Consider the following 47,976-nt stretch of genomic DNA (forward strand, 5'->3'; position numbering starts at 1 on the left):
GGTGCCACGGTGTCCGCCGGCTTCCGCACCCTGCACGCATACCGCATCGGCACCCAGTTGCGCCCACGCGCGCGCCTCGGCAACGGTGGTGGCGGTGCCGATCACGTAAATGTCGCGCGCATGCAGCTCACGCAGTTGCGCCGGCGTAATCAGGTCGAACGCAAAGCTCGCTACCGCCGGACGCGCCTCGCACAAGGCTGCGAACTGCTCTGAAAACAGCGGCGCCCACGCCGCCGGACGGCGGGTGCGTACCGCCAACCCTTCCCGCTCCATCAAGGCATCCAGTTGTTCGCATGCATACGAGACGGCCATCTCGTCCACCTCGAACGCATCCGGCAGCACGAACAAGTTGAGGGCAAAAGGCTGGTCGGTGACGGCGCGAATTTGCGCCGCCTGTTCAAGGATCGCCTGCGGCTCCACATAGCCCACGCCGAGCGAACCGAGACCGCCGGCTGCGCTTACCGCAGCGGCCAGTGCAGGCGTATTGGCTCCGGCCATCGGGGCCTGGATCAACGGACAGGCAATGCCAAGCTGCTGCGTCAAGGAGGGAGAAGGCATGGAAAACGGCCTCGCGGATCGATGCAACAAGTATCCATGACACGGCGTAGCCCGCGTATCGCGCCAGCAGGCGCTTATGCCTTCGACAACAGGCGCCCGCCCATGCTTGCGTTGACGACGATCACGATGGCCACCGCCAGCGCGTGCATCAGCAGGTCGGTCGCGGCGGCGTCGAAATTGTGGCAAATCTCCAGCAGGCTCGCCGAAGCCGCCGCACTGGCAAGCCCCACCAGTACCGCGGTGAGCACAGGCCGCAGCGGACAGGCGCGCCGCAGCAGCCAGATCAACAGCGCCGATAGCGGGATCGAAAAGCTGACAATGAAAATCAGGCAATGGTTGGCCGCATGCATGTTGGCCACTTGCATGCCGGGCACCACCCACTCGCGCAGGCAACCCATGCCGCTGCCGCCAATCCACAGCAACGCCCCCGGCACTGGTAACCAGGCCCACTTCACCGAACGTCCCGGCACAGCCAGCACGAACGCCGCCAGCGTGGCGGTGATGGCGGTAAGTCCCGCACCGCATGCTGCCCAGCCCAGGTCCGGCGCCATGGCCCAGCGATGCAGCATGGTACTGGCGCCGTAGCGCGCGAATAGCACCAGCGCGATGATCGCCACCACCAGCAGCCAGCCCAGCGCGCGCCGCCATGGTGGCGCCAGGCGGCGCACGGGCGTCAGCTCGGCACCGAGCGCATCGATCAGGGCTTCATGGCGTGCTGCGTCGGACATCGCGGTCAGGATTCTCCACTCAGTCGATCGCGCAGCGTCTTCAACGCGCGATGCAGGTTGACTTTCAGCGCACCGGTTTTGCGGCCGGTGAGTTCGGCCGCTTCGGCCAGCGAACGCTCCTTCAGGCCCAATTGCTCGACGGCCTCGCGCTGCCCCGGCGGCAGGGTTTCAATGGCCTTGCGCAGGCGCCGTGCGTCCTGGTCGCGCTCGGTGCCTGCGCTCGCGTCGTCGCGGTCGGCGTGTGTATCGAAAGCGAATTCGTCATGCACTTCGCGCCGGTCGCGACGGCCGTGGCTGCGCAGTATGTCGATCGCGCGGCGGCTGGCGATCGCCGACAGCCACGCATCGTAGGAACGCGATGGATCGTAGGTATGCCGCACGCGGTGCACGGTCATCAAGGTTTCCTGCACCACGTCATCCAGCGCATCGACGGCCACGCCCTGCCGTCTGGCCACGGCACGGATCAGCGCCACCGAATCGGTCAGCAAACGCGCATAGGCACGCTGGTCGCCCGCTTGCGCGGCGGCCATCCACACTGCCCGCTGCCGGTCAGCCTGTTCGCTGGCGCTGCTGGATTCGGACGACACTGCCTTGCTGATACCCGCGACCCTGCCTGAGACCTGCCGTAGTAGTACCCATGGGCCGTCAAAGGTCAAGGATGGGAAAGACATGATGCTCGCAAGTGGATGGCTACGGCTAATTCGTTGCGCCATGGATCGGAGTTACGCGGAGCACGTGGATCCGGCCAGGAGTAGAAATGACACTGGTTTTCGCCCTGCCCTCGCAGCCTTGGTAACCAAGCCACCCTCCGCAACGAATACTTGTCAAACCCTTTCCCAAGGTTCCCATGATCCTGCTCATCCTTGCGTTTCTCGGCGGCGTGCTGACCATTCTCAGCCCCTGCATCCTGCCGGTGCTGCCGTTCGTGTTCGCGCGCGCCGACCGGCCGTTCGTGCGCAACGGACTGCCGATGCTGGCCGGCATGGCGCTCACCTTCGCGCTGGTCGCCACGCTGGCCGCGGTCGGCGGCGGCTGGGCGGTGCAGGCAAATCAATATGGACGCTACGTGGCGCTGGCGGTGCTGGCGATGCTTGGCCTCACCCTGCTGGTGCCACATCTGGCCGAGTGGATCAGCCGCCCATTCGTGCGCCTTGGCAACCGCATCAACCAGCGTTCCGTCACGCAGGGCGATTCACCCTGGTCCGCTGCCGGCCTCGGTATCGCCACAGGTTTGTTATGGGCGCCCTGCGCAGGACCTATCCTGGGCCTGCTGCTGACCGGCGCGGCGCTGAAAGGCGCCAGTGTGCAAACCACGTTGCTGCTGCTCACCTATGCCGGTGGCGCGGCGGTGTCCCTGGCGCTTGCGCTTTGGGTGGGCGGGCGCGTATTCGAAGTCATGAAGCGCTCGCTCGGCGCCGGCGAATGGCTGCGTCGCGTCCTCGGTGTCCTGGTGCTGTGTGGCGTGGCAGCGATTGCACTGGGCCTGGATACGGGCCTGCTCACCCGCGTGTCGCTGGCGAGCACCAGCGGCGTCGAACAAAAACTGGTCGACGCGGTGCGCCCGGCGCCCGCAGTTGCCGCGCCGTTGCCCAAAGTCGGCGACGCCTTGCCGGTGGAAGGCGAACTGCCGCCGCTGTCCGGCGCCACGCAATGGTTCAACAGCCCGCCGCTGTCGCCGGAATCGCTGCACGGCAAGGTAGTGCTGGTCGACTTCTGGACCTATTCCTGCATCAACTGCATTCGTTCTCTGCCTTACGTGAATGCATGGGCGCAGAAATATCGCGACCATGGCCTGGTGGTGATCGGCGTGCATTCACCCGAATTCGCCTTCGAGAAAAATCCCGCCAACGTCGCCAAGGCGATCAAGGATTTCCACATCACCTACCCGGTAGCGATGGATAACAACTACGCCATCTGGCAGGCCTTCAACAACGAATATTGGCCGGCGCATTACTTTATCGATGCGCACGGTGCGATCCGTGCCCATCATTTCGGCGAAGGCGACTACGCCGGCAGCGAAGACGTGATCCGCCGCCTGTTGCGCGAGGCCGGCTACGAAGATCTTCCCGGCGGATACGTGCAACCCGGCGCAGCCGGCGCGGAAGCGGCCGGTTCCGGCGACGCGAGCCGCTCGCCGGAGACCTACGTAGGCTACGCGCGCAGCGCGAACTTCGCCGGCGGCCAGGTCGCGCATGACGATAGCTGGCCATACCACGCACCCGCCGCATTGCTGGTCAATCAATGGGCTTTCGACGGCCGCTGGACGGTCAACGAGCAAAGCGCCACCGTCGACCAATCCCATGGCGCCATCGTGTACCGGTTTCGTGGACGCGATCTGCACCTGGTGATGGGCCCTGGCAAAGACGGCAAGCCGGTGCGCTTCCGCGTAACGCTCGATGGCAAGCCGCCTGGCGCGGATCATGGTGCGGACATCGATGCCGACGGCAACGGCACGATCGGCGCACAGCGCCTCTATCAGCTGGTCCGCCAGACGCATGGCACGGGTGAACGCATCTTCGAAATCAGCTTCCTCGACCCGCTCGCGCGCGTATATGCCTTCACGTTCGGCTAAACGCAACCCAGGCAACACATGGAGATTTCACATGACCTCCCCATCCAATAACAACCCTGCAGACCGGCGCCGGTTCCTGTTCGCAGCCCTGGGCGGCGGCGCGGCGATTGCCATGGGCGGCTTGTCGGCGATACGCCTGTTCGGTAGCAAAGGCAGCGCCATGGCCGCAGCTACGCCAGTGGCTGCTTCGGCGCCGAGTCTCCTGCTGGAGTGCTTCGCCGACGATGACGGCCATAACCTGGGGCCATGCGATGTGCGCAAGCTGGTGTTGACCGATGCGCAATGGCATCAGCGCCTTTCCGACGAAGCCTTCAACGTGATGCGGCGCGCCGGCACCGAAATGGCGTTCAGCGGCCCGCATGAAAAACCCGACAGCAAAGGCCTGTACCGTTGCGCTGGATGCGATACGGCACTGTTCGATGCATCGACGCAATTCGATTCGGGCACCGGCTGGCCCAGTTTCTGGCGGCCAATCGCCAAGCAGAACGTCATCGAGACGCGCGACACCAGCTATGGCATGGTCCGCACGGCAGTCAGCTGCGCAGGTTGCGACAGTCACCTTGGACACGTTTTCGACGATGGCCCGGCCCCGACCGGCTTGCGCTATTGCATGAATTCCGTGGCGATGCGATTTGTCGCGTTCCGGGTGAGTTGAGCTTCTGCTTACTTGCGGTCATCCGCTTCAAGGCGTTCTTGCGATCGATAACCGCTGCGGTGGTTAACCCGCCGCATGCGGCATTTCCCGCTATAGGCCGGCATGGCCTTTTCTGTCGTACTGCTGGTGCGTTCAATCACCTTCATTCATTGCCAGCCCACTCGGCGAGGCTGACAGATTTTTCTTTTGCATAACGCCATCCTTTACCTCTTTCCTTTGCATGACAAGCCGCAACGGCATGCGGCGCAACGACTGCATGCAACGCATTTTTCGCAACGCGCTTCAAAGCAATCAAAGGCTTGCCGTACATTGAGCGCGACAGGGTGTTTGCGCCATGTGTTCATAACCGCCATCAACCTGCATGCCGCGCACTTGAATAGCGCGTAGCAGCTGCGTTACCCATTGCACATCGTTGCCGCCGATCGCAGGTCGATCCGCGTTCGCATTTGGATCGTCGTATCCAAATCATCTACAGGGATGTGTCATGTCATTTTCATCGCGTGTCTGTATCGGAACCTTTTTCCTGCTTGGCCTGGCCGCCGCTCATGCCATGGCGCAGTCGGTAACGCCGCAGGACGAATTGCGAACGCACATCGGCATTACGGCGGCGATGCCGCTACCCGACGCGGGTGCCTTTGGCGAATGGATCAATCCCATTACCGGCGAACTGACTCTGTCGCAATCGGAGGCGGTGCAGAGCACCAATGGACTTCCCCTCTCCCTCACTCGCAGTTTCACGCCGGGCGGATCGAACGCTTCGCTGCCCCGCACCGGCGCTTTTGCCGACTGGCAGCTAGAACTTCCGCGCATCACCACGCTCGTCCTGAATTATCCCGATGGCCATGGATGGCAAGTAGCCGGTGCCAATCCGTATGCCCGCTGTTCCGCCTTCGGCCCACCGCCGACCATTACCAGCGCGGATTTGCAAGCCTTGCAGGCGGACCAAGCCAGGGCGGAGCATCAAGCCCGTGCCCAGGTTGCCGGCAGTGTCCAGGGCAAGGCACTCAACCCCGACGCAATCGATCCCGCCGTATGGTGGCAGGGCTACCAGCTCGTCTTGCCGGAACAGGGCTCGCAGGAAGTGCTCAAACGCGCTGCCGGTAATACGTTGAAGCCTGGCGACACGTTGAACTATCCGCTGGTCACCTCCCGCCAATGGCAGATCAGCTGCCTGGCGCAGACCGACAACGACGAACCGGGCGAGGCCTTTGTCGCCATCGCGCCAAACGGCACGAGCTACACCTTCAATCACCTGGTTTACCAGGCCGCACCGGATCTAGCCGTGTCCGGCCTTGGCACCTTTACGCGCCAGCGCGCCTCAATGCTGGTCACCAAGATTCAGGACCGTTTCGGCAATACCCTCAATTTCATCTATGACCGCGATCGGCTGGTGTCCGTCAACAGCGATAACGAACTGGGATTCAACATCATCTATCGCAGCGACGTACCGACGCTGATCGATCAGGTCGTATTGCGGCCCGCCGTGCCGACGCCACGTGTCTGGACCTTCCATTACGCCAATCTCGGCAGCGGGCGCGAAACATTGATTGGCGTCACGCGCCCCGATGGCAACCAGTGGACGTATGACTTACAGGCGCTGGCGGAAGCCACGCTGCACTACACCGGCAACACCACGTGCGACGCGCTGTCGCCGTTCGATGCAGCGCAGACATTCATCGGCACGATGACCGATCCGAACGGCCTGACCGAACAGCTCACGCTGGGCGGCGTCCGCCATGGCCGCAGCGGCGTGGCCAATACCTGCAACGCTTCCGCCGACTTCCCCTGGGTACCGGCGCAATACGACACTTTGTCCCTGTTGCAGCGCCACTACAGCGGCGCCAACATCGGTACGCCGGCATGGAGCTATCAGTACTCGGACGCTCAAGCATCGCCGGCCTGGACCGACATTGTCGATCCGGATCAACACGTCACTCGCTTCAGCTTCAGCAACGCCGCCGATGAAACGGAAGGCCATGTGTTGAGCATGGAGGTCAACCGCCAGGCTGATGGCAGTGCCTCACGCAGCATCCGTTTCGATTACGCACCCGCTAATGCCGGCCCCTATCCCGCCTCCTTGGGCTCGCCGGCCGACACCCGCATGAACGCCGCCGCACTGGGCAATATGGCGCCACTGAAACAGCGCACCATCATGCAGGATGGCGACACCTACACCACGCAATGGAAGGACTTCAACGCCTTCGCCCAGCCCACGCAGATTCATCGCGGCAACAATATTGCCGGACAAACGCCGCTCGATGTAAGCGTGAGCTACGTCAACAGCAGTACGCCATGGGTACTGGGCCTTGTCGGCAAGGTGACTGATCTGGCCAATAACACGGTGATGCATGAGAACCACTATGACGCCGTCCGTCTCACCCTCGACCAAGCCAATCGCTTCGGTCTGAAGCAGGTGTCCTACACCTACAATGCGCGTGGTCTGTTGGAAAGCAGCACCGATGGCAATGGCCTGACTACCCACTATGACAACTACGTGCTTGGCCAGCCGGGCCTGATCACCTATCCCGACGGTTCCAGCGAATCACGCAACTTCGATGCCTTTGGCAACACGGCCAGTTTCACCAATCGCGCCGGCGTAACCACCACCAATGACTATGACATCATGGGGCGCATCACTCGCCGCGGCGCACCGAAAGGGGATGGCGTTGCCTGGAGCGACACGTTCTATCGCTATCTATACGCCGAGACGCCAGACACTGGCATCCAGGGGCCGCACTGGCGCTACGGCGTAACGCGAGGCGACTCGGATACGATCACCGATAACGATGCATTGATGCGCCCGGTGCTGAACTCCTCGCGCCCCGGTCCACTTGGTACAGCCAGCTTTATCAGCCAGAGCCAGGCCTACGATTGGCGCGGTAATGCAGTCTTCTCCTCGTATCCGCTGCGCGACAGTCCAAGCCTGGGCTTGCTTACCCAGGGCGTACATATCGACTACGACCCGCTGGGGCGCGCCGTCGCCAGCCACCAGGATTCCGAACAAGGCCAGCTCACCACCACACAGATATACCTGAGCGGTGCGCGCGTGCAGACCACCGATCCCAAGGGCGCCACCGTCACCACCAGTTATCAGGTAATGGACACCCCCAGCCTTGGCGATGTACTGCGCGTCGATGCCCCCGAGGGGGTGACCCAGGTGATTACGCGCAACGCTTATGGCATGCCGCTTAGCATCACCCAATCGGGCACTTATCAGAACGGACAAATCTCGGCCACGCGCCAATACGTCTACGACGGCGCGATGCGCCTATGCCGAAGCATCCAGCCGGAAATCGGCAGCACCGTGTTCGACTACGACACGGGTAGCCGACTGGCATGGAGCGCGCAGGGACTAGCCATCAACGGTGCCGGCTGCGGCCGCGAACAAGTGAACGATGCCGCGAAAACCGTTCGCAACTATGACGCCATGAACAACGTGCTCAGCGTGGCTTATCCCGCCGGGACGCTATCCAGCCGGTTCACCTACGATGTCCTGGGCCGTCTCGCCAGCGCCGACACCGGCCTCAGCCGCTGGACCTATGCCTACAACCTGCTCGGACTACCGACCAGCGAAACATTGATCGTCGATGGCTTGGCCTACAACCTCCAATACGGCTACAACGCGAACGGAGACCTGGCCAACATCACCTATCCCGATGGCCGCATCGTCAACCAATCCCCCGACGCCTGGGGCCGGCCCACCCAGGCGGGCGACTTCGCCAATGCAGCGCGCTACCTGCCGAATGGCGAGCTGGAGTACTTCAAGTACGGCAACGGCATCGAATACTTCACCGAACAGAATGCACGCCAATTGCCGCGCAACCTCAGCTATGCCTTGCCCAATGGCAACCTATTGTTCAGCCAGGACTTCAGCTACGACGCAAACGGCAACCTCACCCGGGCCGACGACCTCGCTGAGGGCAGCAATAGCCAACGGCAATTCGGCTACGACAGCCTCAATCGCCTGACCCGCGCCACCGCCCCCAGTCCGTCCGACGCGGAGACCTACAGCTACGATCCGCTCAACAACATCCGCAGCATCACCGCCGACACCGGCCTGCAGCGCGGCTTCAATTACGACCCTTTCAATCACCTGAACAGCGCCGTGGGTTCGGACGGCCAAACCCATCAATTCACCTATGACAATCGCGGCAATGCGATCCAGCGCGACAGCACGCCCTTCACCTTCGACTTCGCCAATCGCCTGACCGAAGTCAGCGGGCGCGAAAGCTACATCTACGATGCCTTTGGGCGGCGAGTGCTGAAGACGCGGCTCGGCGTGGGCGGCAACAAGAGCTATTACGTCTACGACCACAATGGCCGGCTGATACTTCAGCGCGACAACGACGTCGCTTCTACCGAGACCGATTTCATTTATCTGGGCGGCATGCTGGTGGCACAGGCGACCACACGCAAACATGATTTGCCGGGTGCCATCAGCTTCGCGCCTGGAAGCCCCTCCGCTGGCACGTATAACGTGGCCTGGGGAGTTTCCGAAGGTGCAACAACCTATGAATTGGAAGAGCAATACGACGATGGCATATGGACGCAGGTTTACCGCGGCCCGCAGAGCAACGTCAGCTATACGGATCGTCAAGGCGGCACGTATTTGTATCGTGTGCGGGCGTGTTCAAGCACCTGCGGTGGCTGGGTCATCTCCAGCCCAATGGGGGTCACGCCTGCAGCTATAAATGGTTGGCAAGGCATACATGTCCCGGCGGGTGTACAGCATGGTGCGTACACCATCAGCTGGGATCCGACCGTAAGCGCGACATCCTACGACGTAGACGAATATGACGATGCCGATTGGCGCGGAGGACATCGCGTTGCCAGCGATCTCACATCCAACTCGCTCCAGCTTCCCGGTAGTACCAATGGCTTTTACAGGTACCGGGTGCTGGCCAAGAATGTCTACGGCGGACGCACCTGGAGCGAAAACTCGCAGGATGTGCAGGTGGAACTGATACCTTCCGGACCACCGGAAATGCCGCCTATTACGACGCCTAAGCCGCCATTCGATTATCCCGTCTCCAAGTATCCGGTAAACATCAATTTGTCCTGGGATGCCGTCGCACGCGCAAGCCGATACGAGATAAGCATCAACGATAGCCCGGCAGCAGCCACAGGCGCCACTTCATACACCGCAGCATTACCCGGCTATGGCACCTGGGTCATCGGAGTACGCGCATGCAACGAGGATGGCTGCTCGAACTTCAGCAAATGGGGACCCATCAGTACACATCTACCAGGCCAGCCAGGAGGCCCCGTGTCAGTACCCGGCGTCAGTGCCACTCACGCGAATCGAGCAAGCAACCCATAAGCAACCACGGAAAGGAATGTTTGCCATGCATGGAAACAACAAATGGTGGTGGCTTTCGATGGCACTGTTCGCGCTGTGGCCTGGCCGATCCGCCTGGGCGCAGACCAATGCCACTATCGGCAATATTGATGGCGTATTTGGGGACGGCAACGGGGCGGTCGTCATAAAAGGATGGGCCTGCTGGAAAGGCTATGTTCTGACCTTATCGTCGCCGCAAATTGATATTTACGCGGGAGGTGAAATCGCGAGCGGCGGCGTCAAACTGGGAACGTACAACGTCGACCAATCCAGCGAGCAGGCGGTACAGGACGCATGCGGCAATCACAATCCCAATAATCGATACATCGTGGGAATTACCCTTGCCATGCGGCAACAATATGGCGGGCAACGCCTCTACGTATACGGCTCGGCTTTTGGCAACAATGCCACGCGCACGCTGTTGCCTGGCTCGGGAGAATACACAATACCCGTGGCGCCAGCGGTTACTGATTCGGTCTACTACATCCACACTGACCGGCTGGGCAGCAATGTCATCATGACCGATGCCGCCGCCAATGCCGTCACCAAGACCGACTACAAGGCCTACGGTGCCGCCGGACAGCAAAGCAACAAGCAGGAAGCACCCGGCTACGCCGGCAGCTACGAAGACCCGCTGACGGGCCTGACCTACATGCAAGCGCGTTACTACGATGCGGACCTGGGGCGCTTTATATCCATGGACCCCATTCCAGCCTCGGCGGGCAACGTCTACGACTTCAACCGCTATGCTTATGCCAACAACAACCCGTTGAACTTCACCGATCCCACTGGCATGGCAGCCAAAGCGTGTGGAACCCAAGGGATGGTGATGAACAGCGAGGGCGTCTGGGAGGTCAGCGGAGGCTGCAGTGGCGGCGGCAGCGGAAACTCTCCAGGTGGATCGATTCCGTCGTTCGTTGGATGGGGCGGTGGTGGACCGTCGTATGGCGGTGGCGGTGGCGGTGGCGGTGGCGGTGGCGGTGGCGGTGGCGGTGGCGGTGGCGGTGGCGGTGGCGGTGGCGGTGGCGGTGGCGGTGGCGGTGGCGGTGGCGGTATTCCAACAGAGTCGGCTGTAAATGTAACGGCTAACGCTGTAGCAATTCCCGCGCCCCAACTCATAGAGCTACCACAAATCCGCATACGCCCTATTCCAGCGTTGAATCCTTGGCTAGTTGTAGTCACCGCGGTAATTTGGCCAAGTAACGGATGGACAGATACCTCCACATGCCCTCCCAATTGTTATGGTGCACTTCCTTACATCGAATTGCCGCCAGTGCAGCTCAACTTGTCACCTGGGTTTTGGCCTGGGGACAAGGGGGCTGAGGAATGGGGGCGTCGGCAAGGAGTAGGTGCTGCGGAAGGACGTCGAAAATTTCATGATATTAAACAGGGGGACACAACGCATAAAGGTGGAACGCAAAAGTGGGGAGTAAATCCCCTAACAGGGGATGTGTCCGATCCAGACGGGGAAATACATGGAAATCTCAACGAATAACTTAAATTTTGAGTGCAATCTTTTGATCCAAGTATCTTTGTACTTGAAAGGAAAAAATTTAATTCCAGAAATAATTACGGGAAAAACCAATATTCAACCCGACATCACGGCTCTTTGCGGAACCAAGAAAGCTCCAGGAAGAGAAAATTCCGCAGTCTATAAAACCAGTATATGGGGGGTTCGAGTTATTTCAAGGGAAAGCCCCTCTAAATGCATTAGGAGTTTTCTAAAAAAAATCAAAGGATCAGAAACATTCTTTGCCAATGCGCCAGGCATTGACGAAGCTTATATTGATTTTTTTTATACAAAAACAGTCGATATCGATCAACTAAATGATGCCGTTGAATTTGAGCTTGAAAGTGATTTGCTTGAAGGCTTAAAAAAAATTGGAGTACCCGTTCGCTTTACGATATCTAATGTAAAAAAATAGATTCTACACAATAAATAGTATATGCCATGATGAACAAAACTTTTTATCCAACAATAGCAGGCATATATATGCATTCACAAAACGGTTCTAACCTATCTAGCCATGAAACAAAAAGCGCAAATGCGCCAACAGCGCCTCTGAAAATCCACGCATATATCTAGAAAATTTACTTATATAAAAAAATATCCTAAATGCAGCTTTTGGATAAATGGCATGGTTAGCATTATTTTACCAATAACCTTATTATTAATTTTATTCCAAATTTAATTTTTAACATGAATTGAAATTTAATGCATTGCTTTATCTTATTGTTATGATCGACTTATATGTGCTTTTGATTTAACTATGCGTTAAAGACCAAGAATCCCTCGCAGTAAAAAATTTTAATTTCAAGGCATTGAATTTGTCACAATAATAGCATCGTTTCATTGGCTCTCTTGACAAGGCTCACTTATAATGTCTTGTCGAACGTGATCGAATAATTGATGCGATGACGAATTGAGCTGACAAAGCCATTACAAAGATAGTAGGAATGCATGTGGGAAATAGCTAAAAAAACGACAAGAACCTTAATATGGTTGGCAGTGATTACTCAAACAGCTATATTAGGCAACCTGATTCCAAGCATTTTCTTTACGAATGGATCAATTCTCCATGGTTTGACATTCCTTCTATGCATCGCTCTTGGCAATTTATTGTTTTTAAAAATTTGCGTTAAAGATAAAAGTTATCTCATTCGGAGAATAATAAATTTTATATTGTGTCAAGCAACATTAATCATCGTAATTCTTCATTTTTTAAATGATTAGAGATGATATGATTTATGTGACATCAGTTTCAAGATCCGCGCGCAAAAAAAGATTCAGTGCAAGTTGAAAACAGATGTTCGTTACCTCATTGAGCACAAAAACAGCTACACCCCATTCCAGCGCTGAACTCTTGATTAGCCTTAATAATCGCAGTACTTAGTAACGGGTAGTTCATACTCAAATGAGCGGAAGTAGTTCCACCCGACACATTAGATGCGGCCGCAAGCCTTGAAGGCTAGAGCAAGAGGATTTGGATTGTTAAGATTTTTAACAGAGCATGTATGCTTATGAATATTAAGAAAAGCGAAGTAAAATTTTCTAATTTAATTATATTAGCTCTGTTAATTTTTACGTGTTCTGGAATTATATTTTTATTGTTGCTTGCATTTAAAGAAGGCATGCTAAAAATTTTATTTGGAATTATTATAATTTTTGGCATTTTTACTATATATTATGGATTATATTTAAAAATAAATGAACTGCTAATAGATGACGTATCCGGAAATCCACGCATGCGCTTAAAGATAATTACCGTCATATTATTATTTATCATTATTACATTTTCTATTTTATTCGTAATGTCTAACAAATAATACCTAGCAATCTATGACTTTATAAAGATATAAACGGGCACTATTAACCAAGCATACATTAACCATCGCTAATGGTAGCGCATTTTTCGATACCGGACCTCTTCGACACCTGACAAGCATTGTTAATACGCAAGCGACTACTGATAAGACGCCAGCCATACTGGATCATCAAACAAGCCGCAGGATAGAAGATGACGTTGGCTACATAATGTACACGGCCAGCCTGTTCGTTAAAGCAATATCCGTTGCGGTTATCACAACTAATATTCACCTTTTCCCTGCATCGCATAATATTTGGATTTTATCTAGGCGCATTTGACGGAAAATTATACAAATCCTCAGCACAGGAAGTCGACTTATATTTTTCCTTGGAGCCAATGCAAAGAAAAAGTAAAGCGTTTAATACCCATCAGCAGCCACATAGGATTAAAATTGCAAACACCAATCAAAATTAAATCCATTAAAAATGTCACAAAGAAGTTAATATCTTCGAAAGTCACTTATGACGATGGAATTGTCGCGATTTGCGGGCTCGATAAAAATGGATCAGAAATTTTAAGGATTGAATTTGATAATGCCATTTACGTTCGAGTCACAGACGAGTCGGTACGACTGAAATTTTTTCAAGACAGTGGCGTCACCGAACTTGACACCATTATGATTATCGAAGAAAGCGATGTATTTAAATGGCTAAGAGATGAAGAGCTTCATATCCGAGATCTATCTCAAGCCAAACACTTCATTATAAGCGCAGGGGAAGAGATCGTGGATATCGTTTCATTTTCAGCGCCAAAAATAACTGAATTTTAGCAAAGGCTGCAATAGCACCAGATCATCAAATAAGCCCTATAGTTGCAGTTGGACGCACGCTTGATCTAGATAGGTGGAATACATGGACGTCTCAACGAATAACTTATATTTTGAGCACAGCCTTTTGATTCAAGTATCTTTGTACTTGAAAGGGAAAAATTTAATTCCAGAAGCAATTACGGAAAAAACCAATATTCAACCCGACATCACGGCTCTTTGCGGGACCAAGAAAGTTCCAGGAAGAGAAAATTCTGCAGTCTATAAAACCAGCATATGGGGAATTAGAGTTATTTCAAGGGAAAGCCCCTCTGAATGTATTAGGAGCTTTCTAAGAAAAATCAAGGGATCAGAGATATTCTTTGCCAATGCGCCAGGCATTGATGAAGCTTATATTGATTTTTTTTATTCAAAAGCGGTCGATATCGATCAGCTAAATGATGCCGTTGAATTTGAGTTTGAAAGTGACTTGCTTGAAGGCTTAAAAAAAATAGGAGTGCCCGTTCGCTTTACAATATCTAATATAAAAAGATAGATTCCCTACAATCAATAGAGCATGCCATGATGGAACAAAACGTTTTTATCCAACAATAAAATAGGTAGTCCATATATGCATTCATAGGATGAGCCAAAGCCATCTAGCCATGAAGCAAAAACCCACATTCGGCTTGACTAGTGGATGGATAGAATATGCAACCCGATCAGAATCGAATAATTACCGTGGAAATAAGCCATGAAGCATGTCCACGCAAAGGCAATCCTTCTAGCAATTCTAAAGGTTTTTTAATTTCATCCACTACGCTAATTTTGTTGTCAGGCATATATCAGACCTGTCTTAAAATGTCGCCGGGCGAATTTGATGCATCGTTCATTAAAACCATCAGCTTCGGACTCGGATTTATTTATTATTTCTGGATTGAACATAAAAGGCTATTCCCATAGATAAAGAAATAAATAATAGAAAGATATGCCTTTGGATACTCCGAATAAATAGCCATGCATCTGAGATGCCACATGTAGGTCCACAGAATGGCTTAAAGCCATGTAGCCAAGAAGCAAGAATTTACAGGGTCCACCAATGGCATCCTTGACGCTCCATGCATATATACATTTGAGGAATTTTCTTAAATGGAAAAAATGAAAAGCTTAAAGGAATTTTTTGGCTGGACGATATGGATGGCATTATTCTTGCCAATGATTTTATTGTCATATTTGATTCCGGATTTACTTTTTGACAGTGGTTCAAAATTTAACACTTTAACTTCTCTTATCGTCATGACTGCCTTATACCTTATCTTGATTAATCTATGCGTTAAGGATGGAAAATTACTTGCAGTAAGAGCTTTTAATTTTATAGGCATTGAAATTGTCACAATAATAGTGTTACTTCATTGGCTTTCTTGACAACTGTCATTTATAAGATCTTAGCGAACGCGACCACATAGTCGATGCGATGACGAATTGAGCTGACAAAGCCATTACAAGGATAGAAAAAATGCATGTGGGAAATAGCTAAAAAAACGACGAGAACCTTAATATGGTTAGCAGCGATTATTCAAACAGCCATATTAAGCAACCTGATTCCAAGCATTTTCTTTACGAATAGATCAATTCTCCATAGTTCGACATTTCTTCTATGCATCGCTTTTGGCAATTTATTGTTTTTAAAAATTTGCGTTAAAGATAAAAGCTATCTCATTCTGAGGATGATAAATTTTATATTGTGCCAAGCAACATTAATCATCGCAATTCTTCATTTTTTTAATGATTAGGCGTTACAGTTTATTCGACGTCAGCTTCAAGATCCGCGTATAAAAAAGATTCAGCGCAAGGGACCGAGCACTCCGTGATAGTCCTGGGCCCACCAGATATCTTTCGAATCGGCCGGCTGGGGATCAGGTTCGTTTTGGAAGTCTTGTAATGACCCCGCAGTTTCTGCAGAGCAGTACCAGCGCCAGCCGAGGACGCTTACGATGAGACCATGCTGGAACACCGTGTCAGAAAGTTGGCGCCGTGTTGAGCAAGGACAAGGCTCGATGGTCACAATCCAACAGGTACAAACATCATCCGTTTTCAAATGACGATCGATAAGGCGCCAGCAGCGCCGGATCGTCGAATAATCCCGCCGGCAGCAGGTAACGCGGATCGCGTCCGGCCGCCAGCAATTGGCGAATATGCGTGGCGGAAACTTCCAACGGCGTCACCGCCAGTTCGATGACCCGTCCGGCGGGACGCGCGCGAATGATCGCCGGATCGTCCGTGCGACGCGCCGCTACCGCACGTTCCAGTTCCACCGGAAGAGAAGCCTCGACTCCTGGACGATTGATCACGCCGATGTGCGCCACCTCGAACAGGTCGCGCCAGCGATGCCAGCTGCGCAATCCGGCAAATGCATCGGCACCGAGCAACAGCATCAAGGGCCGCTCGCCGCATTCGAGGCGGAATTCGTCCAGCGTGTCGACAGTGTAGGAAGGGCCGCTGCGATCGAGTTCGCGCGTATCGAGCGTGAGACGCGACTGCCCGCGCAACGCGGCGCGCAACATGTCCACGCGCTGCGCGGCGCTCGCCGTGGGTGGCACGCGATGCGGCGGCACGCTGGCCGGCATCAGCCGCACTTCGGCGTCGAGCAGTTCGGAGGCTTCCCAGGCGACGCTGAGATGACCGATATGGACCGGGTCGAAGGTGCCACCGAAAAGGGCCAGCGGTTTCATGCCACAGCGTCCTGCTTTTCCATGCCGCCCCGCGCCTGCACAACTGACAGGCGACGGATGGGCTGCGATATCGCATTCATGCCAGGGCCTGGGCTGCGCGCGGTTCGGCCATGGCGGCAATCAGGCGCTGTGCTTCCAGCCATGCGTCGCCTGCTTCACGTCCCTTGGCGATGCGGTCGATACGTGCGGCGCGCGCCAGGCATTGCATCCAGTGTTCACGCGGCGCGCGCCGCAGGGCCTTGCGGAACAACTGCTCACGCGCCGGCCACAGGCGTTCGGCGCGCGCCTGTGCGGCGAAGTCGTGCGCATGGGCGAGGCGCAAGGCAAGTTGCAATTGGTTGACCAGCCAGCCCATCAGCGCGATCAGTTCCTCGCCTTCGGCGTGCAAGCCTTCGAGAATGCGCAGCGCCCGCGCACCGTCGCCACCGAGCGCGGCATCGGACAGCTTGAAAGCGTCGTAGCGCGCGCTATCGGCCACGAGGTGTTCCATCTCGGCAGCATCGATCTTGCCCTGGCCGTGCAGTACTGCCAGCTTGTCGATTTCTTGCGCGGCGGCCAGCAGGTTGCCTTCCACACGTTCGGCCAGCAAGGCGATCGCTTCGGGTACGGCGGTGAGTTTGCGCGAGGCCAGCCGCGCGCCGATCCAGGCTTCCCATTCGTTCGGACGCGGCGCGTTGAAGATCACCACGCTGCCGGCGCTGTCGACCTGCCGGGTCCAGGCGCCTTCGTGCTTGTTGCTCCATTCCACCGCGGTAATCAGCAGCGTCACGTCCGGCGGCGGGTGGGCGCAGAATTCCGTGATGGCTTTTGCGCCCTCGCTGCCGGGACGTCCGGTAGGCAAGCGCAGGTCGAGCAGGCGGCGGGTGGCGAACAGCGACATGCCCGCAGCGGAGCGCGCCAGTTCGTCCCAGTCGAAGTGGGCACCGACATCGAGTATTTCGCGTTCGGCGTAGCCGAGCTTGCGCGCCTGGGCGCGCAGGGCATCGGCGGCTTCGAGCACCAGCAATTCCTCGCCAGCCAGCAGGTACACGGGGCTCAGGCTGTCCGCAGCCAGGGCCTTCTGCCACTGCGCTTGATTGAGCGGCATGTCAGTCGACGGGCGTAGGCGAATATTGCGGCGGCTGCTGGACGGTGCTGGCCGACGCCGGCAAATTGCCCGCGGCTTGCGCGGCGGCGGCCTCGCCATGCCTGGCGACGGCCTGCAGGCGGAACAGCAGGGCCTGGATGGCATCGTCGATCAGGCTGGTCTGGATCTGTTCGACCTGCGCCTGGGTCCCGACCGGCTGGCTCGCGTCATAGCTGTATTCGCGTTGCAGGTCGATCGATTCGGCCGGGACGAGGGTCTTGCCGTTCGCATCCGTCGCGGTGAACACCACGTGGTAATGCACCGCGTACTCGGTCACCTCGGCCACGCCGTTCACGGTGAGCGTCTGGATGGTGAAGTTCTGCGCTGGAACGCGCAGCTCGGCGATGCCAGGACCACTCTCCTCTTCGACCACGACATTCGAGGCGAGCAGCGCACGCGCCAGCTTGCGCTCGAAATCGCCGCCGCCGCCCACCGTGATGTGCACACGATCCATGCCCTTGGGCAGCGCGGCGCTTCCGCGCAGGTGGAAACCGCATGCCGTGAGGGCGAGCACGGGCAGCAGCGAAACGATTTTCAGCATGCGGTTCATGAAATCATCCTGCGACGATATTGACGATCTTGCCCGGCACCACGATCACCTTGCGCACGGCCTGCCCTTCCAGGAAGGCCGCCACGTTGGGATTCGCGCGGGCCAGCGCTTCGGCTTCTTCTCTGGAGGCGCTGGCGGCGACCTCGATGGTACCGCGCAGCTTGCCATTCACCTGCACTGCCAGGGTCAATGTATCGCGCACCAGCGCACCGGCGTCTACCTGCGGCCAGGGCTGGTCGTCCAGCACCCGCTGCGGATGGCCGAGCGCCTGCCACAGCGCATGGCTGACGTGCGGTACCACCGGATTGAGCAGCAGCACCATGGTTTCCAGCACTTCATGGCGCACCGCGCGGCCCTGGTCGCTCTGGTCGTTGAATTTGCCCACCGCGTTGAGCAGCTCCATCAGGGCGGCGATCGCGGTATTGAAAGCATGCCGCCGGCCGAAGTCGTCGCTCACTTTCTGGATGGTTTCGTGCAATTGGCGGCGCATCGCCTTTTGCCCCGCATCGAGTGCGGCGGGTTCGACCTCGGGATGGTCCGGCTGGCTGACATGCGTGGTGACTTCGCGCCAGAAGCGGCGCAGGAAGCGCGCCATCCCTTCGACACCGGCCTCGCTCCATTCCAGCGACTGTTCCGGCGGCGCGGCGAACATCGAGAACAGGCGCACCGTGTCGGCACCGAATTTCTCGACCATGGTTTGCGGGTCGACCCCGTTGTTCTTGGATTTGGACATCTTCTCGGTGCCGCCGATCTGCACCGGCTGGCCGTCCGACCTGGACACGGCGCCTACGACGCGAGCCTTGTCGTCGCGATGGATGTCCACCTCGGCGGGATTGATCCAATCCTTTGAACCGTCGGCGTTCTCGCGATAGAAGGTGTCGGCGATCACCATGCCCTGGCATAGCAGGTTGGTGGCCGGCTCGTCCGATTTCACCAGACCCGCGTCGCGCATCAGCTTGTGATAGAAGCGGAAGTACAACAGGTGCAGGATCGCGTGTTCGATACCGCCGATGTACTGGTCCACCGGCAGCCAGTAGTCGGCGCGCTGGTCGACCTGGCCGTTTGCGCCGGGACTGGTGTAGCGCGCGTAGTACCAGCTCGATTCCATGAAGGTGTCGAAGGTATCGGTTTCGCGCTCGGCCGGGCCGCCGCACTGCGGGCAGGTGGTCTTGCGCCAGGCCGGATCGGCCTTGATCGGCGATTGCACGCCCGAGAACGCGACGTCTTCGGGCAACACCACCGGTAGTTGATCTTCCGGCACCGGCACCGCATCGCAGCTGGCGCAGTAGATCACCGGGATCGGGCAGCCCCAGTAGCGCTGGCGGCTGACGCCCCAGTCGCGCAGGCGCCAGTTGACGCGGTGCAGGCCCTGGCCGTTCGCCTGGAGCTTCGCGGCCAGGAAATCGAACGCTTCGCGATAGCTCTTGCCGTCGAGTTCGCCGGAGTTAACCACGCGCATGCCAGGGCGCGTCTTGTCCGAATACCAATCCTTCCAGTGCTGCGGATCGTAGTTGGCATCCGCGCCGTCGACCGCGATCACTTGCTTGATCGGCAGCTGGTATTTGTGCGCGAACTCGAAATCGCGCTCGTCATGGCCCGGCACGGCCATGACCGCGCCGGTGCCGTAGCCCATCAATACGAAGTTCGCCACCCACACCGGCACCTTCTCGCCGGTAAGCGGGTGGATCGCGGATAGCCCGGTGGGCATGCCGCGCTTTTCCTGCGTTTCCAGTTCCGCTTCGGACACGCCACCATGCTTGAGCTCGTCCAGGAATGCGGCGAGCTTGGGATCGTTGCGCGCCGCCTTCAGCGCCAGCGGATGTTCGCCGGCAATCGAGACGAAGGTAACTCCCATCAAGGTATCGGGGCGCGTGGTAAACACGGTCAGCGGCTCGGCTTCGTTTTCCACCGCGAAGTGGATTTCCAGGCCTTCGCTGCGACCGATCCAATTGCGCTGCATGGTCTTGACCGCATCCGGCCAGCCGGGCAGCGTGTCCAGGCCGTCCAGCAGCTCCTGCGCGTAATCGGTGATCTTGAGGAACCACTGCGGGATCTCGCGCTTTTCCACCAGCGCGCCGGAACGCCAGCCGCGTCCGTCGATCACCTGCTCATTGGCCAGCACGGTCTGGTCGACGGGATCCCAGTTCACCACTGCGTTCTTGCGGTAGGCCAGGCCTTTCTTCATCAGCCGGGTGAACATCAACTGTTCCCAGCGGTAGTACTCCGGACGGCAGGTGGCGAACTCGCGCGACCAGTCGATGGCATAACCCAGCGACTTGAGCTGGTCGCGCATGTGGTCGATGTTCTTGTAGGTCCACCTGGCCGGCGCGGTGTGGTTCTTGATCGCGGCGTTTTCGGCGGGCAGCCCGAACGCATCCCAGCCCATCGGCTGCAGTACATTCTTGCCGTTCATGCGCTGGAAGCGGCTGATCACGTCGCCGATGGTGTAGTTGCGCACGTGGCCCATGTGCAGTGCGCCGGAGGGATACGGCAGCATCGCCAGGCAGTAGAACTTGGGCCGGGAAGGGTCTTCCTTCACCTCGTAGGCGCGTTGCGCATTCCAGTACTGCTGCGCAGCGGATTCCACCGCCTGCGGGGCGTAATCGTTGGGAGAACCCTGGTCTTGAATATCCTGCATGATCCGGCGGCCGTTATGCGTTTTCGGCGGCGCGTACCATGCGCCGCACTGAACGCGGCAGACTAGCAGAAATGACCTTGGGCTTGGCTCGCCTTGCGCGTTCTCCCGTTCCTTCGAAAGGGGACGGCCACGGCGCTGCGGCGCTTACGGCGAATGCCAGCACCGGCGAAGTGGCCCCGATCCGCTGACCGGCCGTCGCCGGATGGGCGGCGGTCGATTGCCGCCTTGCCCTGCCGTCAGTCGCCTGGGCATGCGGGGGAGCTTCCCGCCACCAGCGCCGGCGCCACGCTGGCGATCCGCGCCGCCAGTTCGGATAGCGCCTGCTGGTGTCCGGCGACCAGGCCGTCGTAGCCCTGGCCGACGCTTTCGTTCAGCCGGCTACTGCAAGTCAGCGCGACATCGCCCTTCAGCGGACGAACCGTCCAGGTTGCCTCGATCAATGCATAGTTGCCGGGCGCGGAATCGAAACGGCGCAGGTCCACCTTGATACGCAATACCGGCTTGCCATCCACCGGCAGCCCGCTGCTGATGTCCTGCGCATGCAAGCGCCGCGCAAGGTCGACCGACAACGCGCCGCGCACTTCGTCGGCCAGCGGGGCGATCCATCGTTCGCTATCGAGCATGGCGACCGCCTGCCCGCCCTGGCGCACTACCAGTTGCGGCACGTCGTCCTGGGCCGGAATGCCCACCGGCAACAGCTCGAACTGGAAGTTCGCCGGCGGCGTGGCGGCCGTGGCGGCTTCCGATGCCGGAATCAGCGTGTAGTAATGCATGGGCGCCGAGGCGCAGGCGGCCAGCGCGGCCACGCCACATGCCGCCACCAGGTGTCGCATACGAATCATGGCTTGCTCCCTTGCTGCGGCGTGGTGGCGGGCGTTGCGTTGGACGGGGCCGCGTCCGCTCCGCGTCCGCGGATCAGCGCACTGGGATGGGCGCTCAGGTAATCGGTAAGCGCGCGCAGCGAACGGGCCATGCGCTGAAGCTCCTGCAGCGTGCCGGTGAGGTTCTGTTGCAGTGGCGAATCCGACGACAGCGCACTGTCCGCCGCCCCAAGCGTGCGATTGGCACCTTTGAGCGTGTTGCGCAAATCCGGCAGCACCTGGCCGTTGACCTGGGTGAGCGTCTTGTTGAGCGAAGCCAGGGACTGGTTGAGATTGTTGCCGATGCTGTCGAACGGAATCTTGTGGATCTTGTCGACGATATCCGCCAGTTGCTCCTGCAGCTTGTCGAAGTTGCCTGGCGCGGTGGGAAGCTCCAGCGGCCGTGTATTCGGGTCGTAGGCCACCTTCGGCGCGTTCTTGACGAAATCCAGCGAGATGAACAATTGGCCGGTAAGCAGGTTGCCGATCTTGGCCTGTGCGCGCAGGCCATGCTGCACCAGGGTGCCCATCATGTGCGAGAGGTCGTCGTTGTCGCCCTTGGATTTGGCGATCGACACCAATTTTTCGTGTGCCCGGCCAAGGCGATCCGGATATACCACCGCCCCCACGTAGATCGGGAAATGCCCGGTCTTTTCGTCGTAGTCCATGTGGATGGACACCACGCTGCCGATATTGATGCCCAGGAATTCCACCGGCGCATTGACCGCCAGGCCGCGCAGCGGCTGGTCGAAGCGCAGGCGGATGTAGTGCGGCTCGCCATCGGGCGGCGCCATCGCGTTGGTCTGCGTATCGAACAAGGTGAACGTCGTGTTTTGCGACGCAGGCTTTTCGTCTGGATGCGGGCCGGGCGCATCCAGGAATGCCACGCCGCCGGCGAGTACCGTCGCCAGCGACTGCGTATTGAGCTTGAGGCCATCGGCGCCGAGCGATACATCCACGCCACTGGCATTCCAGAAGCGGGATTCGGTGCTTACGAATTTGTCGTAGGGACTTTCCACGAAAATCTGCACCGCCACGCCCTTGCCATCGTCATTGAGCTTGTACGACGCCACGCGGCCGACCTGGATGCGGCGGAAATACACCGGCGAGCCGATATCCAGCGATCCCAGGTCGCCGGCATGCAGGTTGAAGCTCTTGCCCTTGGCGTCATGGGTGACCGAGGGCGGATTCTCCAGGCCGACAAAATCGGTCTGCGGCTGCGGGGAGTTACCCACGTCCACGCCGATGAAGGAGCCCGACAGCAAGGTATCGATACCCGACACGCCGCCGAGGCCGATGCGCGGGCGCACCACCCAGAAGCGGGTGTCGGACACGGCGATGTTGGCGACGCTTTTTTCCAGGTCGACCTTGACGATCACATTGTGGTGGTCCTGCGCCAGGCGGATGGTGCTCACCTTGCCGATGACCACGTCCTTGTATTTGACTACCGTCTTCCCAGGCTCCAGGCCCTGTGCGTTCTGGAAGCTGATGGTGATGGTGGGTCCGCGCTGCATCCACGCATTGATCACCAGCGACAGGCCGACCAGCGCCGCGATCGCCGGCACCAGCCAGATCCATGACGCACTGACACGGCGATGCCGCACCACCGGTTCTGGCAGGTCGTCGCCCACGCCTGGCTTTTTCTCGTCAGTCATCGTCGTCCTTACAATCCCATATCAGGCGGGGGTCGAAACTCATCGAGGCCAGCATGGTGAGCACCACGGTCAGCCCGAAGTACACCACGCCGGGTAGCGGCGCCACCTGGCTGAAGAAGCCGAACTGCACCAGCGCCGTGAGCAGCGATACCACGAAAACATCCAGCATGGACCAATAGCCGATGAACTCTACCAGCCGATATAGCTTGGCCCGCTGCGTGCGCGCCCAGCTGGTGCCGCGATGCACGCTCAGAAGCAGCGTCCCCATCACCAGGAATTTCAGCATGGGTACCACGATGCTGGCCGTGAATACGATGACGGCGAGATCCGGCGAACCCTTCACCCATAACTCGATCACGCCGCTGAGAATGGTGTTGTCGTCCACGTCGCCCAGGCTCACCGTGCGCATGATGGGCAGCACATTGGCCGGTATATAAAAGATGAAAGCAGCGATCAGCAGCGCCCAGGTACGCGCGCAGCTGTTGGGCTTGCGCCGCTGCAGCGCGCTGCCGCAGCGCGGGCATGCCGCATGCTCGACCGGCGTATCGCGGCAGACCAGTCCGCACACATGGCAGCCGATCAAGCCCAGTTCCTGCGCGCGCGGCAAGGCGCTCACGGCGCAAGCTCCGGAATCTTTTCCCACAGCTGGCGCATATCGACACCCGAGAAGATCGTGATCAGCACCGCCAGCGCGGCGTAGGCGAATACGCCGGCATCCGGCGTCACGTTGAAATACAGGTGTGCCTTGACCACCGATACCAGCACGCCCAGCACGAACACTTCGCTCATGGTCCACGGCGCGATGTAGTGCAGCACCACCATCAACGGGCCGAAGCCTGGCGCGCGCCGCCCTGCTCGTCCATAGGCAAGCAGCCAGCCCAGGGCCAGCATCTTGCACAACGGAAAGAAGAACAGCGTACCGGCCGCCAGTACGGCTACCACCTGCGAGTGCTGCTTCCACATCATGATGATGATGCCCCACAACGTGGTGTGGATCTGCTCGCCGTTGAAGCCAAGGGTGATGATCGGCCACACGTTCGCCTGCACGAACACCACCATCACCGTCACCACCAGCGCCAGCAATCCATTCACGCCGATTCGCTGGTGCCGCTCCAGCACCGCGTGGCAGCGGGCACAACGCGCTACGTCGCCACGGTGCAGCAGCCGGCGACGATACACCGTGTCGCAGTGTTCACAGATCAGCAACGTCGAGGTGGACGCCTTCGGCGCGAGCTCCATGCGGGTGGGCGGCGGGTTCATGGCGGGCATTCTCGCAAATCCATCATGAGCCTGCGCGTACTTGATATGCTCCGCGCCGCCCCGATCTGCGTGGGGATAATCTTTTCCGGAGCACGTCTTTGTGAATAGCGCCGTCACCCCGCACATGTTCGATGTGGATCAGGACAACTTCGAGACCGAAGTCTTGCAGGCGTCGCTCAAAACGCCGGTGCTGGTGGATTTCTGGGCAACCTGGTGCGGCCCCTGCAAATCGCTGGGCCCCTTGCTGGAAAAGCTGGCGGTCGAATACAACGGCGCATTCCGGCTGGGCAAGGTCGACGTGGACAAGAACCAGGAGCTGGCCGGCGTCTTCGGTATCCGCAGCATTCCCACCGTGATGCTGGTGAAGGACGGCCAGATCCTCGATGGCTTTGCCGGCGCGCTGCCCGAAGGCCAGTTGCGCGAATTCCTCTCGCGCCACGTGCAGCCGCTGGACGGCGACGAGATCGAAGAGCCCGTCGCCGACGCCATCGCCGAATCGCCCGAGCAGGCCATCAACCGCCTGCAGCAGGACATCGCCGCCGCGCCGGAACGCTCCGAGCTCAAGCTTGACTTGGCCATCGCGCTCGCCCAGGCCGGCCATGCCTCCGCCGCGGAAGCCGAACTCGACGGCTTGCCCGCCAACCTCGCCATCGACGCGCGCGCAGTGCGATTGCGCAGCCAGCTCGATCTGTCGCGCTCGCTGGAAGGCATGCCGCCGCTTGAGGTTTTGCAACAGCGCATCCACGCCAACTCACAAGATTGGGAAGCGCACGATCTGCTCGGCGTGCGACTGCTGCTGGGCGACGATCCCGCCGCCGGCCTCGAGCACTGGTTGCTGATCCTGGAAAAAGCGCGCGACTGGAACGACGGCCAGGCGAAGAAACGCCTGCTGGCCGCGTTCAATACCCTCGACGATGCAGAACTGGTGGGCCGCTACCGCCGCCGGATGGCGTCATTGTTGTTTTGATCGCCGCATCGGTGACCTCCTGCGGTTAAGGCGAGGAGGCCATCGCGCCGAGATTTCCCCCAAGTTGGGCGCGCATCTCCATACTCATGAGTATGGTAGATTGAAGGCCGTTTTCCCTGCGTGACCCAGCCATGCGCGCCTCCACCTTCCGCCGCCTCCTGAACCTGTGGCCGCCGTTTCTGTGCAACAGCATTCGCGTGCTGAGCCTGGACGAGCATTACACCGAGGCGCGTGTGGTGCTGCGCTTGCGGCTGTGGAACCGCAACTACGTGCGCACGCAGTTCGGCGGCAATCTGTTCGCGATGACCGATCCGTTCTGGATGCTGCTGATCCTGCACCACCTGGGCAACGATCATGTCGTATGGGACAAGGCCGGCACGATCGACTTCGTCGCACCGGGACGCGCGGACGTCTACGCTCACTTCAAGCTGGAGCCGGGGGTGCTGGAAGAACTGCGCGCCGCCGCAGCGCATGGCGACAAAGTGCTGCGCTGGTTTGAAGTGCAGGTCAAAACCGCGGGCGGCGACGTGATCGCTGTCGTGCGCAAGCAGATCTACATACGCCAGAAACCGCGGGCGCGCCAGAACTAGGGATACTCTGATCAATGCTACGCAGGCGGCATGATGTCCAGAAGGCACGCAGAGTGTGTTGTGCGGCGCCGGGAAGACTGGCCGTCTTGCCAAGCCGCGCGGCGCACTCTGCGTGCCTTCTGGACATCACCCCATCGCTTTAAATTCAACATGTTGGGGCCAGCTCTGTCTGTCCGCATCCCTTCCTCGCTCCTCAAAGCCGAGTGCATCCATGCACTCNATGCACTCTCCCCGCGTGCGGTCCGTCGTCTCGACAGACAGCCAGTCTGCCTTCCTCGCTCCTCAAAGCCGGGTACATCCATGTACCCTCCCCGCGTGCACCGACGAACCTATGGTCTGCGAACAGACAGAGCTGGTGACGCCTACGTAGCATTGATCAGAGCATCCCTAGGAATGCTCCCCTACAATGACCTACCCCATTCCCTACAGTCCTCCCCATGCAGCCATTGCGCTTCAAGCGGTATCTGATTACCGGCCTGCTAACGTTTTTGCCACTATGGGTGACCTGGCTGGTCTTCAAATTCATTGTCGGCTTCCTCGCCGGACTGGGCGCGCCCCTGGTGGCCGCGTTCGTAGGCGCGCTGGGCTTGGTGTCGCCGCACGCGGCCGATCGATTCAACCAGAGCTGGCTGACCTATCTGCTTGCCCTGGTATTGACCCTGCTCGCACTGTACCTGCTCGGCTTCCTTGCCAACCGCGTGATCGGCCAGCGGCTGCTGAACGCTTTTGACACCTTGCTGCAACGCATTCCGCTGGTGCAGACCATCTATGGCGGCACCAAGAAACTGATGGCGGTCTTGCAGAACAAGCCCAGCGGTGTGCAGCGTGTCGTGCTGGTGGATTTCCCGCGCAAAGGCATGAAGGTGGTCGGCTTCGTCACCCGCGTGATGATCGAGGAAGGCAGCGGACGCGAAATGGCCGCCGTGTACATCCCCACTACGCCCAACCCGACCGGCGGTTACCTGGAAGTGGTGCCGCTGGACGAACTCACGCCGACCGACTGGACCATGGATCAGGCCATGGCTTTCATCATTTCCGGCGGCGCGGTGGCACCCGATACGTTGCCCGCGTCGCCTTCGGCGCTGCCGCCGGCGCGTTCTTCCGAGAGGCACGCATGATTCGATACCGTGTATGGCTGCCCCTGTTACTGGGAGCCCTGGCAATGAGCGTGCACGCCGCCGAACCTCGCGACACCGACTGGACGACACCTGCGGAAGCTGCGCATTTCCGCAGCACGCCCAGCTATGCGCAAACGCTGGCCTACCTGCAACGGCTGCAACAGGCCGCGCCAACCAGGCTCAAGCTGGAAACCTTCGGCATCACGCCGGAAGGCCGCCCGATGACAGTAGTGATCGCCAGCAGCGATGGCACCTTCACGCCGGCCGCCGCGCGTGCCGCGCGCAAGCCTGTCATCTTGCTGCAGGCCGGCATCCACCCGGGCGAGATCGAAGGCAAGGATGCGGGCCTGATGCTGCTGCGCGATATCGCCGTCACCGGCAAGTATCCGCATCTGCTTGATCATCTGGTGCTGGTCTACATTCCCGTCTTCAGTGTGGACGGGCACGAACACAGTTCGCCGTACAACCGCATCAACCAGAACGGCCCGGACAGCATGGGCTTTCGCGGCCAATCCCAGTACCTCAACCTCAACCGCGATTACATCAAGGCCGATGCGCCGGAAATGCTGGCCTGGCTGAAGCTATGGCAAGCATGGCTGCCGGATTTCCTGGTCGACGTGCACACCACCGATGGCGCGGATTATCAATACGACCTCACCTGGTACACCGAAGATCCGCACAAGCTCGATCCCGCCATCGCCGCCTGGCAGCACAAGGCCATTGCCGACGAGGCGATACCGCAATACGAAAAGCTCGGTCACCTGGCTTCCATCTACCTTGAATTCAAGGATGGCCGCGACCCGCGCAAGGGCATCGAAAACTTCGGTTCCGGACCACGCTTCTCCACCGGCTACGCCGCCTTGCAAAACCGCCCTGCGTTGCTGGTCGAAACCCACATGCTCAAATCGTATGCGGTGCGCGTGTACGCGGTTTATGACCTGCTGCGCGTGTTGCTCGACGACATCAACCATGATCCGGCCGCGTTGCTGGCCGCGACCGCCCAAGCCGATGCCGATACCATCGCCCGCGCACAGGATGCCAGCGCACAGGTGCCGCTGACCTTCAAGCTCGATCCCACGCCGACGCCGTTCGAACTGAAGGGCTATGCGTTCACGCAAACGCACAGCGATATCTCCAACGACATCTGGATCCAGTACGACCCGACGCATCCGCAGACGTATCGCATCGATAACTGGAATGGCCTGCTGCCGGACCTGTCGATCACTCCGCCCGCCGCTTACGTGGTACCTGGCGAGTGGCAAACCATCATCGACAAGCTGGATGCGCATGGCATCGCCTATCGCCGCCTTGGCCATCCGCTGAAAGACGTCGCCGCGGAGGCTTATCAGCTGAGCCAGCCGACCTGGGCCGGCAAACCGTTCGAAGGCCACCTGATGCTGCGCAGCTTCGCACTGCGCGCAGCGCCGGCCGAGGTCAGCCTGCCCGCGGGCTCGGTCATCGTTCCGATGAACCAGCGCGCCGCGAACGTCGCCATCGCATTGCTTGAACCGCAAGCGCCCGATTCCTTGTTGCACTGGGGTTATCTCAACGCGATCTTCGAGCCCAAGGAATACGGCGAGCCGCGCGTGCTCGAAAAGCTGGCGCGCGACATGCTGGCGAAGGATCCGGCGCTGAAGGCCGCGTTCGAGCAGAAGCTGCGCGACGACCCGGCCTTCGCCGCCGATAGCCGCGCCCGACTGGAGTTTTTCTTCGAGCGCTCGCCCTGGTACACCGTACAGAGCGTCGGCGCCTACCCGGTGCTGCGACTGGACGCTGCGCAGCTGGCGAACCTGGAAACGAAATAGCTTGCGCTTTTCTCCCATGGCTTGGCGGGAAGCGGGTCGCGGTCTCTCGTTCGCTTCATGCACCCGCGCGGGTTCGCGGCCTGCTGGCCGGGATATTTACCGGCACCGCCAGGCGACGAGCCCGCGGCGTCTGCGACCACACGCAGACGCAAGAGACGCCTACAACCCACCCCTGACCTTTGACACTGTGTCCACCATGACCTTTGACCTAGCGTGGAGGGTCATGGCCGCGAAACGGGGAGAGTCCGCAGAACCGGCCAGCATGAACGGAAGCGCCCAGCGGGCGATCCATTGACACCTTCAGAGGGATACCTATGACCTACAAGCATTTGAAGCCGCTGCTGCTCGCCGCAAGCGTCACCTTCGCGCTCGCCGCCTGCGGCAAACAGGAGCAAGCCCCGGCCCCCGCTCCGGCAGCCCCGGCGAGTGCGCCCGCTACCGCGGCCACTACGGCCAGCGCCGCCAAGCCGGCCAGCATTTTCGACGTGAGCGAGCTCGATAGCGGCATCAATGCCTGCCAGGATTTCAACGGCTTCGTCAACGCCAAATGGATCGCCGCCAACCCCATTCCGCAGGATCGCACGCGCTGGGGCGCCTTCGACCAGCTGGCCGAGAAGAGCCTCAATACGCAGCACGATATCGCCGAGAACGCAGCCAAGAATGCCACGCAGGCCAAGCCCGGTTCGATCGACCAGAAGATCGGCTGGCTGTACCAGGCCGGCATGGACCAGGATGCCGTCAACAAGCTCGGCTACGACCCGATCAAGCCGAAGCTGGAGCAGATCGCCGCGCTGAAGACGCCGGCCGATATCAGCAAGTTCATCACCGACCGCTTCGTCGATGGCGACCAGCAGGTGTTCCAGTTTGGCTCCGGCGCCGACTTCAAGGATGCCAAGCTGCAGATCGGCTACGCCAACCAGTCCGGCCTGGGCCTGCCCACGCGCGACTATTACACCGACGCCAAGTACGCCGACCTGCGCGAGGCCTATAAGGGCTACATCGCCAAGTCGCTGGCGCTGACCGGCGTGTCCGACGCCGACGCGAAGAAGCAGGCCGATGAGGTGCTGGCGTTTGAAACCGAACTGGCCAAGGCATCGCTGGCGCCGACCCAGTTGCGCGACCTGGACAACCAGTATCACTTCGTAAGCGTCGGCGAGGCGGACAAGATCACGCCACACTTCAACTGGCAGGATTTCTTCAAGGCCCAGGGCGTCACCATCGACAAGGGCTTCTCGCTGTCGCAGCCGAAGTTCTTCGCCGAGTTCGACAAGCTGCTGGCGACCGCACCGATCTCGCAATGGCAGGCATACCTGCGCTTCCACGCCATCGACGATGCGTCGCCGTTCCTGAGCACGGCCTTCCAGGACAACCGCTTCGATTTCTACGGCAAGACGCTTTCCGGCCAGCCGGAGCAGAAGCCGTTGTGGAAGCGCGTACTGGGTGCAGTGAATGCGTCGATGGGCGAAGCGCTGGGCCAGCTGTATGTGGATAAGGAATTCACGCCCGAAGCCAAGCAGCGCGCGCAGGAGCTGGTGACCAACGTGCGCGAGGCGTTGAAAGATCGCATCGAGCACCTGGACTGGATGAGCGACGCCACCAAGCAGAAGGCGATCGACAAGTGGAACAAGTTCCTGCCCAAGATCGGCTATCCCGACCATTGGCGCAGTTGGGATGGCCTGGATATCAAGCAGGGCGATTACTACGGCGATGTCATGGCCGCCGCCAAGTTCAACTATGACTACGACATCGGCCACATCGGCAAGCCGACCGATCGCACCGAGTGGGGCATGACGCCGCAGACCGTCAACGCCTATTACGACCCGAGCACCAACACCATCAACTTCCCGGCCGCGATCCTGCAGCCGCCGTTCTTCTATGCCAACGGCGACGACGCGATCAACTACGGCGGTATCGGCGCGGTGATCGGTCACGAATCCAGCCATGGTTTCGACGACCAGGGCGCGCAGTTCGACGGCGACGGCAACAAGGCCGACTGGTGGACAGCGCAGGACAAGTCGCAGTTCAAGGACCGCACCGGCAAGCTGGTCGACCAGTTCAACGGCTATGCGCCGATCAAGGACAAGCCGGACCTGCACGTCAACGGCCAGCTCACCCTGGGCGAAAACATCGCCGACCTCGGTGGCCTGAACGTAGCCTACGACGCCTTGCAGGACGCGCTGAAGAAGAACCCGGCCGAAGCGCAGGAAAAAATCGACGGCTACACCGAAGACCAGCGCTTCTTCCTCAGCTGGGCTCGCGTATGGCGCAACAACATCCGCGAGAAGCAGGCCGAGCTGTACCTCAACATCGATCCGCACGCGCCGGCTTCGCTGCGTGCGATCGGGGCGCCTTCGAACATGCCCGCCTTTGCGCAGGCATTCCAGTGCAAAGCAACCGACCCGATGGTTCGCGCGGGCGACAAGCAAGTGAAGATCTGGTAAGGCGCTCATCGCGGCAGCCAAGACCGCGATCGTCAAGCAAAGGCCCCGCAGCGATGCGGGGCCTTTTTCATTTGCATTACCGGCTAACGGCAATCCGGCGAACTCATCCTCGGACCAACCGCTTCACAACAACGTAACAGCATGTGATAATAGAAACGATTCGCATTTACCCGAATCCAGGAAGGGGCAGCAACAGGATTGCCAAGCGGGCTGGCACGCGCCAGCTGGACGCTCAAGCAAGCCAACCCCTGGCTTCGGTCTCCCACCTCTTGCCGAGCCCTCATATGCCTGCCCATTTTCGCGTTTCGCCCTTGCATGCCGCCTTGCTGGTTGCCGTATCCCTTCCGGCGGCGTCCTACGCACAGTCCACTGCCCCCGCCGATACCTCCGGCACTACGCAAACCAGCTCGGACAGCAAACCGAGAACGCTGGATTCAGTACACGTCACCGGCAGCGTAGTGGGCAATGACTACGATACGGATGTTTCCAGCGTAGGCGCGAAAGTACCCACATCGCTGCGCGATATCCCGCAAACCGTGGTGGTGGTGAATCGCGACCTGATGGACGCGCAAGGCGCCACTTCATTGCAGGATGCGCTACGCAATGTGCCGGGCATCACCATCGGCGGTGCGGAAGGCGGGCAGATCGGCAACAACATCAACCTGCGCGGCTTCACCGCGCGCACCGATATCTACCTGGATGGTTTCCGCGATCCGGGCCAGTACTACCGCGATGTGTTCGACCTGAACGCGATCGAGGTGCTGAAGGGCCCCTCCTCCATGCTGTTCGGCCGCGGTTCCACCGGTGGCGTGATCAACCAGGTAACCAAAGAACCGGAGCTGAAACCGTTCGGCGAAGTCACCGCCACCGCGGGCAGCAGCGATCGCTATCGCATGACGGCCGACTTCAACCAGCCCTTGTCCGACACCGCGGCCGTGCGCCTGAACGTGTATGGGCAAGATATGCACTCCACCCGCGACGTGACGAAGAACCAGGATGCCGGCATCGCGCCCTCGATCCGTTTCGGCATCGGCACGCCCACCCAGATCACCCTGTCGGCACTGATCCAGCGCAACCACGATATGCCCGACTACGGCCTGCCGCCGATCAACGGCCGTCCGGCCGATGTCAGCTATAAGAACTGGTATGGCCTTACCGACGACCGCACCAACCAGAGCGTCAACGAATTCAATGGCCGCCTGGAGCACGTGTTCTCGGACAACGTGACGCTGCGCACCCAGCTCGAATACAGCGACTACACCACCGACGCACGCGAGACGGCCGCCAACAGCGTAGTGACCGCCGCCGGCGTCACGCTCAACAAGAACGCCGGCAACCCCACCGACCTGCCGCTACAGGACTTGTATGTCCAGCTGGCCAGCCATGATCGCGTCATCCACGACAAGACGCTCGACAGCCAGACCGACCTGGTGACCAAGTTCGATACCGGCAGCCTGCAACATACCCTGATCACGGGCGTGGAACTGGCGCGCGAAACGTATAACAACCAAAGCTACACACGTAACGGCTTGCCGCTGCTTTCCTTGCTGGATCCGGTGCAGGAATCGACCCCGGCCAACGTCACCACGACGACCGGCAACTATGCCCAATCGGTCGGCAAGACCGCCGCGGTATACGCCAATGACACGATCAAGCTCAACGATCAGTGGATGGTGGTGGCCGGTGTGCGCCGCGATGAATTCGATGCGCACATCAGCAATACCGTATCGCTGCCGGCCTACGCGCAGCAGACCGTGTACTTCACCAGCGTGCGCGGCGGCGTGATCTACCAGCCGAGCGAAAAGCAGTCTTACTACGTGTCGTATGGCACCTCGTTCGATCCCTCGCTGGAACAGCTCACGCTGACCAATGGCACACAGGACCTGGCGCCGGAAAAAAACCGTTCCTACGAGATCGGCGGCAAATGGAACCTGCTGGACGACATGCTGGCGATCAATGCCGCGCTCTACAACCTGGAGCAAACCAACGCCCGCAGCGAAACCTCGGCCGGCGAATACACGCTGGACGGCAATATCCGCGTGCGCGGCGCGGAACTTGGCGCGACCGGCCACCTGACCAGGAACTGGCAGATATTCTCCGGCTATAGCTACATGGATGGCAGGATCGTCAAGGCGGTCGATGGCACCCAGGGCAATGTTCCCGCCAACACGCCCCGCAACACCGTCACCACCTGGACCACCTATACCTTCGCCGACCATTGGGAAGCCGGCGGCGGCCCCACCTACATGTCGCAGCGCTACGCCGCCAATACCGACCTGGTCAGCGTAGGCGGCTACACCCGCTGGGACGCCACGCTGGCGTATCACCAGCCCAGCTACGACATCCGCCTCAACGTGCTCAACCTCACCAATAAACGCTACTTCGATGCGCTGATCCAATCGGATGGCGGCCGTTCGGTACCGGGCATCGGCCGCACGGAAATGGTGACCTTCACCTATAAGTTCCAATGAGCCGGCTAACCGTCATTCCGGCAAACGCCGGAATCCGGTAAAACGTGCGTGCGCGACCCGCTTCGCCTTGCGTTGTCGCGCACGCATGCCCAGGCTTCTCCGCGACGAATTGCCCGGCCAGACACTGTGCCATCCGAGGTTCTCCATGCTGGTGCACATTCCCGCCCTGCTTACCCCCGATCAGCTGGCGCACTTCCGCCAGCGACTCAGCGCCGACAACGCACCCTGGGTGGATGGGCGCGTCACCGCCGGACACCAGGGCGTGCACGTCAAGCAGAACCAGCAGCTTGCCGAGGGCTCCGCGCTGGCCGTCGAACTGGGCGATGTCGTGCTCGCCGCACTTGAGCGCCACCCACTTTTCATCAGCGCGGCTTTGCCCAACCGCGTCTACCCGCCGATGTTCAACCGCTACCAGGGCGGCATGCACTTCGGCAGCCACGTCGACGGATCGGTACGCCTGCTACCGGGGACCGGCCAGAAAATCCGCACCGATCTCTCCGCCACGCTGTTCCTGGCCGCCCCGGAAAGCTATGACGGCGGCGAACTGCTGATCGAAGATACCTACGGCACCCAGACCGCCAAGCTCCCCGCCGGCGACGTGATCCTCTACCCCGCCAGCAGCCTGCACCGCGTCAATCCCGTCACCCGCGGCGCGCGGCTGGCATGTTTCTTCTGGGTGCAGAGCATGGTGCGCGACGATGCGCAACGGACGGTGCTGTTCGATCTGGATAATGCCGTCCAGGGACTTGCCGCCACAGGCGCGGACGCAGCCGCGCGGATCAGGCTTACCGGCGTCTATCACAACCTGTTGAGGATGTGGTCGGAACTTTGAGCCCTCCTGGCCGCGTTCCTCGCGGCCGGCCGATCCGCTTCGCCGGCAAGGTTGCCTGCCTGCCATTTCTTGACGGCCATCAACTTTCCGACGACGGACGGCGATGTTCCTCCGACAAACGGCTCTTTGAATAGGAAATCCCCTACAAGATAATGAGGCATCCAGAGGATCAGTCAGCCAGCGGTGTCCAGGGCAAGCCGTGCTGGCCGGTCTTTCCAGAGGGGAACAAGGGGGCGGCCGGCATCATTCGGCAACGCCATCCAACTCGGCTTCAATGTCACACGGGGGAAGCATGAGCACGATGCGTATGCATCGCAGGGCCATAGCCGGCTTTACGCTGATCGAGATGTTGGTGGTGTTGGTCATCATGGCCATCGTGCTGTTTTACGCCATTCCCTCCTACAAGAGCATGGTCACGCAGTACCGGATGGCCGGCGAGCTCAATGACCTGCAAACCGATGTCGAGCTGGCGCGTTCCTCGGCCGTTCGCGAAGGCGCCAACGTCACCATGTGCCCCTCGCCGGCGCCGACGGCCAGCGTGCCCACTTGCAGTGATGCCACCAACACGCAATGGAACACCGGCTGGATCATCTTTACCGACACATCAGGCACGGTCGACGAGCAGAACTACCTGCCTGCCAGTGGCGATGTCTTGCTGCGCATTCACGGTCCGCTGCAAACCGGCGACACGCTTGTTTCGTCATCCTCGGATACGAGCACGACCGTTTCTTCGCTGACCTTCAACCGCATGGGCGGCGCCATGAGTTTAGGCGGCTCGGAAAGCGCGACCGTCGATGGCTGGCTGCTGCTGAACGATGCCAACAACGACACCGCCATGGTGCGCTGCCTCGAAATCGGCCTCTCAGGAACCATCGCGGTGTACTCGCCCCAGGCCGGGAAACAAAATTCATGTCCATGACATCCCCACTTCGTATCGGATCCGGCGGTTACAGCCTGCTCGAAGTACTGGTCGCGCTGGTGATCATTTCCATAGGCGTGATCGGCATCGCCGCGATGCAGGCTGCCGCGCTGGCCGGCACGCATACTTCGCAGACCGAATCGATCGCCGCGAACGAAGCGCGCAGCCTGGCCGATGCCATGCTGGCCAATCCCGCGTTCTGGGACGGCGGCCCCGCGCCGACTTCGTCCGTCTTCGTCACTGCGGGCCCCACCATCACCGGCAGCACTGCGCTTGCTGCCAACCCCGCCTGCGCTTCAGGCAACAACTGTTCCCCTTCGGACATGGCCGCCTTTGACCTGAGGAATTGGGCCACGGAATATTTCCAGCAAGTGCCTAACGCCACAAAAGCCGCCGTCAGCTGCAACACCACTAATCCACCGGTGTGCACCATCCAGCTGATCTGGACGCAAAAGGCCACCGTCGGGACCAATGCCGGCACGCAAAGCGCTGCCACGCCGACCACGGTGACATACACGCTGGTCAATCAGTTCTGAGCGCCATGATGACGACGATACGTGCCAAACAACGCGGCCTGAGCCTGATCTCGCTGTTGATCGCGCTGACCATCGGCATATTCCTGCTCGCCGGCCTGTTCGACCTGTGGCTGCAGACGCGCAACACCTTCAATGCGCAAGGCTCGCTGGCGCAGTTGCAGGATAACGAGCGCGTAGCGCTGACCAACATGGCGACCATCGTGCAGAGCGGCGGCTTCTATCCATTGGCCGACAATTACGCGACCCTCCCGCCGAGTCCGTTGCTGACGCCGGCGAACGTGTTCACGGTATCGAACACCGCGGGCAAATTCGCCACGGCCGGGCAATATATTTACGGCACGGTCGGGACTTCGGGCGCAACCGCCAACCCCAGCGATACGCTCTATGTCCGCTTCATGGCTGGCCCCGCTTCCAATGCACTGGATTGCCTGGGTCAATCGCATGCCGACCAGACGCTGATCACGAATGTGTATTCGGTCAATTCGACGACCGCCGAACTGGACTGCCAGGTGACCGCCGTCTCCCCTGCCGGCGCAGTCACGGTTTCCAACAAGCAGCCCATCATCAATCCCATCACGACCGGCGGCGGCAACACGCAATCGGGTGTCTATCAGATGCTGATTTCATACGGCGTCGATCCGGGCAACACCGGCTCGGTCACCCAGTACATGACGGCGGCCACGGTCAACTCCAACGCTTATTGGGGTTCCGTCAGGTCGCTGAAGATACAACTGCAATTTGCCAATCCGCTAGCCAACCAGCCCGGTCAGCCCGGCACGCTTAATCCGATTACCCGCATCGTCGCAGTGACGCAGACGACGGCGGGAATCTGATTGCCTGACGACAAACTCAAAACCTATATGCCTATGAACACTCTTTCCCAAACAGCTCGTGGCAAGCAAGGTGGTTTTGTACTGATCGCCGCGCTGTTGATGCTGGTCGTGCTGACCTTCATGGCGGTCAGCCTGTACCACAATTTCACGGTGCAGGAGAACATGTCGGCCAACACCAAGGAAAAGGGCCGCGCGTTCCAGATGGCGATGAGCACGCTGCAGTACGCCGAATACCAGTTGCTGATGAGTGGCTTGAACGTGGCAGTCGCCACGTCCTGCAGTGCGCCTCCGAATCCAATTTATACCTTCACGATCTGCCCCAACGATCCATCCGGCACGCTCAATTCGCAAATCCAGCTGGCGAATGCGAATGGCAGCCATCCCATGCAGATCACCAATGGCGTGACCTATAACCCCAGCGTGGATGACGCCAGCATCCAGTTTTCCAGTTCCGGTGGCGCCGGCCTTTATTACGGGCCGCCGCAATATTTTGTGACCTACCTGGGCTATGACCCCAAATCCACTTGCCAGGCCAAGATTTTCCAGATCACCGCGCTCGGTTACGGCGGCACTTCCGGCACGGTCGCCGTAGTCCAGAGCAACTACGAACTCACACCCACCGTCTGCAACCTGGGGAATGCTTGATGAAAGCGATCCGACTCGTCACCGCAAGCACTCTCGCATTTTGCTTGGCGGTTTGCGGCGCGACACGCGCGCAGACATCCTCAACCACGACAGCGACAAATAACGTGGTGCAGGACGGTTTTACCGGCACATCCGCCAAGCTGACCTGGGCACCGTTCAATGGCGCCTGCCTTACCGCAGGCAACAACACCGGCTCGATCCCTGCGTGTGCCGGCCTGTCCTACTACGGCTCCCAGACGCAGAAGGGCCTGACCAACAATGCTGATTCGGTCAATTATGGCGCGCTACGCCTGACCAACGCCGCCGACGACGAAAACGGCGCCATCATCTCCACCTCGCCGTTCTCATCAAGCGCAGGCATCCAGGTCACCTTCACTACTTACACTTACGGTGGCGATAATTCCGGCGGCCACGGTGCGGACGGTATCGGCTTTTATCTGTTGAACGGCGCCGATGCCGCCAACGTGATTGCGGCCTCGGCCAATCCCAGCAATAGCGGCAAGACCAACCAATGGACGCTGGGTGCATGGGGCGGCAGCCTGGGTTACAGCTGTTCCAACAGCAACACGCCCTATGACGGCATGACCGATGCGTATCTCGGCCTGGGTATGGATGAATACGGCAACTTCCTCAATGCCGGCGACAACACCTACTCCGGTGCGTTGAATGCCGCCAATGCCACCGGCAGCACCGGCGTGACCACCGGTTCCGTATCTGGCCTGACCGGTAGTGGGGGCCCTGAATACCAACCCGGTCGTATCGGCCTGCGCGGCTACGGCAACATCAATCTACTGTCGCTGCAGGCGGTCAATTCGACAGCCACTTCCAGCGACGTGCTGAACACTTGCAAGAACGGCGGCACGTATACCTACAACACCGGAAAATACAACACGACGAGCACTACCACCTATAGCTATACCTATCAACAAAGCAACGGCGGCGGCGGCGGCGGTTTTGGCTTTGGTGGCGGTGGCGGTGGCGGAACTACTACCGTCACCTATTCCGGATCGCTGTATTCGAAATCGGGAAACAGCTATACCAAGGCCGGCTCTACCAGCTCGAGCAGCGATGGTTATACCGGAACGGGCCAAGCCTACGGAAAGATTTCTGGTAATAATGGCAACAGCTCCTACGTCGCCATCACCATCACGCCCAATACAGTCACCACCCAGACTCCCATTACGGCCACGGCGACCTTCCCGGACTATGCGGCCATCCCCAACGCTTACGTCAACTTGCCTTCAACCACGCCGCTGGCCAATGAAAACGCGACCAGTCGCTCCGGCGCCACACCGGTGTCGTACAAGTTGACCGTAACCGAGGATGGCATGCTCAGCCTTGCGTACAGCTGGAATGGCGGCAACTATCAACCGGTGATTACCAACCAGAGCATCCAGCAATCGAACGGCACCATGCCGGCCAGTTTCCTGTTCGGTTTCGGCGGCTCCACCGGCGGCAGCGACAATGTCCACGAAATCACCTGCTTCCAGGCCATACCCGCCACGGAAACCGCGAGTTCCGCGGGCATCAACGTGCAGCAGGGCGCACAGGTAAGTTCAGGCACCCAGGTTTACCTAGCCTACTATCACACCACCAACTGGTGGGGACAGGTCCAAGCCGTCGAATTGAACGGCAATTCGGATGGCAGCGTGTCGTTCGGCACGGTCAATTGGGATGCATCCTGTGTACTGACCGGCGGTGCTTGTACGTCGACCGGTGCATCCAACGTTGCAGTACAAGGCCCGAGTTCACGCAATCTGCTTACCTGGAGTGGCAGCGCGGGCATTACTTTCGCGTGGGCAAATCTCACCACCACCGAAAAGGCCTGGCTCAACGCCGGCGACAACCTGGGTAGCGACCGCGTTGCATATCTGCAGGGCGATCGCACCAACGAGATCAACTTCCAGGGCCAGGGCGAATTCCGCGCGCGTACCAGCGTGCTGGGCGATGTCATCGACTCCAGCCCGGTATGGGTCGGTCCGCCTTCCACCGATTATCCGGACACCTGGCAGGATCTGAGCAACTCCAAGGACAGCCTCAACGAAAACGTAAGCGGCGTGCAGGCCTATTCGAAGTTCGTAAGCACGGAAGCCACGCGCCCGAACGTCGTGTACGAAGGCGCCAACGACGGTTTCCTGCATGCTTTCTCGGCCGGCGCATACGACAAGAACGGGAACTATCTAACCAGCGGCAACAATGGCCAGGAATTGATGGCCTACATGCCACAGGCCGTGCTGCAGACCATTCATTCGGCCACGGCTTCGCTGGACTATTCGTCACAGAACTACGCGCACAACTATTTCGTGGATGCAACGCCGGGCACCGGCGACCTGTTCTATAACAGTGCCTGGCATACCTGGCTGGTCAGCGGCCTTGGCAGTGGCGGTAACGCCATCTTCGCCATCGATATCACCGACCCGTCCACCACCATAGGTACGAGCAACATCCTTGGTGAATGGTCCAATTCCAGCAACAGTCCGCTGACTTGCTCCGGCGATACAACTGCCAATCCGTGCATGAACCATTTGGGCCAGACCTTCGGTACGCCGCAGATCCGCCGCCTGCACAATGGTGAATGGGGAATCATCTTCGGCAACGGCTTCAACAACTCGGTCGGCGATGCCGGTATCTACGTGATGACCATTGCCAGCGACGGCTCCATCGACAAGACCTATTACCTGAGCACCGGTGTAGGCACGCCCTCCAACGCGCAAGGGCCCAACGGCATCGCCTATGTCACGCCGGTCGACCTCGATGGCGATCACATTACCGATTACGTCTATGCCGGCGATTACTATGGCAATGTCTGGCGTTTCGATCTCACCAGCAGTACGGCCGGCAGCTGGGGCGTGACTACGTATCCGAATACCAGCAATGGTGCGCTATTCAGTACGCCGTCAACGGCCTACTCCACGAAAGTGGGCACGAACACGGTCAAGGCCACTTCCTATCAGCCGATCACTACTCAGGTGCTCGCCCTTTCGGTGGCCCCTTCCACCGGCAACAGCTCCGCCCGCATCCTGATTGAATTCGGCACCGGCGCAGTGCAGCCGCAAAGCGTGACGTCGACCGCGGTGTACGCCGCCGGTCCGCAATCGCTGTATGGCATTTGGGATTGGATGATGGGTTCATCCGGTCCCGGCGCCAACTATGCTGGCCTCAGCAGCAGCTTGGCGCCGGGCAAAAACACGCCCATCACTACCACCACGTTGCAACTACAGACGGCCACCACGTATTCGGCTACAACCTCCGGTGGCACCACGCAATCCTTCGAAACCCTGACAGCCAACACCATCTGCTTCGTCGGCCAGAGCTGCAACAACTCCAGCGGAAAGACCGCCGCCGGCACCATGTATGGCTGGTATCTGCCGCTCACCAATGCCACCGGCGTCAGCCTTGGCGTCGACGCAACAGGCTTGCCTACGCAAACCGAACAAGTGATCTACAACCCGATCGAAGAAGTGGGCGCGTTTGTGGTTAACACTACGATTCCTTCGAACGATTCACCGCTTACCTGTACCACGGCGGACAATACCGGCTTTACCATGGCGCTCAATCCCGCCACGGGCGGCGCATTTGCGGAATCGTTCTTCCCGAATCCTGGCGCATCTTCATCTGGCACTGGCACTGGCACCGGTAGCACTGGTTCTGGTGCTTCCGGCCAGTTTGCTCTGTACCAGGGCCAGGCCATCAGCGGTTATGGATTGGGCGGCACCGGCAGCGGCAGCTTCGTGACTTACCAAGGCAAGACCAGCTATATCACGCAGGGGCAACCCCAGCCGCAGTCGACGCTAGTCAACCCGCAGGACATGGCGACTGGCAGCCGCCTGACCTGGCTCCAATTGCATTGATCGGAAAGGGCCACCATGCACACAACCAGCAACTTGCAAGTAGTCCTGGAAGAGTCGAGGAAGTCCATGTCAGACATGACGAAGCTGCGCGAATCCGTTCTGCGGCAAAAGAATCGCTGGCCGGACGCGCGCGGCTTTACGCTGATCGAGCTGATGGTCGTGGTGGCGATCATCGCCATCCTGACGGCCATTGCCTTGCCGATCTATCAGCAGCAAGTGATGAGATCGCGACGGACGGCGGCGAAATCGGCCCTGTTCGACGTGGCCAGCCGCGAGGAAAGGTATTACTCCACCACCAACAACTACGCGACAGAATTCAGCACCCTCGGCTATAGCACCGTTACCAATAACACCCTGTCAGTCCCTGGTAACGGCCAGAACTTTTACACGATACAGTTCAGCCCTGCGTCCTCCAGTTCGACCTATACCGTTCAGGCTGTGCCAGTCGCTGGCGGCCCCCAGGCCAACGATCAGTGCGGCACTTATAGCCTCACTGATCTGGGAGTGCAGACCAACCCGGGTGCTTCGCAACAATCGGGATGCTGGTGAAGCGTTGGGCCTGGATGTTCTGCAATGATCGAAAAACTCGAGGTCTACGGCGGCCGCCAGGTGATTTCGCGTAACAAGATGAAAATCGCAGGCGGCTAATCGTCACCAGTTGCCCAATAAGTACGGCCCCGTGCCCCTGGCTGTTCAAAGGGCATAGCCAGTTCCTGGCATTGCGCGGATAATCGACACCCCTCGAAACCTCGCGGCTGTGCCATGTACGTACCCGGTCAACGCTGGATCTCCACCGCCGAACCCGAACTCGGTCTCGGCACCGTGCTGCGCGTCGAAGGACGCGGGGTACAGGTGTTGTTTGCCAAATCCGGTGTGCTGCGACCCTATGCGGTGGATTCGGCGCCATTGGTGCGGGCAGAGTTCCGCGCCGGGCAGCGGGTAGCCGGCAAGGGCATAGCTTTCCTGGTGGAGCGGATCGAGGAACGCGAGGGGTTGCTGGTCTATCGCGGCGAAGGGCGCGAACTGCACGAAGGCCAGTTGGACGACGAGCAGAGCGTCAGCCAGGCGGATGACCGCTTGATCGGCGGGCGCACCGATCCTGTCCATCACTTCGAATTACGCCTTGAAGGCTTGAAGCGGCGCGCGGATGCGCGGCGTTCGCCCAGCTGGGGCCTGGGTGCCGCGCGCATCGGATTGGTCCCGCATCAGTTGCGCGTCGCAGGCATCGCAGCATCGCGCCGCCCTCCCCGCGTGCTATTGGCCGACGAGGTGGGCCTGGGTAAAACCATCGAAGCGGGCATGATCATCGCCCGGCAGATTGCCACGGGCCGCGCCTCGCGCGTGCTCGTGCTGTTGCCGGATACCTTGGTCTACCAATGGTTCGTCGAATTGCTGCGACGCTTCAACCTGAGCTTCGCCATCTACGATGAGGAACGCTGCGAGGCCGTGGAACAATCCGACGGCAGCCACAATCCGTTCGAAGATGAACAGCTGGTCATCGCCGATTTCAGCTTTCTCGAACATAACGCCAAGCGCGCGGCACAGCTGCTGGACGCGCGCTGGGACCTGCTGGTGGTGGACGAGGCGCATCATCTCGCGTGGACACCGGAAGCCGCCAGCCCGCGCTACACGCTGGTGGAGCAGCTCGCCGCGGTAACGCCCGGCACCATCCTGCTGACTGCGACACCGGAGCAACTTGGCCGCAGCGGCCACTTCGCGCGCCTGCGCCTGCTCGATCCGCAGCGTTATCACGATCTGCCCAGCTACCTGGGCGAAGCCGAGCAATTCCAGGCGCTTTCACGAATTGCCGACACCTTGCTGGCGCACGCACCGCTCGATGCGGCCCAAGCCGAGTCGTTGCGTCAGGCATTCGAAGGCGACGCCGCCCTGCAGGCATGCCTGGCCGATCCGGCCAAGCCGGAACATAGCCGCGAGTTGTTGTCGGCGCTGATAGATCGGCACGGTACCGGGCGCTCGATGTTCCGTAATCGCCGCGCCGGTATCGGCGGTTTTCCCAAGCGCGTGCCCGAGTGGGATTTGATCGATGCCGAGCGTCTGGACGACGCCGTGCGGCAAGCCTTGCTGGCCGAATTCCATGCCGATATCCAGCAACCCACGCCCGCGCTGGAGCTCGATTACGCCAACGATCCACGCATGGATACGCTGGTCGCGCTGCTCGAACGCCATCCGCATGACAAGTTCCTGTTGATCTGCCGCAGCCAGGCCAAGGTACTGGCGCTGGAAGAAGCGCTGCGCACACGCACTGGGGCAGGCATTGCCCGCTTCCACGAAGGCCTGGGCATCGTGCAACGCGATCGCAACGCGGCGTACTTTGCGCAAGCCGATGGCGCACGCCTGCTGATTTGTTCGGAAATCGGCTCGGAAGGCCGCAACTTCCAGTTCGCGCACCGCTTGGTGCTGTGGGACCTGCCGCTCGATCCCGATCTGCTCGAACAGCGCATTGGACGACTCGATCGCATCGGACAAAAACACGACATCCACATTCACATCATTGCTGCCGCCGGCAGCGCGCAACACGTGCTGGCACGCTGGTACGACGAAGGCATCGACGCATTCCGCACCAGCCCGGCCGACGGCCGCGAACTGCTGCGCCGCTTCGGCGAGACGCTGGCAAGGCTGGCCGACGAACACGCGCGCGGCAGCGACCAGCGCGACCAGGAACTGGATGTGCTGCTGGCCGAAACACGCGCCAGCCATGAGCAGATGGCCGAACTGATCCGCGCCGGCCGCGACCACCTGCTTGAACTGGCAGCCAGCCGCGACTTGCATGCCGACGAGTTGTCGCAGGCGTTCCGTCGCGAAGACGACGATCCTTCGCGCGACGCTTTCCAGCAGCGCCTGCTCGAATCATTCGGCATCCATGCCGATGAACTCGGCGGCAAAGTATGGTTGCTCGATCCGCAATACCTTTCCACCGACGCGCTGCCCGGCTTCAGCGAAGGACCGCTCTCGGTTACGTTCGAGCGCGAAGTGGCGCTCGCACGCGAAGATTTGCCGCTGCTGCGGCTGGATCATCCCATCATCCAGGGCGCACTCGACCTTGCGTTGTCCAGCGAGCGCGGCAACGCCGCCTTCATGGTGGACGATGCGCTTGCGCCACGCAGCGCGCTGTTGCAGGCGGTGTATGTACTCGAATGCGTGGCCGAACGCAGCCTGGACGTAGAACGTTTTCTGCCGACGCAACCGATCGTTGCCACCATCGATACCAAATTGGCGGAACGCCCCGGCTTCCAGCCTAGCGAAGCGGCCCTGCGCAAAGCGAGTGAGCGCAACATCGAGGTACCACGCTATCGCAAGTTTCTCGCCAAGCTGGTACCGCCGATGCTGGAAAAAGCCGAGGCCGCCGCCGCTTTGCGTGCGCAAGGCAGCATGGCCGCCGCAGTAAACGAAGCCAGGGATGCTATCGATGCCGAACTGTCGCGCCTGCGTGCGCTGCGCGCAGTCAATCCGTCGATCAGTGAAACGGAGATCGCTGGCGTCGAACAGGAACGCGCGGACCTGCTTGCCGTGTTGCCGCAGGCACGCCTGCGCCTGGACGCGGTGCGCTTCGTGGTGAGTCCGGATTTCCTGGCATTGCGCTGATGGCGCGTTCTGGACCGAGTGTGGCGTCGTATCTCACGACGCCACGGTCGCAGGCCGTGTAGCGAGCCACATCCACGCCGCCATCAGGCGGCGTTTGCGTCAGCAGCCACGATACTCATTTTCCGTCCGACGCCGAACGCCTTATAGGCAATGCTCAACAACACCATCCACGCCACGCCGACGTATAGCGCCACGCGCGTATCCGGACTGTAGCCGAGCATCACCAGCACGAACATCAGGAAGGCCAGGCATACCGCGCTGGTCAGCGGCCAGCCGCGCAACGGAAAGGCGGTCTTGCCATGCTGGCGCCGGAAACTGAAATGCGCAATCAGCACCATCGACCATGTCCAAACCGTATTGAACGACAGGATCGACATCATCATTTCGAAGATGCGCTCGGGCAGCAGGTAGTTCAGTACCACGCCGACAATCAGGCATGCCAGCGACACCAGCACGCCACGGATCGGCACGCCATGCGCGCTCACCTTGGCCAGCGCGGCCGGCGCCTGCCCCTTGTTGGCAAGGCTGTAGAGCATGCGGCTGCCGCTGAAGGTAGTGCTGTTGAATCCGGACAATGCCGCCGTGATAACCACGAAATTGATCAATCCGGCAGCCTGGGAAATACCCAGTTTCGCGAACGTGGTGACGAACGGACTGCCCTGCGTTCCCAGCTGGTTCCAGGGGTAGATGGCCATGATCACGAACAGCGCGCCGACATAGAAGATCAGGATGCGCCACAGCACCGAATTCACTGCGCGCGGAATGGTGCGCTCCGGCTGCGCGGCTTCGCCCGCCGCCATGCCGATGGTTTCGATGCCGCCGAAGGCGAACACCACCACGGGCAACGCGAGCACCATGCCGGTGAAGCCATGGGGAAACCAGCCACCGTGATGCCATAGATTGCCCAGGCCCACCGCGTGGCCGCCGTTACCCCAGCCGAGCCAGATCATGCCGGCGCCACCCAGGATCATCAGCACCACGGTCACCACTTTGATCATGGTGAACCAGAATTCCATTTCGCCGTAGACCTTCACCGCCATCAGGTTCAGGCCGCCGATCATCACCACGCTGCCGAACACCCATATCCACTGCGGCAGCTCGGGATACCACTGCTTCATATAGATGCCGACGCCCGTGCTCTCGGCCATGCCCACGCCTACCATCAGCAGCCAGTAGTTCCAGCCGGTCACGTAGCCGGCGAAAGGGCCGAGGTAGCGATGCGCATAGCTGCTGAACGAGCCGGCGACGGGGTCGTGCACCGCCATTTCGCCCAGTGCGCGCATGATGATGTAGATCATGATGCCGCCGAACAGATAAGCGAACAGAACCGACGGGCCGGCCAGGTTGATGGCGCTGGCCGAACCCAGGAACAGGCCGGTACCGATGGCCATGCCCAGCGCCATGAAGGTGATGTGGCGCGGCGTGAGCCGGCGCTGCAGGTGTTGCGTCATGGATGTGGCCTGTTGGTAAAGGAGTTCAGCGCATCAGGCGGCGCTTTGGTTTGACCGGGAATGTGCCGCGCCAGTACTGGATCATCAGGAAGCCGCCCAGCATACCGCCAAGATGGGCGAAGTGCGCCACGTCCGCCTGTCGCCCGGTCACGCCCAGCACCAGTTCCACCGCGCCATAGCCGAGCACGAACAGCCATGCCGGAATGGGAATCGGCAGGAAGATCAGCATCAGCTTCTCTTGCGGGTAAAGCATGCCAAATGCCAGCAGTAATCCAAAGATGGCGCCCGATGCGCCCAGCGTAGGCTCGAAGCCATGCGTGAAGTACTTCACCACCAACAATTGCGCCAGCGCAGCCGTCAGCAGGCACACGAAGTAGTACAGCGTGAAGTTGCGCGAGCCGAATGTCCGCTCGATCGCCCCGCCGAACATGTACAACGCGAACATGTTGAAGAAGATATGCATGTAGCCGCCATGCATGAAGGCGTAGGTAACCAGTTGCCAGGGACGGAAGCCGATCGATACCACGCTGCCGTCCGCGGCCTGCGCCAGCTGGTCAGGCCCCCACGGCCATAGCGCGAAATGCGCCAGCAGCACATCGCCCATGACCTGTTGCAACAGGAACACCACGAAATTGGCGATAAGCAGGTTGCGGGTAACGGGCGGCAGGCGGGTAGGCATGGAAGATCTCGCGAAACGAGGCGCTAGTATCGCGACCGCTCAGTAAAAAAGGCCACCCCTGGGGGCAATGCCGCTCAGTTAAGCAAAGGCCCTGCGGGGCCTTTGCTGTTTTGTAGAGTATGAGTCTGTTGATAGAGCGGCACGCGATGCCGAAGGCAGACCGATGCTACTGGAAGCCTACCTGCAAGATACCCATGAGCTGGCCACGCCAGACCAGTGGAAGGTCGTGCGCGATAGCCTGCCGCAGACGTGGGTGGAGGAAGCCCTGCAGGCGACGGGTGTGGCGACGCTGCGAAAACGTCGATTGCCAATGGAGCAAGCGGTGTGGCTAGTGTTGGGGATCGCCCTGTTGCGCGATCGCTCGATCCTGCATGTGGCCGATGCGCTGGAGATAGCGTTGCCAGGAGAAGGCATCAGCTCCAGTGCATTAAGCCAGGCGCGTCAACGCTT

At 59.7% G+C, this 47,976-nt stretch carries 37 protein-coding genes (1 of these 37 cut by a window edge); 23 read left to right on the forward strand and 14 right to left on the reverse strand.

What is annotated here, in order from left to right; translation table 11 throughout:
- From ISP15_RS08600 to ISP15_RS08610, 3 genes are all read right to left on the reverse strand, one after another.
- Window positions 1-558: the 5' portion of an NAD(P)H-dependent flavin oxidoreductase gene (locus ISP15_RS08600; protein WP_404546849.1), read on the reverse strand. 546 nt of this gene lie to the left of the window's left edge; only the first 558 of its 1,104 coding nucleotides appear in the window; its start codon is at window positions 556-558; its stop codon lies beyond the left edge, outside the window.
- 74 nt (window positions 559-632) lie between these two features.
- Window positions 633-1,286, reverse strand: a complete 654-nt coding sequence (locus ISP15_RS08605; RefSeq protein WP_404546850.1) for an NrsF family protein — start codon at window positions 1,284-1,286, stop codon at window positions 633-635.
- A gap of 5 nt (window positions 1,287-1,291) precedes the next feature.
- Window positions 1,292-1,816, reverse strand: coding sequence for an RNA polymerase sigma factor (locus ISP15_RS08610; RefSeq protein WP_404546889.1), 525 nt, complete (start codon window positions 1,814-1,816; stop codon window positions 1,292-1,294).
- Between the two features lie 317 nt (window positions 1,817-2,133).
- On the opposite strand from ISP15_RS08610, the gene ISP15_RS08615 reads away from it, so the two are divergent.
- Together ISP15_RS08615 and msrB are read left to right on the forward strand one after the other, a co-directional pair.
- The gene (locus ISP15_RS08615) at window positions 2,134-3,858 is read left to right on the forward strand and encodes a cytochrome c biogenesis protein DipZ (protein ID WP_404546851.1); all 1,725 of its coding nucleotides are present in this window, start codon (window positions 2,134-2,136) and stop codon (window positions 3,856-3,858) included.
- Between the two features lie 31 nt (window positions 3,859-3,889).
- Window positions 3,890-4,513, forward strand: coding sequence for a peptide-methionine (R)-S-oxide reductase MsrB (gene msrB, locus ISP15_RS08620; RefSeq protein WP_404546852.1), 624 nt, complete (start codon window positions 3,890-3,892; stop codon window positions 4,511-4,513).
- 142 nt (window positions 4,514-4,655) lie between these two features.
- Here msrB and ISP15_RS08625 read toward each other — a convergent pair whose 3' ends face one another.
- On the reverse strand, window positions 4,656-4,823 hold the full coding sequence (locus ISP15_RS08625; RefSeq protein ID WP_404546853.1) for a hypothetical protein: 168 nt from the start codon (window positions 4,821-4,823) through the stop codon (window positions 4,656-4,658).
- Between the two features lie 174 nt (window positions 4,824-4,997).
- Here ISP15_RS08625 and ISP15_RS08630 point away from each other — a divergent pair, with 174 nt between their 5' ends.
- The 6 genes from ISP15_RS08630 to ISP15_RS08655 all read left to right on the forward strand — a co-directional run bounded on the left by ISP15_RS08630 (window position 4,998) and on the right by ISP15_RS08655 (window position 15,389).
- Window positions 4,998-9,833, forward strand: a complete 4,836-nt coding sequence (locus ISP15_RS08630; RefSeq protein WP_404546854.1) for an RHS repeat domain-containing protein — start codon at window positions 4,998-5,000, stop codon at window positions 9,831-9,833.
- Window positions 9,834-9,849: 16 nt separating this feature from the next.
- Window positions 9,850-11,346, forward strand: a complete 1,497-nt coding sequence (locus tag ISP15_RS08635; protein WP_404546855.1) for an RHS repeat-associated core domain-containing protein — start codon at window positions 9,850-9,852, stop codon at window positions 11,344-11,346.
- On the forward strand, window positions 11,327-11,776 hold the full coding sequence (locus ISP15_RS08640; RefSeq protein ID WP_404546856.1) for a hypothetical protein: 450 nt from the start codon (window positions 11,327-11,329) through the stop codon (window positions 11,774-11,776). Before ISP15_RS08635 ends, ISP15_RS08640 begins: the two co-directional genes overlap by 20 nt.
- Before the next feature lie 1,834 nt (window positions 11,777-13,610).
- The gene (locus ISP15_RS08645) at window positions 13,611-13,988 is read left to right on the forward strand and encodes a hypothetical protein (RefSeq protein WP_404546857.1); all 378 of its coding nucleotides are present in this window, start codon (window positions 13,611-13,613) and stop codon (window positions 13,986-13,988) included.
- Between the two features lie 82 nt (window positions 13,989-14,070).
- Window positions 14,071-14,520, forward strand: a complete 450-nt coding sequence (locus ISP15_RS08650; protein ID WP_404546858.1) for a hypothetical protein — start codon at window positions 14,071-14,073, stop codon at window positions 14,518-14,520.
- 593 nt (window positions 14,521-15,113) lie between these two features.
- On the forward strand, window positions 15,114-15,389 hold the full coding sequence (locus tag ISP15_RS08655) for a hypothetical protein (protein ID WP_404546859.1): 276 nt from the start codon (window positions 15,114-15,116) through the stop codon (window positions 15,387-15,389).
- Between the two features lie 659 nt (window positions 15,390-16,048).
- Here the strand turns inward: ISP15_RS08655 and nadD are convergent.
- The 8 genes from nadD to ISP15_RS08695 form a co-directional block, all read right to left on the reverse strand.
- A complete protein-coding gene (gene nadD / locus ISP15_RS08660) occupies window positions 16,049-16,696 on the reverse strand; it encodes a nicotinate-nucleotide adenylyltransferase (protein WP_404546860.1) in 648 nt (215 codons plus the stop codon).
- 76 nt (window positions 16,697-16,772) lie between these two features.
- Complete coding sequence (gene holA, locus ISP15_RS08665) at window positions 16,773-17,783, reverse strand: DNA polymerase III subunit delta (protein WP_404546861.1); 1,011 nt, start codon at window positions 17,781-17,783, stop codon at window positions 16,773-16,775.
- 1 nt (window position 17,784) lies between these two features.
- Window positions 17,785-18,372: an LPS-assembly lipoprotein LptE gene (locus tag ISP15_RS08670; protein ID WP_404546862.1), complete on the reverse strand. Its 588-nt coding sequence runs from the start codon at window positions 18,370-18,372 to the stop codon at window positions 17,785-17,787.
- Window positions 18,373-18,376: 4 nt separating this feature from the next.
- Complete coding sequence (gene leuS / locus ISP15_RS08675) at window positions 18,377-21,010, reverse strand: leucine--tRNA ligase (RefSeq protein ID WP_404546863.1); 2,634 nt, start codon at window positions 21,008-21,010, stop codon at window positions 18,377-18,379.
- Window positions 21,011-21,246: 236 nt separating this feature from the next.
- Window positions 21,247-21,852: a PqiC family protein gene (locus ISP15_RS08680; protein ID WP_404546864.1), complete on the reverse strand. Its 606-nt coding sequence runs from the start codon at window positions 21,850-21,852 to the stop codon at window positions 21,247-21,249.
- Window positions 21,849-23,525 carry a PqiB family protein gene (locus ISP15_RS08685; protein WP_404546865.1) on the reverse strand — a complete coding sequence of 559 codons (1,677 nt, stop codon included), beginning with the start codon at window positions 23,523-23,525 and terminating at the stop codon, window positions 21,849-21,851. Before ISP15_RS08685 ends, ISP15_RS08680 begins: the two co-directional genes overlap by 4 nt.
- Entirely contained in the window at window positions 23,518-24,141 is a 624-nt protein-coding gene (locus ISP15_RS08690) for a paraquat-inducible protein A (RefSeq protein ID WP_404546866.1), read from the reverse strand. The genes ISP15_RS08685 and ISP15_RS08690 overlap by 8 nt, the downstream gene beginning before the upstream one ends.
- Window positions 24,138-24,785, reverse strand: coding sequence for a paraquat-inducible protein A (locus tag ISP15_RS08695; RefSeq protein ID WP_404546867.1), 648 nt, complete (start codon window positions 24,783-24,785; stop codon window positions 24,138-24,140). The genes ISP15_RS08690 and ISP15_RS08695 overlap by 4 nt, the downstream gene beginning before the upstream one ends.
- A gap of 124 nt (window positions 24,786-24,909) precedes the next feature.
- Here ISP15_RS08695 and trxA point away from each other — a divergent pair, with 124 nt between their 5' ends.
- From trxA to rapA, 14 genes are all read left to right on the forward strand, one after another.
- Window positions 24,910-25,752, forward strand: a complete 843-nt coding sequence (trxA, locus tag ISP15_RS08700) for a thioredoxin (protein ID WP_404546890.1) — start codon at window positions 24,910-24,912, stop codon at window positions 25,750-25,752.
- 131 nt (window positions 25,753-25,883) lie between these two features.
- Window positions 25,884-26,342 carry a DUF4442 domain-containing protein gene (locus ISP15_RS08705; protein ID WP_404546868.1) on the forward strand — a complete coding sequence of 153 codons (459 nt, stop codon included), beginning with the start codon at window positions 25,884-25,886 and terminating at the stop codon, window positions 26,340-26,342.
- A gap of 437 nt (window positions 26,343-26,779) precedes the next feature.
- Window positions 26,780-27,460: a DUF502 domain-containing protein gene (locus tag ISP15_RS08710; RefSeq protein WP_404546869.1), complete on the forward strand. Its 681-nt coding sequence runs from the start codon at window positions 26,780-26,782 to the stop codon at window positions 27,458-27,460.
- Entirely contained in the window at window positions 27,457-29,265 is a 1,809-nt protein-coding gene (locus tag ISP15_RS08715; protein ID WP_404546870.1) for a M14 family metallopeptidase, read from the forward strand. The genes ISP15_RS08710 and ISP15_RS08715 overlap by 4 nt, the downstream gene beginning before the upstream one ends.
- Window positions 29,266-29,579: 314 nt before the next feature.
- Window positions 29,580-31,706 carry a M13 family metallopeptidase gene (locus ISP15_RS08720; protein ID WP_404546871.1) on the forward strand — a complete coding sequence of 709 codons (2,127 nt, stop codon included), beginning with the start codon at window positions 29,580-29,582 and terminating at the stop codon, window positions 31,704-31,706.
- Window positions 31,707-31,990: 284 nt separating this feature from the next.
- Complete coding sequence (locus tag ISP15_RS08725) at window positions 31,991-34,177, forward strand: TonB-dependent receptor (RefSeq protein WP_404546872.1); 2,187 nt, start codon at window positions 31,991-31,993, stop codon at window positions 34,175-34,177.
- Between the two features lie 145 nt (window positions 34,178-34,322).
- On the forward strand, window positions 34,323-35,009 hold the full coding sequence (locus tag ISP15_RS08730) for a Fe2+-dependent dioxygenase (RefSeq protein WP_404546891.1): 687 nt from the start codon (window positions 34,323-34,325) through the stop codon (window positions 35,007-35,009).
- Between the two features lie 292 nt (window positions 35,010-35,301).
- A complete protein-coding gene (locus tag ISP15_RS08735; RefSeq protein ID WP_404546873.1) occupies window positions 35,302-35,928 on the forward strand; it encodes a GspH/FimT family pseudopilin in 627 nt (208 codons plus the stop codon).
- A complete protein-coding gene (gene pilV, locus ISP15_RS08740) occupies window positions 35,919-36,464 on the forward strand; it encodes a type IV pilus modification protein PilV (protein WP_404546874.1) in 546 nt (181 codons plus the stop codon). Before ISP15_RS08735 ends, pilV begins: the two co-directional genes overlap by 10 nt.
- A gap of 8 nt (window positions 36,465-36,472) precedes the next feature.
- On the forward strand, window positions 36,473-37,297 hold the full coding sequence (locus tag ISP15_RS08745; RefSeq protein ID WP_404546875.1) for a PilW family protein: 825 nt from the start codon (window positions 36,473-36,475) through the stop codon (window positions 37,295-37,297).
- 33 nt (window positions 37,298-37,330) lie between these two features.
- Complete coding sequence (locus tag ISP15_RS08750) at window positions 37,331-37,942, forward strand: pilus assembly PilX family protein (protein WP_404546876.1); 612 nt, start codon at window positions 37,331-37,333, stop codon at window positions 37,940-37,942.
- 104 nt (window positions 37,943-38,046) lie between these two features.
- Window positions 38,047-41,793: a PilC/PilY family type IV pilus protein gene (locus ISP15_RS08755; protein ID WP_404546877.1), complete on the forward strand. Its 3,747-nt coding sequence runs from the start codon at window positions 38,047-38,049 to the stop codon at window positions 41,791-41,793.
- Window positions 41,794-41,868: 75 nt separating this feature from the next.
- A complete protein-coding gene (locus tag ISP15_RS08760) occupies window positions 41,869-42,342 on the forward strand; it encodes a type IV pilin protein (protein WP_404546878.1) in 474 nt (157 codons plus the stop codon).
- Between the two features lie 213 nt (window positions 42,343-42,555).
- A complete protein-coding gene (rapA, locus tag ISP15_RS08765; RefSeq protein ID WP_404546879.1) occupies window positions 42,556-45,396 on the forward strand; it encodes an RNA polymerase-associated protein RapA in 2,841 nt (946 codons plus the stop codon).
- An 83-nt stretch (window positions 45,397-45,479) separates the two neighbouring features.
- Here rapA and ISP15_RS08770 read toward each other — a convergent pair whose 3' ends face one another.
- The gene (locus tag ISP15_RS08770) at window positions 45,480-46,847 is read right to left on the reverse strand and encodes an amino acid permease (protein ID WP_404546880.1); all 1,368 of its coding nucleotides are present in this window, start codon (window positions 46,845-46,847) and stop codon (window positions 45,480-45,482) included.
- A 25-nt stretch (window positions 46,848-46,872) separates the two neighbouring features.
- A complete protein-coding gene (locus tag ISP15_RS08775; protein WP_404546881.1) occupies window positions 46,873-47,526 on the reverse strand; it encodes a rhomboid family intramembrane serine protease in 654 nt (217 codons plus the stop codon).
- 163 nt (window positions 47,527-47,689) lie between these two features.
- On the opposite strand from ISP15_RS08775, the gene ISP15_RS08780 reads away from it, so the two are divergent.
- Window positions 47,690-47,976: transposase domain-containing protein (locus tag ISP15_RS08780; RefSeq protein WP_404546882.1), on the forward strand; the 287-nt coding region annotated here is incomplete at its 3' end.

It is taken from the genome of Dyella jejuensis, assembly GCF_044904675.1.
GTDB lineage: Bacteria > Pseudomonadota > Gammaproteobacteria > Xanthomonadales > Rhodanobacteraceae > Dyella_B > Dyella_B jejuensis.

Coding starts and splice junctions, on each gene's coding strand:
- ISP15_RS08655 (WP_404546859.1), top strand. CDS start 15,114: ATGGAAAAAATGAAAAGCTTAAAGGAATTTTTTGGCTGGACGATATGG.
- ISP15_RS08735 (WP_404546873.1), top strand. CDS start 35,302: ATGAGCACGATGCGTATGCATCGCAGGGCCATAGCCGGCTTTACGCTG.
- ISP15_RS08635 (WP_404546855.1), top strand. CDS start 9,850: ATGTTTGCCATGCATGGAAACAACAAATGGTGGTGGCTTTCGATGGCA.
- ISP15_RS08720 (WP_404546871.1), top strand. CDS start 29,580: ATGACCTACAAGCATTTGAAGCCGCTGCTGCTCGCCGCAAGCGTCACC.
- ISP15_RS08750 (WP_404546876.1), top strand. CDS start 37,331: ATGAACACTCTTTCCCAAACAGCTCGTGGCAAGCAAGGTGGTTTTGTA.
- ISP15_RS08685 (WP_404546865.1), bottom strand. CDS start 23,525: ATGACTGACGAGAAAAAGCCAGGCGTGGGCGACGACCTGCCAGAACCG.
- ISP15_RS08705 (WP_404546868.1), top strand. CDS start 25,884: ATGCGCGCCTCCACCTTCCGCCGCCTCCTGAACCTGTGGCCGCCGTTT.
- ISP15_RS08695 (WP_404546867.1), bottom strand. CDS start 24,785: ATGAACCCGCCGCCCACCCGCATGGAGCTCGCGCCGAAGGCGTCCACC.
- msrB (WP_404546852.1), top strand. CDS start 3,890: ATGACCTCCCCATCCAATAACAACCCTGCAGACCGGCGCCGGTTCCTG.
- nadD (WP_404546860.1), bottom strand. CDS start 16,696: ATGAAACCGCTGGCCCTTTTCGGTGGCACCTTCGACCCGGTCCATATC.
- ISP15_RS08670 (WP_404546862.1), bottom strand. CDS start 18,372: ATGAACCGCATGCTGAAAATCGTTTCGCTGCTGCCCGTGCTCGCCCTC.
- trxA (WP_404546890.1), top strand. CDS start 24,910: ATGTTCGATGTGGATCAGGACAACTTCGAGACCGAAGTCTTGCAGGCG.
- ISP15_RS08625 (WP_404546853.1), bottom strand. CDS start 4,823: ATGTACGGCAAGCCTTTGATTGCTTTGAAGCGCGTTGCGAAAAATGCG.
- ISP15_RS08710 (WP_404546869.1), top strand. CDS start 26,780: ATGCAGCCATTGCGCTTCAAGCGGTATCTGATTACCGGCCTGCTAACG.
- ISP15_RS08605 (WP_404546850.1), bottom strand. CDS start 1,286: ATGTCCGACGCAGCACGCCATGAAGCCCTGATCGATGCGCTCGGTGCC.
- ISP15_RS08715 (WP_404546870.1), top strand. CDS start 27,457: ATGATTCGATACCGTGTATGGCTGCCCCTGTTACTGGGAGCCCTGGCA.
- leuS (WP_404546863.1), bottom strand. CDS start 21,010: ATGCAGGATATTCAAGACCAGGGTTCTCCCAACGATTACGCCCCGCAG.
- ISP15_RS08650 (WP_404546858.1), top strand. CDS start 14,071: ATGGACGTCTCAACGAATAACTTATATTTTGAGCACAGCCTTTTGATT.
- ISP15_RS08760 (WP_404546878.1), top strand. CDS start 41,869: ATGACGAAGCTGCGCGAATCCGTTCTGCGGCAAAAGAATCGCTGGCCG.
- ISP15_RS08610 (WP_404546889.1), bottom strand. CDS start 1,816: ATGGCCGCCGCGCAAGCGGGCGACCAGCGTGCCTATGCGCGTTTGCTG.
- ISP15_RS08640 (WP_404546856.1), top strand. CDS start 11,327: ATGGAAATCTCAACGAATAACTTAAATTTTGAGTGCAATCTTTTGATC.
- pilV (WP_404546874.1), top strand. CDS start 35,919: ATGTCCATGACATCCCCACTTCGTATCGGATCCGGCGGTTACAGCCTG.
- ISP15_RS08680 (WP_404546864.1), bottom strand. CDS start 21,852: ATGATTCGTATGCGACACCTGGTGGCGGCATGTGGCGTGGCCGCGCTG.
- ISP15_RS08725 (WP_404546872.1), top strand. CDS start 31,991: ATGCCTGCCCATTTTCGCGTTTCGCCCTTGCATGCCGCCTTGCTGGTT.
- ISP15_RS08745 (WP_404546875.1), top strand. CDS start 36,473: ATGACGACGATACGTGCCAAACAACGCGGCCTGAGCCTGATCTCGCTG.
- ISP15_RS08630 (WP_404546854.1), top strand. CDS start 4,998: ATGTCATTTTCATCGCGTGTCTGTATCGGAACCTTTTTCCTGCTTGGC.
- holA (WP_404546861.1), bottom strand. CDS start 17,783: ATGCCGCTCAATCAAGCGCAGTGGCAGAAGGCCCTGGCTGCGGACAGC.
- ISP15_RS08730 (WP_404546891.1), top strand. CDS start 34,323: ATGCTGGTGCACATTCCCGCCCTGCTTACCCCCGATCAGCTGGCGCAC.
- ISP15_RS08775 (WP_404546881.1), bottom strand. CDS start 47,526: ATGCCTACCCGCCTGCCGCCCGTTACCCGCAACCTGCTTATCGCCAAT.
- rapA (WP_404546879.1), top strand. CDS start 42,556: ATGTACGTACCCGGTCAACGCTGGATCTCCACCGCCGAACCCGAACTC.
- ISP15_RS08770 (WP_404546880.1), bottom strand. CDS start 46,847: ATGACGCAACACCTGCAGCGCCGGCTCACGCCGCGCCACATCACCTTC.
- ISP15_RS08615 (WP_404546851.1), top strand. CDS start 2,134: ATGATCCTGCTCATCCTTGCGTTTCTCGGCGGCGTGCTGACCATTCTC.